The 52158-nt window shown below is 69.5% G+C and carries 46 protein-coding genes and 1 riboswitch; of the genes, 31 read left to right on the forward strand and 15 right to left on the reverse strand.

Going from position 1 to position 52158, the window contains the following annotated elements; genetic code table 11:
• The 3 genes from AB7V09_RS10975 to AB7V09_RS10985 form a co-directional block, all read left to right on the forward strand.
• Positions 1-722 (forward strand): hypothetical protein (locus tag AB7V09_RS10975; RefSeq protein WP_419143776.1); only part of this gene is annotated, 722 nt, incomplete at its 5' end.
• Positions 723-762: 40 nt separating this feature from the next.
• Positions 763-1992, forward strand: coding sequence for a pyrophosphate--fructose-6-phosphate 1-phosphotransferase (locus tag AB7V09_RS10980; protein WP_419143777.1), 1230 nt, complete (start codon positions 763-765; stop codon positions 1990-1992).
• Between the two features lie 317 nt (positions 1993-2309).
• A complete protein-coding gene (locus AB7V09_RS10985; RefSeq protein ID WP_419143813.1) occupies positions 2310-3659 on the forward strand; it encodes a class II 3-deoxy-7-phosphoheptulonate synthase in 1350 nt (449 codons plus the stop codon).
• A gap of 77 nt (positions 3660-3736) precedes the next feature.
• Here AB7V09_RS10985 and pknB read toward each other — a convergent pair whose 3' ends face one another.
• Positions 3737-5764, reverse strand: a complete 2028-nt coding sequence (gene pknB, locus AB7V09_RS10990; protein ID WP_419143778.1) for a Stk1 family PASTA domain-containing Ser/Thr kinase — start codon at positions 5762-5764, stop codon at positions 3737-3739.
• Between the two features lie 99 nt (positions 5765-5863).
• Positions 5864-7024: a polyprenyl synthetase family protein gene (locus AB7V09_RS10995; RefSeq protein ID WP_419143779.1), complete on the reverse strand. Its 1161-nt coding sequence runs from the start codon at positions 7022-7024 to the stop codon at positions 5864-5866.
• 225 nt (positions 7025-7249) lie between these two features.
• Between AB7V09_RS10995 and AB7V09_RS11000 the strand changes: the two genes are divergently transcribed.
• From AB7V09_RS11000 to AB7V09_RS11020, 5 genes are all read left to right on the forward strand, one after another.
• Positions 7250-8893: an RNA polymerase sigma factor gene (locus AB7V09_RS11000; RefSeq protein ID WP_419143780.1), complete on the forward strand. Its 1644-nt coding sequence runs from the start codon at positions 7250-7252 to the stop codon at positions 8891-8893.
• Between the two features lie 107 nt (positions 8894-9000).
• Positions 9001-9089, forward strand: a riboswitch (TPP riboswitch).
• Between the two features lies 1 nt (position 9090).
• Positions 9091-9921, forward strand: coding sequence for a hydroxyethylthiazole kinase (gene thiM, locus AB7V09_RS11005; RefSeq protein WP_419143781.1), 831 nt, complete (start codon positions 9091-9093; stop codon positions 9919-9921).
• Positions 9918-10580 (forward strand): thiamine phosphate synthase, encoded by a 663-nt coding sequence (thiE, locus tag AB7V09_RS11010; protein ID WP_419143782.1) that lies wholly within the window; start codon positions 9918-9920, stop codon positions 10578-10580. The genes thiM and thiE overlap by 4 nt, the downstream gene beginning before the upstream one ends.
• Positions 10577-11404 carry a bifunctional hydroxymethylpyrimidine kinase/phosphomethylpyrimidine kinase gene (gene thiD, locus AB7V09_RS11015; protein ID WP_419143783.1) on the forward strand — a complete coding sequence of 276 codons (828 nt, stop codon included), beginning with the start codon at positions 10577-10579 and terminating at the stop codon, positions 11402-11404. The genes thiE and thiD overlap by 4 nt, the downstream gene beginning before the upstream one ends.
• A 203-nt stretch (positions 11405-11607) precedes the next feature.
• Entirely contained in the window at positions 11608-12510 is a 903-nt protein-coding gene (locus AB7V09_RS11020; RefSeq protein ID WP_419143784.1) for an arginase family protein, read from the forward strand.
• Positions 12511-12557: 47 nt separating this feature from the next.
• Here AB7V09_RS11020 and AB7V09_RS11025 read toward each other — a convergent pair whose 3' ends face one another.
• On the reverse strand, positions 12558-12965 hold the full coding sequence (locus tag AB7V09_RS11025) for a rhodanese-like domain-containing protein (RefSeq protein ID WP_419143785.1): 408 nt from the start codon (positions 12963-12965) through the stop codon (positions 12558-12560).
• A 237-nt stretch (positions 12966-13202) separates the two neighbouring features.
• On the reverse strand, positions 13203-13475 hold the full coding sequence (locus tag AB7V09_RS11030) for a DUF7455 domain-containing protein (protein ID WP_289594288.1): 273 nt from the start codon (positions 13473-13475) through the stop codon (positions 13203-13205).
• A 196-nt stretch (positions 13476-13671) separates the two neighbouring features.
• Here AB7V09_RS11030 and AB7V09_RS11035 point away from each other — a divergent pair, with 196 nt between their 5' ends.
• The 3 genes from AB7V09_RS11035 to AB7V09_RS11045 all read left to right on the forward strand — a co-directional run bounded on the left by AB7V09_RS11035 (position 13672) and on the right by AB7V09_RS11045 (position 17981).
• On the forward strand, positions 13672-14445 hold the full coding sequence (locus tag AB7V09_RS11035) for a hypothetical protein (RefSeq protein WP_419143786.1): 774 nt from the start codon (positions 13672-13674) through the stop codon (positions 14443-14445).
• Positions 14446-14546: 101 nt separating this feature from the next.
• A complete protein-coding gene (locus tag AB7V09_RS11040) occupies positions 14547-16799 on the forward strand; it encodes a DNA gyrase/topoisomerase IV subunit B (protein ID WP_419143787.1) in 2253 nt (750 codons plus the stop codon).
• A 129-nt stretch (positions 16800-16928) separates the two neighbouring features.
• On the forward strand, positions 16929-17981 hold the full coding sequence (locus tag AB7V09_RS11045; RefSeq protein WP_419143788.1) for a GNAT family N-acetyltransferase: 1053 nt from the start codon (positions 16929-16931) through the stop codon (positions 17979-17981).
• A gap of 25 nt (positions 17982-18006) precedes the next feature.
• On the opposite strand, the gene AB7V09_RS11050 is transcribed toward AB7V09_RS11045, so the two are convergent.
• Both AB7V09_RS11050 and AB7V09_RS11055 read right to left on the reverse strand, forming a co-directional pair.
• Complete coding sequence (locus AB7V09_RS11050; protein ID WP_419143789.1) at positions 18007-19650, reverse strand: amidohydrolase family protein; 1644 nt, start codon at positions 19648-19650, stop codon at positions 18007-18009.
• Positions 19651-19717: 67 nt separating this feature from the next.
• Positions 19718-22261, reverse strand: a complete 2544-nt coding sequence (locus AB7V09_RS11055) for a DNA gyrase/topoisomerase IV subunit A (RefSeq protein ID WP_419143790.1) — start codon at positions 22259-22261, stop codon at positions 19718-19720.
• A 151-nt stretch (positions 22262-22412) separates the two neighbouring features.
• Here AB7V09_RS11055 and AB7V09_RS11060 point away from each other — a divergent pair, with 151 nt between their 5' ends.
• Both AB7V09_RS11060 and AB7V09_RS11065 read left to right on the forward strand, forming a co-directional pair.
• Complete coding sequence (locus AB7V09_RS11060; protein ID WP_419143791.1) at positions 22413-23033, forward strand: DUF5998 family protein; 621 nt, start codon at positions 22413-22415, stop codon at positions 23031-23033.
• An 11-nt stretch (positions 23034-23044) separates the two neighbouring features.
• A complete protein-coding gene (locus AB7V09_RS11065; protein WP_419143792.1) occupies positions 23045-24388 on the forward strand; it encodes an alkaline phosphatase family protein in 1344 nt (447 codons plus the stop codon).
• A gap of 41 nt (positions 24389-24429) precedes the next feature.
• Here AB7V09_RS11065 and sepH read toward each other — a convergent pair whose 3' ends face one another.
• Positions 24430-25908, reverse strand: coding sequence for a septation protein SepH (sepH, locus tag AB7V09_RS11070; protein WP_419143793.1), 1479 nt, complete (start codon positions 25906-25908; stop codon positions 24430-24432).
• A 320-nt stretch (positions 25909-26228) separates the two neighbouring features.
• On the opposite strand from sepH, the gene AB7V09_RS11075 reads away from it, so the two are divergent.
• The 4 genes from AB7V09_RS11075 to AB7V09_RS11090 are packed head-to-tail and all read left to right on the forward strand — an operon-like array spanning position 26229 to position 28457.
• Positions 26229-26534 (forward strand): DUF4193 domain-containing protein, encoded by a 306-nt coding sequence (locus AB7V09_RS11075; protein WP_004565030.1) that lies wholly within the window; start codon positions 26229-26231, stop codon positions 26532-26534.
• Between the two features lie 27 nt (positions 26535-26561).
• Positions 26562-27269, forward strand: coding sequence for a DUF3710 domain-containing protein (locus AB7V09_RS11080; RefSeq protein WP_075379349.1), 708 nt, complete (start codon positions 26562-26564; stop codon positions 27267-27269).
• Positions 27270-27647, forward strand: a complete 378-nt coding sequence (locus AB7V09_RS11085; protein WP_419143794.1) for an OB-fold nucleic acid binding domain-containing protein — start codon at positions 27270-27272, stop codon at positions 27645-27647.
• Positions 27648-27680: 33 nt separating this feature from the next.
• On the forward strand, positions 27681-28457 hold the full coding sequence (locus tag AB7V09_RS11090; protein ID WP_419143795.1) for a DUF3159 domain-containing protein: 777 nt from the start codon (positions 27681-27683) through the stop codon (positions 28455-28457).
• 15 nt (positions 28458-28472) lie between these two features.
• Here AB7V09_RS11090 and AB7V09_RS11095 read toward each other — a convergent pair whose 3' ends face one another.
• Together AB7V09_RS11095 and AB7V09_RS11100 are read right to left on the reverse strand one after the other, a co-directional pair.
• Positions 28473-29135 (reverse strand): potassium channel family protein, encoded by a 663-nt coding sequence (locus AB7V09_RS11095; protein WP_004565026.1) that lies wholly within the window; start codon positions 29133-29135, stop codon positions 28473-28475.
• 3 nt (positions 29136-29138) lie between these two features.
• Complete coding sequence (locus AB7V09_RS11100; RefSeq protein ID WP_010615099.1) at positions 29139-29762, reverse strand: potassium channel family protein; 624 nt, start codon at positions 29760-29762, stop codon at positions 29139-29141.
• A gap of 91 nt (positions 29763-29853) precedes the next feature.
• Between AB7V09_RS11100 and AB7V09_RS11105 the strand changes: the two genes are divergently transcribed.
• The 3 genes from AB7V09_RS11105 to acnA all read left to right on the forward strand — a co-directional run bounded on the left by AB7V09_RS11105 (position 29854) and on the right by acnA (position 36268).
• Positions 29854-31962 (forward strand): APC family permease, encoded by a 2109-nt coding sequence (locus tag AB7V09_RS11105; RefSeq protein WP_419143796.1) that lies wholly within the window; start codon positions 29854-29856, stop codon positions 31960-31962.
• A complete protein-coding gene (locus tag AB7V09_RS11110; RefSeq protein ID WP_419143797.1) occupies positions 31959-33356 on the forward strand; it encodes a class I SAM-dependent RNA methyltransferase in 1398 nt (465 codons plus the stop codon). The genes AB7V09_RS11105 and AB7V09_RS11110 overlap by 4 nt, the downstream gene beginning before the upstream one ends.
• A 239-nt stretch (positions 33357-33595) precedes the next feature.
• A complete protein-coding gene (gene acnA, locus AB7V09_RS11115) occupies positions 33596-36268 on the forward strand; it encodes an aconitate hydratase AcnA (RefSeq protein WP_419143798.1) in 2673 nt (890 codons plus the stop codon).
• A gap of 346 nt (positions 36269-36614) precedes the next feature.
• Here acnA and AB7V09_RS11120 read toward each other — a convergent pair whose 3' ends face one another.
• Positions 36615-37403 carry a hypothetical protein gene (locus tag AB7V09_RS11120; RefSeq protein WP_419143799.1) on the reverse strand — a complete coding sequence of 263 codons (789 nt, stop codon included), beginning with the start codon at positions 37401-37403 and terminating at the stop codon, positions 36615-36617.
• Between the two features lie 435 nt (positions 37404-37838).
• On the opposite strand from AB7V09_RS11120, the gene AB7V09_RS11125 reads away from it, so the two are divergent.
• The gene (locus AB7V09_RS11125) at positions 37839-38135 is read left to right on the forward strand and encodes a TetR-like C-terminal domain-containing protein (protein ID WP_419143800.1); all 297 of its coding nucleotides are present in this window, start codon (positions 37839-37841) and stop codon (positions 38133-38135) included.
• 203 nt (positions 38136-38338) lie between these two features.
• Positions 38339-39790 carry a dihydrolipoyl dehydrogenase family protein gene (locus AB7V09_RS11130; RefSeq protein WP_419143801.1) on the forward strand — a complete coding sequence of 484 codons (1452 nt, stop codon included), beginning with the start codon at positions 38339-38341 and terminating at the stop codon, positions 39788-39790.
• A gap of 43 nt (positions 39791-39833) precedes the next feature.
• Here AB7V09_RS11130 and AB7V09_RS11135 read toward each other — a convergent pair whose 3' ends face one another.
• The gene (locus AB7V09_RS11135; RefSeq protein ID WP_419143802.1) at positions 39834-40427 is read right to left on the reverse strand and encodes a YbaK/EbsC family protein; all 594 of its coding nucleotides are present in this window, start codon (positions 40425-40427) and stop codon (positions 39834-39836) included.
• Between the two features lie 6 nt (positions 40428-40433).
• On the reverse strand, positions 40434-41087 hold the full coding sequence (locus tag AB7V09_RS11140) for a GNAT family N-acetyltransferase (RefSeq protein ID WP_419143814.1): 654 nt from the start codon (positions 41085-41087) through the stop codon (positions 40434-40436).
• Between the two features lie 338 nt (positions 41088-41425).
• On the opposite strand from AB7V09_RS11140, the gene AB7V09_RS11145 reads away from it, so the two are divergent.
• Genes AB7V09_RS11145 through AB7V09_RS11160 form a run of 4 tightly spaced genes read left to right on the forward strand, consistent with a single transcriptional unit; the run spans position 41426 to position 44461 of the window.
• Positions 41426-42421: an ABC transporter ATP-binding protein gene (locus AB7V09_RS11145; protein ID WP_419143803.1), complete on the forward strand. Its 996-nt coding sequence runs from the start codon at positions 41426-41428 to the stop codon at positions 42419-42421.
• A 14-nt stretch (positions 42422-42435) separates the two neighbouring features.
• Positions 42436-43176, forward strand: a complete 741-nt coding sequence (locus tag AB7V09_RS11150; RefSeq protein WP_419143804.1) for an ABC transporter permease — start codon at positions 42436-42438, stop codon at positions 43174-43176.
• Positions 43176-43958 carry an ABC transporter permease gene (locus AB7V09_RS11155; RefSeq protein WP_419143805.1) on the forward strand — a complete coding sequence of 261 codons (783 nt, stop codon included), beginning with the start codon at positions 43176-43178 and terminating at the stop codon, positions 43956-43958. Before AB7V09_RS11150 ends, AB7V09_RS11155 begins: the two co-directional genes overlap by 1 nt.
• A 44-nt stretch (positions 43959-44002) precedes the next feature.
• On the forward strand, positions 44003-44461 hold the full coding sequence (locus AB7V09_RS11160) for a tRNA (cytidine(34)-2'-O)-methyltransferase (protein ID WP_419143806.1): 459 nt from the start codon (positions 44003-44005) through the stop codon (positions 44459-44461).
• A gap of 23 nt (positions 44462-44484) precedes the next feature.
• On the opposite strand, the gene AB7V09_RS11165 is transcribed toward AB7V09_RS11160, so the two are convergent.
• Positions 44485-45348, reverse strand: a complete 864-nt coding sequence (locus AB7V09_RS11165) for an SDR family oxidoreductase (RefSeq protein WP_419143807.1) — start codon at positions 45346-45348, stop codon at positions 44485-44487.
• Positions 45345-45920, reverse strand: coding sequence for a YbhB/YbcL family Raf kinase inhibitor-like protein (locus tag AB7V09_RS11170; RefSeq protein WP_419143808.1), 576 nt, complete (start codon positions 45918-45920; stop codon positions 45345-45347). The genes AB7V09_RS11165 and AB7V09_RS11170 overlap by 4 nt, the downstream gene beginning before the upstream one ends.
• A 228-nt stretch (positions 45921-46148) precedes the next feature.
• Between AB7V09_RS11170 and AB7V09_RS11175 the strand changes: the two genes are divergently transcribed.
• Positions 46149-47063, forward strand: a complete 915-nt coding sequence (locus AB7V09_RS11175; protein WP_419143809.1) for a hypothetical protein — start codon at positions 46149-46151, stop codon at positions 47061-47063.
• Positions 47060-48760, forward strand: a complete 1701-nt coding sequence (locus AB7V09_RS11180) for a DNA polymerase Y family protein (protein ID WP_419143810.1) — start codon at positions 47060-47062, stop codon at positions 48758-48760. The genes AB7V09_RS11175 and AB7V09_RS11180 overlap by 4 nt, the downstream gene beginning before the upstream one ends.
• Here the strand turns inward: AB7V09_RS11180 and AB7V09_RS11185 are convergent.
• Positions 48725-49468 carry a phosphatase PAP2 family protein gene (locus AB7V09_RS11185; RefSeq protein ID WP_314919057.1) on the reverse strand — a complete coding sequence of 248 codons (744 nt, stop codon included), beginning with the start codon at positions 49466-49468 and terminating at the stop codon, positions 48725-48727. The genes AB7V09_RS11180 and AB7V09_RS11185 overlap by 36 nt on opposite strands.
• A gap of 147 nt (positions 49469-49615) precedes the next feature.
• Here AB7V09_RS11185 and AB7V09_RS11190 point away from each other — a divergent pair, with 147 nt between their 5' ends.
• From AB7V09_RS11190 to AB7V09_RS11200, 3 genes are all read left to right on the forward strand, one after another.
• Positions 49616-50263 (forward strand): thymidine kinase, encoded by a 648-nt coding sequence (locus tag AB7V09_RS11190; protein ID WP_419143811.1) that lies wholly within the window; start codon positions 49616-49618, stop codon positions 50261-50263.
• Positions 50264-50393: 130 nt separating this feature from the next.
• Positions 50394-51092 carry a SatD family protein gene (locus tag AB7V09_RS11195; RefSeq protein ID WP_419143812.1) on the forward strand — a complete coding sequence of 233 codons (699 nt, stop codon included), beginning with the start codon at positions 50394-50396 and terminating at the stop codon, positions 51090-51092.
• Positions 51089-51895 (forward strand): hypothetical protein, encoded by an 807-nt coding sequence (locus AB7V09_RS11200; RefSeq protein ID WP_314157840.1) that lies wholly within the window; start codon positions 51089-51091, stop codon positions 51893-51895. The genes AB7V09_RS11195 and AB7V09_RS11200 overlap by 4 nt, the downstream gene beginning before the upstream one ends.
• Positions 51896-52158 lie beyond the last annotated feature (263 nt).

Below are 52158 nucleotides of genomic sequence, written 5' to 3' on the forward strand. Positions count from 1 at the left end.
TGAAGATTGCGGGTGCTTTGGCGGATGCGGGTCGGTTTGAGCAGGCTCAGGAAGTCGCTGCCGGAGTAATGGACTCCCGGTGGCGTGGTGAGGCTCTGGTGAAGATTGCGGGTGCTTTGGCGGATGCGGGTCAGTTTGAGCAGGCTCAGAATTTGGCATTTGTTTCCATGGAGCTCGCCGAGGATATTGCTGACTCTTCTTTGAGGGAGGGTGCTGTAAGTCGAGTTGTGAGACACCTAGTGAAGGTTGGATTGTTAGAGTTGGCCGAATCTGTCGTAAAACGGGTTGCTAGCTTTGATTTAAGGGTTGGTGTGCAGTTCATCGTGGTCAAGGCGATGATCCAAAACGGCATGATGCTTGACGCTGCGGACGTTGTGCGTTGGGAGTTGAGGCTGACGGAAATCTTGTCGGATAGGGAGGATGCCGCAAATTGCTGTTTGCGTTTTGCTCGGCTGTGTTCTGATGTTGGCGTGATGGGTGATAGTTATCCTGCTGATGTGCGACTATGGAATAATTTTGCACGCGGTGCGTTGGTTCGCTCTTGGTCCTACCGTGCATCCGTCTGGGAACACTTCGACTTCCTGTTGCGCGTGGCGCCAGAACTGGCAGTACAACTCGTAGATGAACGGATTCTCATCGATCCCGAGGGATGCCCCGCCCCGGAGTCCGACCCCGACCTTGGGCCTGAAGGGCCTGGCGGGGAGGCAGGGTCATACCGTTAGGATGGCCCCGTCACTCCTCGTATCCAAGGAAAGGTTCCCGATGTCGATTCGTCGCGTCGCCCTGCTCACCGCTGGCGGTTTCGCCCCCTGTCTGTCCGCCGCCGTCGGCGACCTCATCGAGCGCTACACGCAGGTCGCTCCCGAGGTCGAGATCATCGCCTACCAGTACGGCTACCACGGCCTGCTCACCGGTAACTACATCGTCATCGACGAAGAGGGCCGCAAGAACGCCGGCATCCTGCGCGACTTCGGCGGGTCCCCGATCGGCAACTCCCGCGTCAAGCTCACCAACGCCAAGAACCTCGTCGAGCGCGGCCTCGTCGAGGAGGGCGTCAACCCCCTGGAGTTCGCCGCCGAGCAGCTGCGCAAGGACAGCGTCGACGTCCTGCACACCATCGGTGGAGACGACACCAACACCACCGCCGCCGACCTGGCCGCCTACCTCCACGAGAACGACTACGAGCTCACCGTCGTCGGCCTGCCCAAGACCATCGACAACGACGTGGTTCCGATCCGCCAGTCCCTGGGCGCCTGGACCGCGGCCGACGAGGGCGCCGGCTTCGCCTTCAACGTCATCGGCGAGCACCGCTCCAACCCCCGCATGCTCATCGTTCACGAGTGCATGGGCCGTAACTGCGGCTACCTCACCGCCGAGACCGCCCGCCGCTACCACGACCTGCTCCAGACCAAGCAGTGGGCCCCCTCCCTCGGCCTGACCAAGGAGCGCTGGGACGTCCACGCCGTCTTCCTCCCCGAGGTGAAGCTCGACATCGCCGCCGAGGCCGAGCGCCTCAAGGCCATCATGGACGAGCAGGGCAACGTCAACATCTTCCTGTCCGAGGGCGCCGGCGTCCCCGAGATCATCGCGGAGATGGAGGCCGCCGGCCAGGAGGTTCAGCGCGACCCCTTCGGCCACGTCAAGCTCGACACCATCAACCCCGGCCAGTGGTTCGCCAAGCAGTTCGCCGAGCTCATCGGCGCTGAGAAGGTCATGGTCCAGAAGTCCGGCTACTACTCGCGTGCCGCCCACGCCAACGCCGAGGACCTCGCCCTCATCAAGAAGATGTGCGACCTGGCCGTCGACTGCGCCCTGCGTGGCGAGTCCGGCGTCATCGGCCAGGACGAGGAGAACAACGACGAGCTCACCGCGATCGCCTTCCCGCGCATCGCCGGCGCCAAGCCCTTCGACATCACCCAGGGCTGGTTCACCGACCTCATGGCCGAGCTGGGCCAGAAGGTGGAGCCCGCCGAAGCTGCCCCCGAGCACTGAGGCTGAGCCCGCACCCTGCCGCGGCCGGTGCCGTCCTCGTGACGGCGCCGGCCGCTTCTCTGTGCCCGTCTGTGCCCTGGAGGGTGGTGCCAGCGGCCCCATGTGTCACGTTTGGCGACTATTCGACCCGCCCGCTGCGCTCCTGGAACGGAGGCCTTCGCATCCGTGCAGGTCAGGGCGTTGCAACCAGTCGGTGCGCGCTCAGCTGTGGCCCTAAAAGTCGCCCACAGTGACAGAATTCGTCTCCCAACCCCCGTGTTTCGTGATGCGGCGCCGATCCTGGGCAATCTCCCGACTGGCTTATGCTGACTCGCGTGATGAACGAGCTCTCCGCCGCCCGCACGGACGCCCAGGCCCCGGCATGGCGCCACCTGCCCGCCCTCCAGCAGCCCGCCTACCCTGATGAGGCCGCGCTTGCCGACGTGGTGGCGGACCTGCGCCGCCGGCCCCCGCTCGTCTTCGCCGGAGAGGTCGACTCTCTGCGCAATCTCATCGCCCAGGCCAGCGCCGGGGAAGCCTTCGTCCTCATGGGCGGGGACTGCGCCGAGTCCTTCACCCACAACACGGCCGACAACATCCGCCTCAAGGTCCAGACCATCCTCCAAATGGCCGCGGTCCTCACCTACGGCGCCTCCACGCCCGTGGTCAAGATCGGCCGCATGGCCGGCCAGTACGCCAAGCCCCGCAGCTCGGACACCGAGACCCGCGGAGAGGTCACCCTGCCCGCCTTCCGCGGCGACTCCGTCAACGGCCACGAGTTCACCCCCGAGGCCCGCATCCCCGACCCCACCCGCATGCTCGACGCCTACCTGCGCTCGGGCACCACCCTCAACCTCATCCGCGCCTTCACGATGGGCGGCTACGCGGACCTGCGCGAGGTCCACTCCTGGAACCGAGGCTTCACCGCCAACCCCGCCTACAAGCGCTTCGAGTCCTTCGCCGAGGAGCTCGATCGGGCCATGCGCTTCATGGAAGCCGCCGGCGTGGACTTCGAGGCCCTGCGCCAGGTCGACTTCTACGCCGCTCACGAGGCCCTCCTCCTGGAGTACGAGGACGCCATGATCCGCGAGGACTCCCGCTCCGGGCGCCTCTACGACACCTCCGCCCACATGCTCTGGGTGGGGGAGCGCACCCGCGAGGCCGGCGGCGCCCACGTCGCCATCCTCGCCGGCGTCCACAACCCCGTCGGCGTCAAGGTCGGCCCCACCACGTCCCCCGACGACCTCTCCCAGCTCATGGACCGCCTCAACCCCGAGGGCCTGCCCGGACGCCTGTCCCTCATCACCCGCATGGGCGCCGAGCGCATCCGCGAGGCCCTGCCACCGCTGGTGGAGGCGGTGCGCGCCGACGGGCGCCCCGTCACCTGGATCGCCGACCCCATGCACGGCAACACCATCACCTCGGATAACGGCTACAAGACCCGCCGCTTCGAGACGATCCTCGACGAGATCCGCGGCTTCTTCGAGGTGCACCGCACCCTGGGCACAGCACCGGGCGGCATCCACGTCGAGCTCACCGGTGACGACGTCACCGAGGTCCTCGGCGGCGGCGAGCACATTGACGAGGCCGGCCTGGCCGAGCACTACGAGACCCTCGTCGACCCGCGACTCAACCACCAGCAGTCCCTCGAGGTCGCATTCGAGATCGCCGAGATGCTCAAGGGCTGAGAACACTCGCTGAGCGCCCGCCTGCAGAGCAGGCGAAACGTGGCCCGGTCCGCTGAAGCGGCACCGGGCCACATTCGTCAGAAGATGTTGATGGTGACCTTGGAGTCCGGCTTAACGCTGGAGCCCGGCGCAGGATCAGTGGAGCGCACCGTCCCGAAGGGACCACCCAGGCGCTTATTGACCTCCACCTTGAGCCCGGCGTCCTCCAGGACCTTCTTGGCCTCGTCCTGGCTCTTGCCGGTCACATCCGGCACCGTCACCTTCTCCGGCCCCTTGGAGACGGTCAGGTCCACCGAGTCGCCCTTGTAGTAGCCCGAAGCCCCGGCGATGGGGGAGGAGGAGATGATGTTGCCCTTCGCCACGGAGTCTGAGTAGCCCTTGCTGACCTTGCCCTTCTTCAGGCCGGCGTCCTCCAGGACCTTCTTGGCCTCGTCCTCGCTCATACCGGTCACGTCGGGGATCGTGGCCGGCTCCTTGCCCTTGGAGACCACGAGCGAGACCTTCTCGGTGTGCTTGATGACCTTGCCGGCCTTGGGGTCGCAGGAGATGACCTTGCCCGACTCCACGCTGGCGGAGTACTCCTCCGTGACGTCCCCCAGGGTCAGGCCGGCCGCCGTGATCGCGGCCGTGGCCTGGTCCTTGGTCTTCCTGACGACGTCGGGAACGGTCTTGGTCTCCACGCCTCGGGAGACGGTGGCGGTGACGGCCTGGCCGAGCCCCACCTTCTGGCCCGCCTTCGGCTGGCAGGAGACGATGCTGCCGGCAGGGACCGTGTCGGAGTAGACGCGCTCGGGCGTGCCCCAGTCGAGCCCCTGCTTCTCCAGGGCGAGCTGCGCCTGGTCCTCAGACATGCCAATGATGTTGGGCACGGAAACTCGTCTGCCGGGACCGGCCGTCAGGTACCAGGTGGCGCTCGCACCGGTCCCAGCCACGGCCAGCAGCCCGATGACGAGTGCACGACGGCGACTGAAGCCGCCGTTACTCTTCTTCGGGGTGGGGACGGCAGTGGTCTTCTGAGCGTCGGCCGCCAGGGCCTTGCGGGAGAGCGCACGTGTTCTCCCCTTGGAGTCCGGGCCGATTGAACCAATGGGAAGGGAGACGGTGCGCATCCCGGCGTGCGGCGAGGCCTCCTCGGCGGAGGAGTCGTCGGCGTCGTCCTGGGGCTCGTTGTCGATGGCGGAGCGGGCGGCCTGAGCGTTGGCCGTCATGACCTGCTGGGTCCGGATGGAGCCGGTCCCGCCCCCGCGGCGCACGGAGAGCTCGGAGTCGGTGAGCTCGTCGACGACGTTGCGCAGCAGCGCCAACGCCTCGTCGGCGTCGGCCGGGCGCTCCTGCGGCTCACGGCGAGTCATGGTGGCCACGAGCTCGTCGACGTCGGCCGGCATCTCGGGCACCAGCTTGGAGGGCAGGGGCACGTCCTCGTGGACGTTACGGAAGGCGATCTGAATGGGGGAGTCCGCGGTGAAGGGCTGCTGACCGGTGAGGAGCTCGTAGAGGACCACCCCGGCGGAGAAGACATCGGCGCGAGAGGTGGAGTCCCCGGAGGTGATGAGCTCTGGCGCCAGGTAGGCGACCGTGCCCAGCACGTTGCCCGTCGTCGTCTGCGTCACCTCCGTGACCGCTCGGGCCAGACCGAAGTCGGCGACCTTGGCCACCGAGCCATCCGAGGGCAGCAGGACGTTCTCCGGCTTGATGTCGCGGTGGACCAGGCCGGCCCGGTGGGCCGCGCCGAGCGGTCGCAGCAGCTGGGCCACCAGCCCCAGGGCCTCCTTGACCGACAGCGGTCCTGCCGCAATGAGGTCGCGCAGCGTGGGGCCCTCGACGTACTCCATGACGAGGTAGGCCACCCCGTCCAGGCTGCCCTGGTCGAAGACGGCCACCACGCCTGGGTTGGACAGGCGTGCCGCGGCCCGTGCCTCACGGCGGAAGCGCGAGACGAAGTCGGGGGAGTCGGCCAGGTGGGCGTGCATGAGCTTGAGCGCCACGGTCCGGTCCAGGCGACGGTCATGAGCGCGGTAGACGGTGGCCATCCCGCCACGCGCTAGGCGGTCGACGATCTCGTAGCGAGAGTCGACCAACCGACCAATGAGAGGATCTGTGACCACGCCGCGATTCTACGATGCCGGTGGGGCGGTCACAGCCGCCGGCTGGATCAGGCGGGTAGTACTGCCCACCTGTTGGGTCGCCCCGTTGCCCGTGCCGGATCAGGAGACTCGGTGCGTCAGCAGGTCCGCCAGCACCGCCAGGTCCTCCAGGGATGCGGTGCTCACCACGCCTTCGTCCCTGAGGCGCTCCAGCGCTCGGTTCCCGGCCTCGCGGTGCGCGGCGATGATCTCCTCGTGGGCGGCGCGCGCGCCGCAGTCCTCAATGAGAGCGGCGACCTGGCCGATCTGCTCCTCCGTGGCCTCGGGATTGGCCAGGACACTGCCGAGCAGCCGGCGGCCGGCATCGTCGCAGCGCCCCCAGGTCAGGGCCAGCAGCACTGTGCGCTTGCCCTCGCGCAGATCGTCGCCGGCCGGCTTGCCGGTGGCCTGCGGTGAGCCGAAGACCCCCAGCTCGTCGTCGCGCAGCTGGAAGGCGATGCCGACGTCCTCGCCGAAGGCAGCCAGGTGCTCGGCGGTGGCCCCGCTCGGGTCAAGGCCGGCCAGGAGGGCGCCGATCAGTAGCGGGTGGCGCACCGAGTAGCGGGCCGACTTGTGCCGAACCACCGACAGGGCGTCGTCCTGCATGAGCCTGGCTGCGGCGCCCGGCTCCCGGTCCCAGGGAAGGGGCAGGTTCTCGCTGCGCACGTCGAGGAACTGGCCCAGGGCCACCTCGGTGGTCATGGCGTCGAAGGCGGACCGGGCGTGCCGCACCGCACTGCCTCGGGTCTGGCTGGAGGTGCGCGACGGCGCCAGTGCGCTCATCTCCTCACCCGCCAGGGACAGCAGGAGATCGCCGAGCAGGATGGCGCCATTGGCCCCGAAGGTCTGCGGGCGCCCCAGCCAGCCCCGGTCTTCGTGGTCCCGGGCGAAGACCCGGTGCGCCGCGGGCAGGCCGCGACGCGTGTCGGCGCCGTCCATGAGGTCGTCGTGGACCAGGGCACTGGCCTGGTAGAGCTCCAGCGCCGCACCCAGGTGGACGGCGTCGGAAGCGGTCAGGTACTCGGATCGCCGCTCCGGGGTGCTCAGGATTGCGCAGCCGACTGCCCCCAGGACGGCGCGCATGCGCTTGCCCCCACTTAGGACGCTCCCGGCGGCCTCGAGCAGCTCAGGGGCGGCCTGGCCCAGGTCCTCCCAGCGCCGGTGGCAGTCCTCCAGGACCTGGGTCAGACGGTGCTCGACGGCGGGACGGATACGGCCCAGGGCCGCAGGCAACGCACTCATGACCGCCAGAGTAGTCCCAGCTCAGACGTCAGGAGGGCCGGTGACGCTTCCGATGGCAGGTTTGCCGCGGCGCGACGCCGAGTGCGGACAAGGTGAGGGCATACTAAGTCGCCCGTGCGGTGACCCTGGGGAATAAACGCTACAATTCTGGGGTTGTCTGCTGTGCCGGAGCGGGTTCCCATACCCCGTCACCGGCTGTCCGCCCGCTCACGCGAAAGGAACTCCGTGGCTTCTTCCACAGTGACGCGCTCCAGCACCGAGCTCACTGACGACGTCGACGAGACCCCGCTCGACGACGAGGACTTCGACCTCGACGACGAAGGAGACGACGACGCCGACGACGCCGACTATGACGACGAGGAGTACGACGACTCTGACGACGAGGACTCCTCTGACGAGGAGGACCAGGTCGACGACTCCGAGGCGCAGGCCGTCCAGGAGGATGACGGCCCGGCCCCCGAGCTGCGCGACTACTACCTGGACGTGAGCCTGGAGGAGAACGGCGACGGCTCCAAGCGCAGCCCCTTCAACAACCCCGCCTCTCTCAAGGGGGTCCGCCTGGCCCCGGGGGCGACTCTCTTCGTGCGCTCGCGCACGGTCGTGGAGAACCTCGAGATCGCCGGCCACGGCACCCTGGAGGAGCCCATCACGCTGGCCCCCTACGGCCACGGACCGGTGCCCCGCTTCGTCATCGGCGACTCCGCCCCCATGGTGGCGCGCGACTACCTCGCTCAGAACGGCTACATCTTCCGCGGGTGGGTCATCAAGGGCATCAAGATGCAGCCCTCCATCGCGGCCCTGACCGGTGAGCTCGAGCGTATGCGCCGGGAGGAGGCGGAGAAGGCCGCCTCCAAGAAGTCCGGCAAGCGCGGCAAGTCCCAGGACAAGGACGGCTCCTTCACCGTCTCCGACTCCGACGAGGGTGACGAGCCCGCCCAGCGGGTCGTCACCGCCGGTGCCACCGCGGACCCGGTCAAGGACTACCTCAAGCAGATCGGTAAGGTCGCGCTGCTGAACGCCGAGCAGGAGGTCGAGCTCGCCAAGCGCATCGAGGCCGGTCTCTACGCCGAGCACCGCCTGGCTGAGGAGGGCAACGACCTGCCGGCCAAGCTGCGTCGCGAGCTGCACTGGGTGGCGCAGGACGGCCAGAGGGCCAAGAACCACCTGCTGGAGGCCAACCTGCGACTGGTGGTCTCCCTGGCCAAGCGCTACACGGGCCGCGGCATGCTCTTCCTGGACCTCATCCAGGAGGGCAACCTGGGCCTGATCCGCGCCGTGGAGAAATTCGACTACACCAAGGGCTTCAAGTTCTCCACCTACGCCACCTGGTGGATTCGCCAGGCCATTACCCGCGCGATGGCGGACCAGGCCCGCACCATCCGCATCCCGGTGCACATGGTCGAGGTCATCAACAAGCTCGCCCGCGTGCAGCGCCAGATGCTTCAGGACCTGGGACGTGAGCCCACCCCGGAGGAGCTGGCCGTCGAGCTGGACATGACCCCGGAGAAGGTCGTCGAGGTCCAGAAGTACGGCCGCGAGCCGATCTCCCTGCACACCCCCCTGGGTGAGGACGGGGACTCCGAGTTCGGTGACCTCATTGAGGACTCCGAGGCCGTGGTCCCGGCCGACGCGGTGAGCTTCACCCTCCTGCAGGAGCAGCTCCACGCCGTGCTCGACACCCTCTCGGAGCGCGAGGCCGGCGTGGTCTCCATGCGTTTCGGTCTGACCGATGGCCAGCCCAAGACCCTCGATGAGATCGGCAAGGTCTACGGGGTCACCCGGGAGCGCATCCGCCAGATCGAGTCCAAGACCATGTCCAAGCTGCGCCACCCCTCGCGCAGCCAGGTCCTGCGCGACTACCTGGACTGAGCGGACTCACCGGACAGGCGGGGAGCGCTACCGGCTCGCTCATCTCAACGGCGTCGGCCCCGGAACCGAAAGGGTTCCGGGGCCGACGCCGTCGATGCTAGTGTCTCGATCGTGACACGGGGTGCCACATGGCTGAGAACACACCCGTCGAACCTGTCCAGCTAGTACTGACGAAGGGATGTCACATGCACTGGGGCATGTCTACCCCAGCGGCGCTTGAGGCGGTACGCCGCCACGCCCCGCTGGTCTCCTGCATCACCAACGCGGTGGTCACCAACATCACCGCTAACGTTCTCCTGGCTCTAGGCGCGGCGCCCGCCATGGTGGATATCACGGGGGAGGCGGGTCCCTTTGCCCGCGTCGCCTCCACGCTGCTCATCAACCTCGGCACGCCTCAGCCCGAGCAGCGGGACGCCGCCCGTGAGGCCGTGGCTGCGGCAGCCGACGCGGGCACGCCGTGGGTCCTCGATCCGGTGGCCATCGGCACGCTGACGCACCGCACTGCGCTGGCCCGTGAGCTCTTCGGCCGGGGACCGAGCGTCGTACGGGGCAATGCCTCGGAGATCCTGGCTCTGGCCGGTGACGGCAGCGGTGGGCGGGGCGTCGAGACCGCCGACGACGTCGCCGCGGCACTCGATCCGGCCTGCGACCTGGCCCGCAGCTACGGCTGCGTTGTCGCCGTCTCCGGGCCCGTCGATCTGGTCACCGACGGCGAGAGCGTCATCCACGTTCAGGGCGGCTCCGCGCTACTGACCCGGATGACCGGCGGGGGCTGCGCTCTGGGTGCGGTGGTCGCGGCCTTTCTCGGGGCGGGGCGGAAGGAGGGCCTGGATGACGTGAGCGCCGTCGTCGCTGCGCATGCCGTCTACAGCGCTGCTGCCGAGCGCGCGGAGGCCCGATCAACCGGCCCTGGATCCTTCCCACCAGCCTTCCTCGATGCCCTGTACGCCCTTGAGATGCAGGACCTGCAGAACGTTAGCGTCAGTGCTACCAGCGCGACCACCGCCGCCGAAGGAGGGCCGGCATGAGGGCCGCACCGGACCTGTCGGTTTACCTCGTCACCGATGACGGCCAGTGCCGCTCGCGCGGCAGAGACGTCCTGGCCACCGTTGAGGCTGCTGTCGACGGCGGAGTCACCTGCGTCCAGCTGCGCGCCAAGGGTACCGACGGCGGACTCTTCCTGACTCAGGTGCTGGAGGTGGCCGAGGTGATTGGTGATCAGGTCCCCGTCATCGTCAACGACCGCGTCGACATCTTCCTGGCGGCGCGCGATCAGGGAGCGCCCGTGGCCGGGGTACACCTCGGCCAGTCGGACCTGCCCGCCCGCATCGCACGCCGTCTCGTCGGGGAAGAAGCCTACCTCGGGCTGTCGGCCGCGACTCCCGACGAACTGCGCACCGCCCAGGAGCAGGGCGCCTGCGACCACGTCAGCATCGGCGTCGTTCACCCCACCGCCACCAAGGCCGACGCTCCGAAGAGCCTGGGGGTGAACGGCGTGGCGCGCATGGCTGCCCTGATCGATCTGCCTGCTGTGGCCATCGGCGGCATCACGGCGAGCGACCTGCCGGCCCTCCGGGCGGGTGGTCTGGCCGGTGCCGCCGTCGTATCAGCCATCTGCACGGCCGAGGACCCCAGGAGCGTCGCCGCCGATCTGCACCGTGCCTGGGACGAAGGATGTCGGCGATGAGCCAGCAGCGTTCGGCAACCGTGACCGCCTTGACCATCGCCGGCTCAGATCCTAGTGGTGGCGCCGGCATTCAGGCCGACATGAAGGCCATGAGTGCCCTCGGCGCCTACGCGATGAGCGTCATCACGGCGTTGACTGCCCAGTCAACGTGCGGTGTGGCCGGTGTGCACGCCGTGCCGGTCGACTTCGTCCGTCTCCAGATGGACACGTTGCTGGAGGACATCGTCCCCGATGCCACGAAGATCGGGATGCTCGCCACCGCCGAGCTGGCCGACGCGGTGGGGGAGTACCTGCCTGGACTCACTCATACGGTGCTCGACCCGGTCATGGTGGCCACCTCCGGGGACCGCCTTCTCGACGAGCAGGCGGTCGGTGCCGTGCGCCGTCTGTGCGCCAAAGCCGATCTCATCACTCCTAACCTCTATGAGGCGGCCGTCCTGCTGGGGGAGGAGCCCGCGGCGACCCTCGGTGAGCTGCGCAACCAGGCGCAGCGCCTGAGGGATCTGGGTGCACGTAGGGTACTGGTCAAGGGCGGTCACCTGAGCGGTGACGCTGGTGACGCCGTCGATGTCTACGCCGCTGCCGACGGCGTCGAGATCTTGTGCGGTCGCAGGGTGGCCACGCAGAACACCCACGGCACGGGATGCACGCTCTCTTCGGCGATCGCCTCGCTGCGACCACGCCGGGCGACCTGGCTGGAAGCGGTGCGGGACGCCAAGGACTACCTCACCGGCGCCATCGCACACGCCGAGGCCCTGGGCGTTGGACACGGGCGCGGGCCCGTCCACCATTTTTACCGAGTCTGGACTAGAACCGGATGGTAAGTTATGTCGTTGTCGTCGGCGACCTCCCCGGCTCACGCTGCCGAGCTTGCGCAGGGTGGAGGCGCGGCGCCCAGTGCGTCCTTGACACGGTGACCGCTCCCACCAGGCACCTCTGCATGTGAGACTTAGGACTGAGTCAGGTGGTGTACAGCCTGGGATCGTAAACTGAAGACCGGGAGACTCCCTCGCTCAGGAGCACTGAGATGGTTGACACACGCACCGCTCTCGCCCAGTCCGACACCCTTCGCCTCATCTGGCCCCAGTGGCAGGGGGCGGGAGAGACCTCGGTGCGCAACCTGCTGCCCGAGCTGCCCTACGGGGAGGCGCGGCGCGTCTACGCACTGGGAACCCGGGTGCTGACGGCGCTCCTGCCCGAGCACGCCGGTCCCACGGAGATCGTCCCGGTCAGCGATGAACCCACTGGCGAGGAGGTTCTCGTCACTAACGGCATGGAGTCGCGTGCCCAGATCCTGGCCGGGATTCGTGACGCCCGCGAGGCGATCGCCCGGCACGACGCTCCCAGGATCCTCACCCTGGGCGGGGACTGCGCTGTTTCCGTCGTCCCCTTCACCGAGCTCGCCGCCCGTTACGGAGACGACCTGGCCGTCGTCTGGATCGACTCCCACCCCGACATCGGCACCTCGCACTCCCAGTACCCCGGCTACCACGCCATGGCGGTCTCCCACATTATCGGTACTGGTGACGTCGAGGTGATGGAGGAGCTGGCGGCCTTTGTCTCCCCGAGTCGACTGACCCTGGCGGGCCTGCACTCCTGGACCGAGGACGGCTACCCCAACATCGCCACGTGGGGGCTGCACGCCTTCGGACCGGCCGACCTGGGCGACTCGACGGAGCCCCTGCTGAGGTGGCTGGAGGCCACCGGCTGCAGCCGCGTAGCAGTCCATCTGGATGTCGACACCGTGGACGCCGATGAGGTCCGGCTGAGACCGGGCTACGATCGCGGCGGCCTGAACGTGACTCAGACCAACCGCGTGATCAGGGATCTAGGGCGGGCGGCCGACGTCGTCGGCCTGACGATTGCCGAGTACGTGCCCCGGCAGGTCGTCGCCCTCACCCATCTCCTGGAGGGGCTGCCGCTTCTCTGAGTGATCGGGGCGGGCCGGGCGAGCTTCGCCCGCCAGGGCGACCGGCCTCAGTCGGTGACGACCTTGGCCCCGGTGGTCTTCTTGGCGGCGTCGAGGGTTCCCAGTTCGGTGACGCCGGAGAAGCCGGCGTTGCGCATGACGGCGCTGGCCATCTTGGGCTGGTCGGCGGAGCCGTAGAGCTGGTACTGGGAGCTGCGGTCCAGGCCCGAGATCTGGCTGGAGAAATCACCCGAGGAGAAGTCGTAGTTAACGGCCCCCTCCAGGTGCCCCTTCTTGAACTCCTCAGCCGAACGCAGGTCGATGGTGACGGGACCGGCGGCCTTCGCGCCCGCCGAGGCGGTGTTGGCTGGGGAGGAGGCGCTGGAGCCTGTAGATCCGGAGCATCCGGAAAGCGCGAGCGCGCCGCAGAGGACGAGCAGGGCGGAGGCGGTCATGACGCGGAGGGAGCGTTTCACAGACAGTTCCTTGAGGGGAGTGCGGCTTCATCAAGCTGGATGCGGGGCACGATGCTTCGATCAGGGCGAGGCTTCTGGGGAGGGAGACTCGGGGTGGGAACAGGATCAGAACCTCAGGAACGAGGATATGCGGCATCCGGTAGAAAAAGACTGTGATACTCAGTGAATCGCAGTGCCGACCTCAGTGAAAAAGTCCACGTTGGCCGGGTTATCGGCCGAGCCGGCCGGCCGACGGCGTCAGCTGCCGGCGGTCAGGCTCGAGGTCTCGTCCTGGAACAGCAGGGCGACCTCCTTGAGCTTGTCTGCGTGCTTGCGGGCGTGGTGGCCGCAGAAGAAGAGCTCGCCGGTCAGCATGACGACTCGGACGTAGGCCTGTGCGTCGCAGACGTCGCAGCGGTCGGCTGTGGTCAGCGGGCGCTCGGCGGAGTCGGCGGCAGGAGTGGTCTGCTCATCCAGGGTGGTCACCGCCTGGGTGGCGGTTGAGGTTCCGGTTGTGCTCATGGACCGCATTGCATCATGACGCAGACGCCTTCACTCGTCAGAGGCGGCTGTTTCCGCCTGAGGCGCACGCGCTTTCGCCCACGGCGCACCGGCGTCATGGTGCACGTCACCACGGAGCCGACCGATCGGGTGAATGCTCGGGTGAATGCTGGAGGGCGGCCGTGGTGAGCTGTCACAGTGCAGGACTTGGGAGGGAGCAGTCGGGATGTCGGTGGTGCAGGAGTTCCGCGACCGTGAGATCGCGCGCCTGGAGCACTCGGGCTGGGCGACCAACGCGGCCCTTCGTCAGCGGCTGGAGTCCGTGGGGTTGCGACCGCCCGCCGAGGTCGTCGCCGAGTGCCTGGACGAGGGCGCAGGAGACGGAGGCGGTGCCGGTGCCCGCTGGGCGCGGGCCGAGCACGCAGTGGCCCGCTTAAGGGAGCACTTCGCCCCATTCCGCTTCTCCGACGACGTCGACTACGGGCTCCTGGCGATCCCGGCCAGCAACCGGCTCGACACCCGCGGGACCATGGACCTGAACATCCGCCGCGGTCAGCAGCCCGATCTGGCCGAGGACTTCGTCGACCCGGCCCTGGGGGAGGGGATCGACCTCGCCGGGTCCACCGGTCCTGCCGGGAGCACGCTGGCCAAGGACGGCTGGATGGTGGTCGCCGGTGTCGTCGGCCAGTACGGGATCTCGGCGGGAAGCCATGAGGACGTCACCGCCGCCGCGGAGCTCTTCGAGGTCGACGGCGTCGACACCCGCACCCTCATGACCCGTCAGATCTGGGGAGCCCGCCTCCTGCAGTGCCCGCCAGGGCTCGTCCCCGACTCCGACTACGCCGAGCGATGGACCTTCACGCTCTTGCCCGCCGAGGGGCTGGTGGACGGGCGGGCCGTCTCCGGCACCGTGCTCAAGAGGCGGGTGCGTTTCCGCCTGGGCAGGGCCGACCGCGGGATCGGCAGCGCGCGGGTGAGTCCAGCCCTCCCGCTGACATAGGGGCCCAGCGGCCTCGGGCGTGGCTGCATGACGCATGACGCCACACGCGCACCGCGGCGGGGCACAAGGCGCTGGCGGCACTGATCGGCTAGATTCCCAGCGTGCCCTCATCTGAGAACAAGACCAGCCGGGGCGACTACTCCGCCCGCCACCTCTCCGTCCTGGAGGGGCTCGAGGCCGTGCGCAAGCGTCCGGGAATGTACATCGGCTCCACCGACCAGCGTGGTCTCATGCACTGCGTGTGGGAGATCGTCGACAATGCCGTCGACGAGGCCCTCGAGGGGCACGGCGATGACATCTCGGTGACCGTCCACGATGACGGCTCCATTGAGGTGCGTGACAACGGGCGCGGCGTGCCCGTGGACATCGAGCCCTCCTCCGGCCTGACCGGCGTCGAGCTCGTCTACACCAAGCTGCACGCCGGCGGGAAGTTCGGCGGTGGCTCCTACGGCGCCGCCGGCGGCCTGCACGGCGTGGGGGCGTCCGTCGTCAACGCCCTGGCCGAGCGCATGGACGTCGAGGTCGACCGCGGCGGCAAGACCTACGCCATGAGCTTCCACCGCGGCGAGCCCGGCATCTTCGACGACTCCGCCGGGCGCAGCCCCTCCTCACCCTTCACCGGGTTCACGAAGGCCTCCGAGCTGCGCGTCATCGGCAAGGTGCGCCGCGGCGTGACCGGAACCCGGGTCCGCTACTGGGCCGACCCTCAGATCTTCCCCAAGCCCACTGAGTACGACGCCGCCGCCCTGCGCGCCCGCCTGCGCCAGACCAGCTTCCTCGTTCCGGGCCTCACCCTGCGCCTGGAGGACAAGCGCCCCGAGGCCGAGGCCATCGCGGCCTCCACCACGCCGGCCGCCGACGCCGGCGAGACCGACGACGCCGTCCACGAGGTCACCCTGCGGGCGGCCGCCAAGAACGCCACCGAGAACCGCGGCGACCTGTTCGACACCGGCGATGATGACGGCGTCGAGGTCTTTCAGGCCCTGGGCGGCACCGCCGACTTCGTCGACTTCCTGGCCTCCGACGGCTCGGTCACCGACACCTTCCGCCTCACCGGTGAGGGCACCTACACCGAGACCGTCCAGCAGCTCGACCGCGCCAGCGGGCACCTGCGCCCCGTGGAGGTCGAGCGCACCTGCATGGTCGACGTCGCCCTGCGCTGGGGGATCGGCTACGACACCACGGAGCGCTCCTTCGTCAACATCATCGCCACCCCCATGGGCGGCACCCACCTGACCGGATTCGAGCAGGCCCTCACCAAGGTGCTGCGCAAGCGCATCGAGGCCGACTCCCGGGCCCTGAAGCTCACCGCCAAGGATGGCCGCGTCGAGAAGGACGACATCATGGCGGGCCTGACCGCCGTCATCACCGTGCGCGTCCCCGAGCCCCAGTTCGAGGGCCAGACCAAGGAGGTCCTGGGCACCGGGCCCGTGCGCCAGATCGTCTCCAAGGTGGTCGAGCGCGAGCTCACCGCCCTGCTGACCTCCTCCAAACGGGACCTCAAGACCCAGGCGCGCGCCCTGGAGGAGAAGATCGTCGGCGAGATGCGCGCCCGCGTCTCGGCGCGCCTGCACAAGGAGATCACCCGCCGCAAGACCGCCCTGGAGACCTCCTCCTTGCCGGCCAAGCTCGCCGACTGCCGCAGCGACGACGTCGCCGCCTCCGAGCTGTTCATCGTCGAGGGTGACTCCGCCCTGGGGACCGCCAAGAACGCCCGCGACTCCGAGTTCCAGGCGCTCCTGCCGATTCGCGGCAAGATCCTCAACGTGCAGAAGGCCTCCCAGGCCGACATGCTGCGCAATGTCGAGTGCTCGGCCATCATCCAGGTGGTCGGCGCCGGCAGCGGACGCACCTTTGACCTGGAGTCCGCTCGCTACGGCAAGGTCATCCTCATGACCGACGCCGACGTCGACGGCGCCCACATCCGTACCCTCCTGCTCACCCTCTTCTTCCGCTACATGCGCCCCATGATCGAGGCGGGCCGGGTTTTCGCCGCCGTCCCGCCCCTGCACCGCATCGAGGTCTCCGGCTCGGGGCGGCGCAAGAAGGAGATCATCTACACCTACTCCGATGAGGAGCTCGTCTCCACCCTGCGCCGTCTGGAGCGCGCGGGCCGCAGCTTCAAGGAGCCCCAGCGCTACAAGGGCCTGGGGGAGATGGACGCCCACCAGCTCGCTGAGACCACCATGGAGCCTCAGCACCGCACCCTGCGGCGCATCACACTGGGGGACGAGGCCCAGATCATGGAGGCCGAGTCCGTCTTCGAGCTCCTCATGGGATCCTCGGTCGAGCCCCGCCGCGACTTCATCGTCGAAGGCGCCCGTGATGTGGATCGCGAGCGCATTGACGCCTGACTCCCGCGTCAGGTCTCGGCCGCTCCGTCAGGTAAGGTCGGTAACCTTCGTGTCACGGCCCGCCGAAGGTCGAGGCGCGTCGTTCACTGACTGATCGTCATTCTTCGTCCTCATGAGGGAGGTGTGCTGATGACACCCGGTTACGGCATCCGCCGGGCGGGATCCTCACCCTGGCCCATCCTGCGCCCGGGGCCCCGTTCGTCCCTGTCACGGGAGCTGACCTGGCGGCCGCTGGGTCCGGAGGACAACCACGAGTTGGCCGCGCTCATCGCTCGGGCTGAGGACGTCGACAACCCGCCCTACCGCACCAGTGAGCAGGAGACGGCCGAGTACTTCCTCGACCCCACCTACTCCGGGGTCGCCGGGCGTGACACCGACGGCGTCATGCGCGCCTTCGGGCTGGTACGCCTGCGCCCGGCTGGGGAAATCTACGCCTCCATGACCGGCACCGTGGACCCGGCAGTGCGCAACCGCGGCATCGGACGCGCTCTGCTGCACTGGCAGGCCGAGCGGGCCCGCCACCTCGTGGGGGCCGAACGGGCCGGCTCCGTGCCGGGCAAGGGCTCGGCCCAGGTCCCCGCCCACGTGGTCACCACTGTCATGGAGGATGACCAACGCATGCAGGACCACCTCAAGGACATGGGTTTCGAACCCATGCGCTGGTACCGGGAGGTACGCCGTTTCCTCGGTGACGAGATCCCCGAGGTGGACCTGGACGGCTTCATCACCATCGATCCGTGGACCCCTGAGATCGACGACGACGTCCGGCGCGCCTACAACCAGGCCATGGCCGAGACCTGGGAGACGGAGAACGTCACCCCCGAGGACTGGACCGCCGGCAGCGCCTACTTCGCCCCCCAGTGGAGCTTCGTGGCCATGGATCGCTCCGGGGACCGGGCCCGCGTTGCTGGGTACCTGCGCTCGGGCCGCTACGAGCAGGACTGGCAGGCCCTCGGCTGGCGGGAGGGCTACACCGACGTGCTCGGGGTCCTCAGCGACTACCGCCACCGGCAGATCGGGCCCGCGCTGCTGGTGGCCGCCATGCGCGCCTACGCCGCCGACGGCATGGAGTACGCCGCCGCCGGCGTCGACACCGACAACCCCAGCGGCGCCGTGGACCTGTACGAGTCCCTGGGCTACGTGCCCACCCGCGGCACCATCCTCTACGCCCTCGACGTCTGAGTGGGGCGTTCGTCCCCCGGGCGGTTCACCCGTGCAGGTGGGCCACGGCTCCGGCCACCACGGTGGCCACTGGGCGAACGCCCGCCAGCTCCTCGGCCTCCAGGCGCAGGGGGTCCTCGGCCAGGAGCACCAGGTCGGCCTGAGAACCCACCGCCACCGAGCCGGTCCCGTTGACACTGGCCGCCAGCGCCTCCTCGGCCGTCAGGCGCTGATTCGGCGACCACACCGACCCATCCGGCGTCCGACGCCCCACGGCCGCCGACATGGCCAGCCACGGGTCCAAGGGTGCCACCGGCGCATCCGATCCCAGCTGGAGCAGGGCTCCGGCGGCCACCATGTCTGCGAAGGCGTAGGTGCGCCCCTCCAGCCCCGGCCACACTCGGCTCACGGCCGCCCAGTCGTCAATGAGGTGGGCCGGCTGAACCGACAGCTCGATGCCACAGCCCACCAGGCGCCTGAGCGCCCCGTCAGGCTCGTCGAGGGCGTCGGCCGGGAGCAGCTGGGCGTGCTCCAGGCGCCCGGCGGCACCCGAGTGCGCGAAGGCCGCGGCGACGTCGTCGACCGCCGCGTCCCCGATGGCATGGATGGCCATCTCATAACCCTGCCGGGAGGCGTGGGCCATGAGGTCGGTGAGCTCGGCGCGGTCGATGTTGACTACGCCGTGGGGGTGGTCAACCCCCAGCTCGGCCGGGTAGGGCGCGCACATGTGCGCGCTGCCCGAGCCCATCGAGCCGTCAGCGATCACCTTGAGCGGCCCCTGCACCAGCACCGGGGATCCGTCGGGCAAGCGGGGTGAACCCGCCAGCCCCGTCCCGGTGCGCAGGCCCCGGGCGGTCCACCGCTCCAGCTTGTCGCGGTAGACCCCGATGCGGATGCGGGGCAGCACCTGGGGAAGAACGCCCTGGTCCGTCATGGCCCGCAGGCGCCGCGGCCAGTCATCGGGATCCTCCGACCAGCTCATGTCCACCACGCCGGTGATGCCCCGGGACAGCATGTCAGTCAGGACCTGCCGGTAGCCGGACTCCCGCAGCTCGCGCGTCCCGGGCACCTCATCGAGGCGGTCCAGCAGGGCGAACCACGGGTCCTCCTTCATCGGTGCTCCCGGGTCCTGGGGGCTGGCCCCCGGTAGGCCGAAGACACGCAGCGCCGCCGAGTTCAGCCACCCGGAGTGCACGTCCCCGGAGATGAGCAGCGTGGGAACCTCCCCGGTGACAGCGTCGAGCTCGGCCACCGTGGGCACCCGGGGCCAGTTGGACAGGCGGTGCCCGAAGCTCTGGATCGTGGCCGGCCGCGAACCGGCCGGATGATCCCGCAGCGCCCGGGCCACCAGCTCCAGGGCCTCCTCGGCGCTGCGGGTGGCCAGCGTGTCAATACGCGCCGAGCGCGCCGCCTCCATGTCCAGGTGGGCGTGAGCGTCCCACAGGCCGGGAATGAGGAAGGAGCCCTCGGCATCAAGGACCCGTGTCCCGGGAGCACTCGACCCCTGTCCCACCTCGACGACCCGGCCCGCCTTGATACGCACATCCATGGGCTCACCCGGAGGCGGCGGCGCAGCCAAGGCGCCGGGGTGAGGGTCACCTCGGCGCAGCGCACCCAGCTCGGTGCGGGACCGGAAAGGGACGATGCGCGCGCCCTTGATAAGCAGGTCTGCGGAGGGTTGATCGGCCATGCGCCACTGTAGACACAGCCGCCATACTCGTGGGCGGCTCCCCGAGACGCTGCTGCGACAGGCCCCGTCAGCCGATTCCGATGATGGGGGCCGGTAGCGGTGAGCCGGAGCCGTCACGCCGCTCATCGGGCTCCGGCAGCGCGACCGGCTTGCCGCCCTCGCGCAGCGCCCGCGGCGGGGCCACCCCCACCCAGGCCACCATCAGCTCGTCCTCACCGCGCAGGAACCGGTGCGACCGGACCCCGCCCGTGGCCCGTCCCTTCGCCGGGTAGCGATCCAAGGGCGTGACCTTGACACTGCCCCCGCCGGTGCCCGGGAGCGAGCCCTCGGAGCCCGCCACCGTCACCACGACGGCCTCGGCCAGGAGCTCCTCAGGAACCGCCGCACCGGCGATGACCCGGGCGCCCTCATGAAGCGAGATCCCCGCCATGCCGCCGGCGCCCCGGCCCTGCGGACGCACCTTGGCGGCCTGGAACCGCAGCAACTGGGCGTCGGAGGTCACCAGTGCCAGGAAGTCCGTGTCCGCCGCGGTTCCGGCGAAGACCACCCGGTCGCCCTCGGACAGGGAGATGACCTCCCAGCTCTCGGCGTTCCTGGGCTCGTCACCGGGCTTGACCCGCTTGATGACGCCCTCAGCCGTGGCCAGGACGATCGGCGGGTTGTCGACCGACCCCACCGGGACCAGCCCCACCACCTTCTCCTCCGGCTCGATGTCCACCAGCTGGCGAACCTGAGTCGCACCAGCCAGCCCCGGGGCCCCCTCGGTGCGGGGCACCTCCGTGGTGGAGACGACGTCGAGCAGCACCAGCCGCCCGGTGTCAGTGACCGCGCCGATGCGCCCACGCGCCGTGGTAGCCACCTGGGAGGTCAGGGCGTCGTGGGGCTGGCGCCCACCGGTGCGGGCCACCGGCTCGGTGCCGGCAGTGCGCGCCACCAGTCCGGTGGCCGACAGCACCACCCGGCACGGGTCGTCAGGGACGGTCAGCGGCACCGGGGAGGCGCTGGGCATGAGCGTCATCGGCTGAGTGGAGGCGCCGGCCCGCTTCGTCTCGCCGCCTGAGGCGGAGGCATCGTCCGCAGTCGTAGCAGCAGCCGACGACGTGACGCGCTCACCGGAGGCCTCCAGCAGCAACGTGCGCCGTGGGGTGCCGAACTGCTCGGCCACGGCCGCCAGCTCACGGGAGACCACGCGCCGCAGCAGCACGTCGTCGGCCAGGATCGCCTCGAGGGCCTCGATCTCGCGGGCCAGCTCGTCGCGCTCCTTCTCCAGCTCGATCACCGAGAACTTCGTGAGCCGCCGCAGCTGGAGCTCAAGGATGTAGCCGGCCTGCGGCTCGGTGAGGTCGAAGACCTGCATGAGCCGGGTTCGCGCCGTGGCGGCGTCGTCGGAGGAGCGGATGACGGCGATGACCTTATCGATGTCGAGGATGGCGATGAGCAGGCCGTCCACCAGGTGGGCGCGCTCGCGACGCTTGCCCAGGCGGAACCGGGTGCGCCGGGTGACCACCGTGAGGCGGTGGCGCACGAACACGTCCAGCAGCTCGCGCAGCCCCAGGGTGTGAGGCTGCCCGTCCACGAGGGAGACGTTGTTGATACCGAAGGAGTCCTCCAGCGGCGTGTGCTTGTAGAGCTGGGCCAGGACCGCCTCGGGGTTGTAGCCGTTCTTGACGCTGATGACCAGGCGGGTGCCGTGCTTGCGGTCGGTGAGGTCGGCGACGTCGGTGATCCCCTGGAGCTTCTTGGAGCCCACCGCCTCCTTGATGCGGGCGATGACCTTCTCCGGCCCCACCATGTAGGGCAGCTCGGTGACCACGATGCCCTTGCGGCGCGGGGAGACGGACTCCACGTGAGCGGTGGCCCGCGTGAGGAACTTGCCGCGCCCCGTGCGGTAGGCCTCCCGGATTCCGTCCAGGCCCACGATCATGCCGCCGGCGGGCAGGTCCGGCCCCGGCACGAAGGCCATGAGCTCCTCCAGAGTCGCCTCCGGGTGAGTCAGCAGGTGCCGGGCGGCGGCCACCACCTCCACCAGGTTGTGCGGCGGCATGTTCGTGGCCATACCCACCGCGATACCCGCCGCGCCATTGACCAGCAGGTTCGGGAAGGCCGCCGGCAGCACCTCGGGCTCGGTGAGCGTGTAGTCGTAGTTGGGGGAGAAGTCGACCGTGTCCTCATCCAGGTCCGCCGTCAGCGCCAGGGCCGAGGCGGCCAGGCGCGCCTCGGTGTAGCGGGGGGCCGCCGGCCCATCGTCCAGAGAGCCGAAGTTGCCGTGACCGTCAATGAGCGGCAGGCGCATCGTGAAGGGCTGGGCCAGGCGCACCAGCGCCTCATAGATCGCGGTGTCCCCGTGAGGGTGGAGCCGCCCCATGACATCGCCCACGACCCGGGAGGACTTCACGTGCGGACGATCCGGGCGCAGCCCCATCCGATCCATCTGGAACAGGATGCGGCGCTGAACCGGCTTGAGCCCGTCGCGGGCGTCAGGCAGGGCGCGCGCGTAGATGACGGAGTAGGCGTACTCCAGGAAGCTGGTGCGCATCTCCGTGGACAGGTCGAGATCGACGATCTCCCCGTCGGTCGGGGGAGGAGTCCGGGTGGTGGCAGACTTCGGCATGGGCGCATTCTCCGAGGAATCGGGCCGAAAACAAACCACGACACCCGGGCGTGACAGGTCAGACGCGCTAGCCGGCAGCGATCGGCCCGCCTCGAGCAAGGGGACATCGGTGCTCGACGGCGCAGGGGCGGACGATGGCACAATGGCGACCATGACGACCCACTCAGGCCGCAGCTCGGCCACCGGTCCCGCCTCGCACGAGGCGTCCCAGGAGGCCTTCGCAGACCTGGTGCAGCAGGTGGAGCTCGCCGGCTACTACCCCGAGCTGGTGCTCGACACCCTCCGCCTGGCCACGGGCGAGGAGGAGATCCTCTCCGGCATGGTCCAGTCCGAGACCACCTTCGCCGAGGCGGTCCACCGCCACCTGACCGTCCTGGCCCTGACCCCCAGCCGCCTCATCATCGTCCACGTTGACGACACCCCTCGCGACGACGGCAGCCCCGGCGCCCTGGCCACCAGCGAGGCCGTCCCACTCAGCCGTATCCGCTCCATGGCCCTGACCCGCGGCGTGGTCGACCCTGCCCGGGGTGGAGGAACCCTCACCGAGATGACGATCGCGGTCTCCTGGGGCTCGGTGCGCCGTATCGACATGGAGCCGGCCACCTGCGGCGACCCCGACTGCCAGGCCGACCACGGCATGACCGGTGTGTCCGTGCCCGACGACGTCGTCATCCGCGTGGCCGCGGGCGTGGAGGGCGCCGCCGCCCTGGCCCGCGCCGAGACCTTCGCTGGCCGGCTCTCACAGATGGCGGCCCGCGCCGCCGCCCTGTGACGGGGCCGGGGATGGGCCCCCTGACCGCCGGCAGGCAGCCCGCATCGGCACCCGCCCCGGACTGTCCGCAGGATCCGGCGCTCCGCTACGTCCTGGCGGTGGGCGCCGTCAGTGCCGGACTGAGCCTGGCTGACACCGAGCACGACGGCGATACCGGCCGTGATGCCGTCCTCAGCCCCACCGGTGGCCCCGCTGAACCAGTCGTCTCCGACGCCCGGGCACGCGCGGTCGCCCGCAGCTGGGGGATCGAGCCGGCCGGTGAGCCCGGGCAGGCCGGTGGCGGCCCGGGAACCGTTGTCGTCCTCGTGGACGGTCTGGGCCTGGAGATGCTTCGCCAGCGTCGCGGGCACACCCCCACCCTGCGCCAGTGGCTGGCGCAGCGCGAGGCCGCCACTGCCGCAACCGGCGCAGGAATCCTCACCTGCCGACCCTCGACGACGGCTGCGGCCCTGACCATGCTGGGCACCTCCGCCCTGCCCGGCACCACCGGCATGGTCGGCTACTCGGTGCTCAACCCCCGCCTGCGGTCCCCTCTTGCTGCCTCCGCCGTCCCCGGCCCCGATCAGGTCCTCAGCCTCATCACCTGGAAGGGCGACAATGTCCCCAGCCCCGCCTCCTGGCAGGACGTGCCCACGATCTTCGAACGTCTCCCGGCCGGGAGCGCGGTGAGTATCGGACCGAGCCGGTTTGCCGGCTCCGGCCTGACCGAGGCCGCCCTACGAGGCGCCTCGCACCTGGGGGCCGACCGGCTGGAGGACCGGCCCGGCCTGGCTGCCGGAGCCCTGCGCCGCGGCATGCCACTGGTCTACCTCTACGTCGGCGAGCTGGACAAGACCGGTCATAAGCACGGGTGGCTCAGTGAGCAGTGGCTGGCCCAGCTGGAGCGCCTCGACGCCGCCATGGCCGAGCTGGCCCGCCGTGTTCCCGCCGGAACCAGGATCCTCCTCAGCGCCGACCATGGCATGGTCGACACTGATCCCGACCACCGCATCGACCTGAGCGCCCACCGCGAGCTCGTCCGCGACGTCGTCGCCGTGGCCGGTGAGCCCAGGCTGACGCACCTGCACGTGGCCGACGGCGACGTGGGCCTGGCCGCCGAGGTGGCCCAGCGCTACCGCCACGTCCTGGGAGATCGGGCGATGTGGATCGGGACCAGGGAGCAGGCCGGCGAGCACCTGGGACCCCTCGGAGCGCGAGCACGGGGCGTCGTCGGGGACGTCGTCGTGGCCATGGCCGAGAACTGGGTCCTCGTGGACCCCCGGGTCCACTCCGAGGCCGCCATCGCCATGCCCGGCGTCCACGGCTCCTTCACCCCGGCCGAGACCGAGGTGCCGCTGCTCATCACCGAGGCCTGAGAGCTCGGCCACTCGGGAGCTACTCGGCGGCTCCGCAGGGGCTACTCGGGCCTGGCTCCGAAGACGATCTCATCCCAGGAGGGCACGGAGCGCCGTGAGCGACGGCGGGACTTCTTCTTGGTCGGAGGCGTCCTGGGCATGTCGGGCAGGGGCTCCTGCGTACCCGCCGCCGAGGCGGCAGACGGACCGGGGGAGGCCTTGGCCAGGACCTCGGAGCGCGAGGGCATGGGGATCTCCGGCACCGGCTCAGTGGGGCTGTCCGCCCCCAGCGGTGCTCGACGTCCCACGGGGATGCGCTCCACCGCGGGGCTCGGGGCGGACGGTGCCGCCGAGGGGGCGCTGGAGGCCGTCACCAGCCGGGTTCCGGCGGGATGGTTGCCGGTGTGCAGACGCCTGCGCTCCGACATCGAGTAGACCTGCGCGCTCAGGCCCGCGGTCTGCTCCAAGGGCTCATCGTCAGCCCTGGAGCCGACCTCGGCGCGGCGCTCCTCCATGCCCCGGGCCGGGGGTGAGGGGACCTCGGGGCTCTCAGGGCTGCTGGTGTAGTCGATGCCGTGGGGATCGGTGAAGGCGTCCTCATCCGCGTTACCCTCACCGCCGAAGCCGCTCAGGTCGTCGTCCTGGGGCATCTCCACCTCGACGCGCCGGCCCCGGCTGGAGGCCAGGTCGGCCAGCAGCGCGTCGGTGTCATCGGCCGACATGGCGCCACTGGTGGGGCGACCGTACTCACGAACCGGCAGCATCCCGGCGGGCATCTCGACGGCCAGCCCGGTGGACTCGCCGGAGGCCGCGGCCGGGGCGGAGGCCGCCGAGACCGCGCTGCCTGCCGCTGAGCCCGCGGCCGCGGGGGAGTGCCCAGACTGGGCCGACGGCACAGAGGCTGAGGCCCCAGGGGCCTTGGAGTCCTGGTCGAAGACGGCCGGGCGCTTGGTTCCCGCTCCGGCCTCGGTGAGCCAGCGAGCCTCGTCGTCCAGGGCATGAACCGCGCGGGCGGTCAGGTCCAGTGACCAGCGCGCCTGCTTCTCCTCGGCGGACTGCACGAAGGTCACCATGATGAGCCAGGGGTCGCGGCCCTCGCGCAGCGCGTCCCACTCGAGGCTGGAGGGGTCGACGCCGCGCGTGGCCAGGCGGTCCACCACCAGCTCGCCGAGGAGGGGGGAGTCCTTCTCCCAGCCGATCCGGCAGGACTGGGCCTGCGAGACGGCCCACTGGCGCTCGGCGAGCACCGGCCCCTCGAAACGGCGCACGTGCTCCACGTCCATGCCCGTGCTGATCGCCACCTCAGCAGCGGTCGCGCCGGCGCGCATGTAGGCCTGGAGCTGCCGGGGGCGCAGGGGCGCCGGCGCCTCGGCGACCGTCCCCGACGGGGGCAGGATCGCTCCGCGGTCACGGCGCACCGCGGCCCTGAGGGCGTCATCGACGACGATGCTGTAACGCTCGCCGTCCTCGTCGGTCATGACAATCGTGTCACCGTTGGCACCCAGCAGCTCGAGTTCGACCATGGGCGGGGCCTCCTTCATCCCGTGTCAGCACGATATGCTCCACTGTGCCTCACAGCCTGCCATCCGCAGGCGCCCAGCCGTGGGAGGCGCAGCGGTGTGCCACATGTGAACCACGTGTGAATACCCTCGTGAAATCCCCCGGGTCGGGCGCACCGCAAACCAATCGTGCTCCTTCGTCGGGCGATTTGGCTTGACGACCCACCTGGCGGTGCTATTGTGCGCGTGCCTTCCGGGACGAGGGCGCCGAATCCTCGGCGCGACGCCGGCGCGCGTGCACGGCTCAGCTCCCGCCTTGTGAAGGTCACCCGAGAGCCGTCGACAGAAAGAGTGACGAGGCCATGGCGACCGACTACGACGCCCCGCGCAAGAATGATGACGAGCCCGAGGCCGATTCCATCGAAGAGCTGACCTCGAGGCAGAAGGACCAGTCATCCGCCGCGATCGAGGAGGACGAGAACGAGGCCGCCGAGGGCTTCGAGCTACCCGGGGCGGACCTGTCCCGGGAGGAGCTGAGCGTTCACGTCGTGCCCCAGCTCGAGGACGAGTTCACCTGCTCGGAGTGCTTCCTCGTCCATCACCGCAGCCAGCTGGCCTTCGTCGACGAGGCGACCGGTCTTCCGGTGTGCGCCGACTGCGCCGGCTGACGCTCCCACCCAACTCAGGAGATCCCCATGGGACTGTTCTCGCGCCGTCGTGACGACGCAACCACCGATTCTGACGAGTCCGTCCTCGGGCGCGACCTCGGCGACGACGCCCTCGACGAGGCCGCCGCCTCCGGCCCCTGGGACCTCAGTGAGCTGCCCGAGGACCAGGAGGAGGTGCCCCGCATCGACCTGGGCTCGCTGCAGGTCCCGGCCGTCGACGGGATGCAGCTGCGCCTGGAGCAGGCGCCCGACGGCACCGTCACCGCCGTCGTCCTGGCGCTGGGTGGCTCGGCGCTCGAGCTGCGGGCCTTCGCAGCGCCGCGCACCGCGGGCATCTGGGACGAGCTGCGCGGTGACATCGCCAACGAGCTCGCTGGGAACGGTGCCCGTTACGAGGAGAGCCACGGGGAGCACGGCACCGAGCTGGTCGCTCACCTGCCCATGCGTGGCCCCGACGGCACGATGGCGACCGGCACGATCCGGTTCCTGGGGATCGACGGCCCCCGCTGGTTCCTGCGCGGCGTCCTCCAGGGGCCCGCCGCCTCCTCCGAGCACTCCGCCCAGGCGCTGCGGGAGGTGCTGCGCGGAATCGTCGTCGTCCGCGATGGCCAGGCCCGTCCGCCCCGCGAGATCCTGCCCCTGCACGCGCCCGGGGCCGTCACCGGCCCCGAGGCCGAGGACCTGCCCGGCATCGACCCGCTGGCGCCCGGACCGACCGTCGCCGAAGTGCGTTAGATGGGGGCGCTGTCGGCGCGGGTCAAGCGGCTCTACGAGCCGCTGCGCACCAGCCGCGAGCACTTGGAGGCCGAGGATGAGGAGCGCTCCGCCAGCCGGCGGGGCACCGATCCGATCGGCTCACTGACCTCGCGCCAGCGGACCTGCGTCTCCGGTGTGCTTCAGGCGGTCACCTACCGCTCGAGCCAGGACAAGCCCATCCTCGTCGGGCAGCTCTACGACGGCACCGGCAGCATTGACCTGGTGTGGTGGGGCCGGCGACGCATCCCCGGCATCAAGCCAGGGGCCCATCTTCTCGCTGAGGGGCGGGTCGCCGACGGCACCCACCGCCAGCAGATCCACAACCCCGCCTATCGCCTGCTGGGGCCGGGGCAGTAGCAACCGGCAGCCACCTGCGGGAAGGACCATTGAATGAGCAGCCGTTCCACTGGAACCACCCGTACGGGCCTGGGGGCCATTGACTCCAAGCACTTCGACGCCATCGCGGCCGTGGGCGGGTGGCGCGGCATCCTGGAGTCCGTCGTCCCCACCCTCATGTTCGTCCTGGTCATGGCGGTGCGCCCCGCCGCCCTGGTGGCGGCCCTGCTCGCCTCCCTGGCCATCAGCGCCATCTGCCTCGTGGCCCGCCTGGCGCAGCGCCAGTCCCCGGCTCAGGTCGTCGGCGGGGCCGTGCTGGTCCTCGTCTCGGCCCTGTGGGCCTGGCGCAGCGGCGACGCCTCCAACTTCTACGCCACCGGCCTCATGATTAATGCGGCCTGGCTGGTCGCTTGCCTGGTCTCCCTGCTCATCGGCTGGCCGATCGTGGGCGCCCTCATGACTCTGTGGCATCGCGTCACCGACGAGTCGGCTCACGCCGAGGGAAGCCAGGCGAGCCGGGACTCGGGTCGCGCCGAGACTCCACAGGCCGACGACGACCTCGCCGCCCGCCCCTCGGCCTGGCGCACCGAGCCGGCCCTGCGCCATGTTCGGCGCCGCTACCACGCGGGCACCTGGGTCCTGACGCTCATGTTCGCCCTGCGGCTCGTCGTCGAGGTGCCCCTCTACCTGGCCGGCGCCCACGCGGTGTCCTACCTCGGGGCGGCCCGCCTCATTCTGGGCGTGCCGCTGTACGCCGTGACCCTGTGGTTCATCTGGCTGCTCGTGGCACCCAGCCGGATCGCCCAGGCTCAGGCGGCTGCCCAGCGGTAGCGCCGCCTCCCACCGTCAGGTGAAGATGAGGGGCAGCTCCTTCAGGCTGGACTCTCCCTCCCGTGCCGTGAGGAAGATGAGCTCGTCGCCGCGCTCGAAGCGCTCGTCGCGGTCCGGTGTGATGGGACGGTAGTCGCGCAGGATCGCCGCCAGCACCGTGTGGGGCGGCAGCTCGATGTCGGTGACGAGTTCGCCAATGACCGGTGAGTCCTCCGGCAGGGTCAGCTCGTGCATGGAGGCGCCCGACTGGTGGAAGTGGAAGATGCTCACCAGGCTGCCGACACTGACGGCCTCCTCCACCAGGGCCGTCATGAAACGCGGGGTGGACACGGCCACGTCCACGCCCCAGGTCTCATCGAAGAGCCACTCGCTCTTGGGGTTGTTGACGCGGGCGACTGTGCGAGGCACCCCGTACTCGGTCTTGGCCAGCAGGGAGATGACCAGGTTGGCCTTGTCATCCCCGGTGGCGGCCACGATGACGTCGCAGGTCTCGGCCCCGGCGCGCTCGAGGGCGTCGATGTCGCAGGCGTCGGCCAGCTGCCAGTCGGCCTGCGGTACTGAGGCGATGCGCATGGCCTCGGTGGAACGGTCGACGAGGGTGACCTCGTGACCGTGGCTGATGAGCTCGCGGGCGATGGAACGGCCCACGGATCCGGCTCCGGCGATGACGATCTGCATGGCTCAGGCCTCCTGGGTCGGGGCGTGTGACAGGGCGCGGCGGACCTGGCCGATACGGTCGGTGCTCACCGCCAGGTGCAGTCGATCGTGCTCCTGGATGACGGTGGCGGCCTCGGGCAGCAGCGCCGTGGCATCGCGTGAGATCCAGGCCACCCGCACCCTGAGGCGGTCCTCCAGTACCCCGATCGTCGTACCGACCCACTGCGGGGAGGCGTTGGGCTGGATGAGAGCGACCGTGCCCGAGGGGTCCTCCAGTTCGCGGGCGCTGGAGCCCGGCAGGATACGGCGCATCATCTGGTCGGCCGTCTGACGCACGGTGGCCACGGTGGGGATGCCCAGGCGCTCGTAGACGTCGGCCCGCCGCGAGTCATAGATCCGGGCGACGACGTTGTCCACGCCGAAGCTCTCCCTGGCTACCCGCGCAGCCACGATGTTGGAGTTGTCCCCGTTGGACACGGCGACGAAGGCGTAGGCCTCGTCGATGCCCGCCTGCTCCAGGGCGTCGCGGTCGTAACCGACCCCCTTGACCTTGCGGCCGTTGAAGTCCGAGGGCAGGCGGCGGAAAGCGTCCGCGGAGCGGTCGATGACGGACACCGAGTGCCCCATACGGTCGAGCTGAACAGCCATGGACGCTCCGACGCGGCCACAGCCCATGATGACGAAGTGCACGAGGAGGACGGTACTCCGTTGTCGGGCCGCGGACGTAACATCTGGAGACGTGCGTGACTTCGCAGACCGCATCAAGCGGCTTCTCGTCGGCCGTCCTGTTCCCAGCGGAGCTCTGGGGGAGACGCTCCTGCCCAAGAGGATCGCCCTTCCGGTATTCGCCTCCGACGCCCTGTCCTCCGTGGGCTACGCCCCCGATGAGGTGCTCATCACCCTGGCCGTGGCGGGCGTTGCGGCCACCTCCCTGTCGCCGTGGGTGGCCCTGGCCGTCGTCGGCGTCCTGGCCGTCGTCGTGGCCTCCTACCGCCAGACCGTCCACGCCTATCCCTCGGGCGGCGGCGACTACGAGGTGGTCTCGGCCAATCTCGGCTCCCACGCCGGGCTTCTGGTGGCCTCGGCCCTGCTGAGCGACTATGTCCTGACCGTTGCGGTCTCGGTGTCCTCGGGAACCTCTTACCTCGCGGCCGCCCTGCCCGCCCTGGTCCCCTACAAGGTGGAGATCGCCGTCGCGGTCGTCACCGTCCTGGCCGTGCTCAACATGCGCGGCTCACGCGAGTCGGGCCGGGCCTTCGCCATTCCCACCTACCTGTACATGGGCGTCATCGGCATCATGGCCGTCGTCGGGCTCGTCCAGGAGCTGACCGGGACTCTCGGGCGGGCCGAGTCGGCCGGCTTCGACGTCGTCACTCACGCCGGCTGGGAGCAGGGCCTGACCGGCCTGGCCGGAGGCTTCCTGGTTCTGCGGGCCTTCTCCTCGGGGTGCGCGGCCCTGACCGGTGTGGAGGCGATCTCCAACGGCGTGCCCAGCTTCCAGCGCCCCAAGTCCCGCAACGCCGCCACGACGCTGCTGCTCCTGGGGGTGATCGCCGCGCTGATGCTCATGAGCGTCATCCACCTGGCCGGCGCCGTCGGCGTGCGCATGGTGGAGGACCCGGCCCACCAGCTCCTGCACAACGGCGTCCCGGTCGGGGACGGCTACCACCAGGACCCCGCGATCGGACAGATCGCCGCCACCGTCTTCTCCGGCTTCCGCCCGATGTTCTACCTGGTCGCCACCGTCACCGGGCTGATCCTGGTCCTGGCCGCCAACACCGCCTTCAACGGGTTCCCGGTGCTGGCCAGCGTCCTGGCCCGTGACGAGTTCCTGCCCCGCCAGCTGTCCCAGCGCGGCGACCGCCTGGCCTTCTCCAACGGCATCATCGTCCTGTGGCTGGGGGCCGTGGCCTTCCTCATCGGCTTCGAGGCCAACACGACCCGTCTCATCCAGCTCTACATCGTGGGAGTGTTCATCTCCTTCTCGCTCTCCCAAGTGGGCATGGTGCGTCACTGGACGCGCGAGCTGACTATCGCCACCGAGCCCAGGGACCGCTCGCGCATGCACCGCGCCCGCATCATCAACTCCATCGGTGTGCTGGGCACCGGGACGGTCCTGGTCATCGTCCTGCTCACCAAGCTCACCCGGGGAGCCTGGATCACCCTGACGATCATGGCGCTGCTCTACCTGGTGATGAACCGGATCCGCCGCCACTACCGCAGGGTCAGCGAGGAGGTGGCCATCTCCGACCTCCACGACGCCCGCGTCCTGCCGGCCCACGTCCACGCCATCGTCCTGGCCTCCCGTCTCCACCAGCCCACGCTGCGGGCCCTGACCTACGCCCAGTCGACCCACCCCACCGTTCTGGAGGCCCTGACGGTGGACACCGGCGACGGCGGCGCCGAGCGCCTCCTGGACGCCTGGGAGGAGGCCGACATCGCCGTGCCCCTGACGGTCCTGGACTCCCCCTACCGGGACATCACCCGCCCGGTCATCAACTACGTACGCTCGGTGCGCCGCGAGTCCCCCCGCGACCTCATCGTCGTCTTCCTGCCCGAGTACATCGTGCGCCACTGGTGGGAGCAGATCCTCCACAACCAGACCGCCCTGCGCCTCAAGACCGTCCTGCTGTTCACCCCGGGCGTCGTCGTGGCCTCCGTGCCCTGGCAGCTGGGACTGCCCGGTCAGCGGCACATCCACCACGGCGTGCGCGCCCGCACCGCCGAGGGCATCATCGACGCCGACGTCGCCATGCGTCGTCACGTCGACAGCCACCTCAGCCACCTCGACCAGCACAGTCCCGCCGGCGCCGGCGGCGTCGGTGCCGACTCCCAGGAGAATCGATGACCCCCCAGCCCAGCCGGAGCGCAGACCAGCCCGCCCCCAGCCGTGGTGAGCCGCGCGAGCTGACCCTGGCGGTGGGGGCGCCCGCGCACGGCGGGCACTGCGTGGCCCGCCCCGTGGACGACCCGGGTGGTCGCGTCATCTTCGTGCGCCACGCCCTGCCCGGTGAGACGGTGCGGGCCCGCCTGACCGAGATGACCTCGCGGACCTGGCGTGCCGACGCCGTTGAGATCCTCCAGGCCTCCCCGGACCGCGTCGAGTCCGTCTGGCCCGAGGCCGGCCCGGCCGGCGTGGGTGGGGGAGAGCTCGCCCATGTGGCCCTGGACGCCCAGCGCACCTGGAAGCGCTGGGTCCTGGCCGACTGCCTGCGCCGGATCGGCGGGCAGGAGGTGGCCGACGCCGTCGCCGCCCTGCCCGAGGCCTCCGCCGCAGCCGCCGTGCCGATCGAGCCCATGCCCGCCGACGCCGCGGCCCAGGCCTCCAACAGCGCCCGGCGGCGTGCCCTGGCCGGAACCGCCACCCGGACCCGCGTGAGCCTGACGGTCGGTGAGGACGGCAGGCCCGGCATGCACGCCTTCCGCTCCGGGACGGTCCTGCCCCTGCGCCGCCTGCCCCTGGCGGTTGACGCCATCACCGAGATCGGGCTGCTGGAGCGCTCCCGCTGGCGCGCCCACTACCGGCCCGGCATGCGCATCGAGGCCATCGCACCCAGCGGCGGTGAGCCCGTCGTCCTGCTCGACGAGCGGCTCCTGACCGCCCAGGCCCGCAGCACCGGGCGGCGCAGGGTCCGGGAGGTCGTGGACGCCTCGGCCCTGGGGCTGGGGGAGCTGACTTACTCCGTCCACGCCGAGGGCTTCTGGCAGGTCCACGTCGACGCCCCTCGGGTGCTTGTCGAGCGCGTTGTACGCGGCGCCCTGGGGGCGGACCTCGATGGTGCCGCGGGCAGCCGCGTCCTGGAGCTCTATTCAGGGGCCGGCCTGTTCACCCTGCCGCTGGCCGCCCTGGTGGGCAGCAGCGGCGAGGTCGTGTCCCTGGAGGGCAATGAGCAGGCCGTTCGTGACGCCCGCCGCACGCTTCACGACCAGCCCTCCGCGCGCCTGGCCTCGGGCCGCGTCAGCGCCCGCTCGGTGCGAGAGCTCGCCGGCTCCCTCACCGGTGGCCGCCCCGACGTCGTCATCCTCGACCCGCCCAGGCAGGGGGCGGGGCGCGAGGTCATCGAGGCCGTCGGCGCCCTGGGGGCCGAGCGGATCGTCCTGGTGGCCTGCGACCCGGCGGCGCTGGCCCGGGACCTGGGAACCCTCCTGCGCTCGGGCTACGCGCTGGGCTCCATGAGCGCGCTGGACATGTTCCCGCACACTCACCACTTCGAGACGATCGCGGTGCTCGAGCGCTCCTGAACAGGGGGCGTTAGCAGGGTTGCGTGCGGCCGGCGTCACCAAATGTGGTCCACGGGCGCCGGCCGGCGTGCCGGGTTTGGCCAACCTTCCCTACGTATTGACAACGGATGACATGCCGTGGGCTACGGTCCACTCCGGAGCATCCGCGCAACCTCCGCCCGGCTGTCACCGCAGGTCCGCGTGACAGACCCGAGGCGGTGCGACGGGCGGATCGGTACGACAACTGGAAGTGAGCCCCGGTGACCAGCCTCAACACCTTCGCCTCCCGCAGCACCCTCGACGTCGACGGCCGCGACTACGAGATCTACCGCCTTGACGCCGTCCCCGGCCTGGAGCGCCTGCCCTACAGCCTCAAGGTGCTGGCCGAGAACCTGCTGCGCACCGAGGACGGCGCCAACATCACCGCCGACCACGTGCGCGCCCTGGCCGCCTGGGACCCGGCCGCCGAGCCCGACACGGAGATCCAGTTCACCCCGGCCCGCGTCGTCATGCAGGACTTCACCGGCGTGCCCTGCATCGTGGACCTGGCCACCATGCGCGAGGCGGTCTCCGAGCTCGGAGGAGACCCCGAGGTCATCAACCCCCTCAACCCCGCTGAGATGGTCATCGACCACTCCGTGCAGATCGACTCCTTCGGCCTGCCCGGATCCCTGGAGCGCAACAAGGAGCGCGAGTACGAGCGCAACGCCGAGCGCTACCAGTTCCTGCGCTGGGGACAGGGGGCGCTGTCCAACTTCCGCGTCGTCCCCCCGGGTACGGGCATCGTCCACCAGGTCAACATCGAGTACCTGGCCCGCATCGTCTTCACCCACGAGGCCGACGGCGTCACCCAGGCCTACCCCGACACCTGCGTGGGCACCGACTCCCACACCACCATGGTCAACGGCCTGGGCGTCCTGGGCTGGGGCGTGGGCGGCATCGAGGCCGAGGCCGCCATGCTGGGCCAGCCCGTCTCCATGCTCATCCCCAAGGTGGTGGGCTTCAAGCTCTCCGGCGCCATCCCCGCCGGCGCCACCGCCACCGACGTGGTCCTGACCATCACCGAGATGCTGCGCGCCCACGGCGTGGTGGGCAAGTTCGTCGAGTTCTACGGCGAGGGCGTCGCCGAGGTACCGCTGGCCAACCGCGCCACCATCGGCAACATGAGCCCCGAGTTCGGCTCCACCGCCGCGATCTTCCCGATCGACGAGGTCACCCTGGACTACCTGCGCCTGACCGGCCGCTCCGAGGAGCGCGTGCGCCTGGTGGAGGCCTACACCAAGGCCCAGGGCATGTGGCACGACCCTGCCCGCGAGCCCGTCTACTCCGAGTACCTCGAGCTGGACCTGTCCACCGTGGTGCCCTCCATCGCCGGCCCCAAGCGCCCCCAGGACCGCATCGTCCTGTCACGGGCCAAGGAGTCCTTCCAGGAGGTCCTGCCCACCTACGCCTCCCAGGTCTCCAAACCGACGCCGGTGACCATGGCCGACGGCACCGACACCGAGCTGGACCACGGGCACGTCGCCATCGCCTCGATCACCTCGTGCACCAACACCTCCAACCCCTCGGTGATGATGGCAGCCGGCCTGCTGGCCCGTAACGCCGTGGCCCGGGGCCTGCGCTCCAAGCCCTGGGTGAAGACCTCCACCGCCCCGGGCAGCCAGGTCGTCACCGACTACTACGAGAAGGCCGGGCTGTGGCCCGCCCTCAACGAGCTGGGATTCAACGTCGTCGGCTACGGCTGCGCCACCTGCATCGGCAACTCCGGGCCCCTGCCGGCCGAGGTCTCCCAGGCGGTCAACGACGCCGACCTCGCCGTGGTCTCGGTGCTCTCGGGCAACCGCAACTTCGAGGGGCGCATCAACCCCGACGTCAAGATGAACTACCTGGCGTCCCCGCCCCTGGTCATCGCCTACGCCCTGGCCGGGACCATGGACATCGACTTCGCCACCGAGCCGCTGGGCCAGGACCCCGAGGGCCGTGACGTCTTCCTGTCAGACATCTGGCCCGACCCCACCGAGGTCCAGGCCGTCATCGACGCCACCATCGACCGGGAGATGTACACGCGCGACTACGCCGACGTCTTCGCCGGCGACGAGCGCTGGCAGGGCCTGGACACCCCCGAGGGGGACACCTTCGCCTGGGACGAGGAGTCCACCTACGTGCGCAAGGCCCCCTTCTTCGAGGGTCTGTCCATGGAGCTCACCCCGGTCACTGACATCAAGGACGCCCGAGTGCTCGCCCTGCTGGGGGACTCGGTGACCACCGACCACATCTCCCCGGCCGGCGCCATCAAGGCCGATTCCCCGGCCGGGCGCTACTTGGCCGAGCACGGCGTGGCCCGCGCGGACTTCAACTCCTACGGCTCGCGCCGCGGCAACCACGAAGTCATGATCCGCGGCACCTTCGCCAACATCCGCCTGCGCAACCGGCTGCTCGACGGCGTCGAGGGCGGCTACACCCGCAACTTCCTCACCGGTGAGCAGGAGTCGATCTTCGACGCCTCCCAGGCCTACCAGGCCGCAGGCATCCCGCTGGTGGTCCTGGGCGGCAAGGAGTACGGCTCGGGATCCTCACGCGACTGGGCGGCCAAGGGCACGGCCCTGCTGGGCGTCAAGGCCGTCATCGCCGAGTCCTTTGAGCGCATCCACCGCTCCAACCTCATAGGCATGGGCGTGGTCCCCCTCCAGTTCCCGGACGGACAGAGCGCCGAGTCGCTCGGCCTGGACGGCACCGAGACCTTCTCCATCACGGGACTGACCGCGCTCAACGAGGGCACAACGCCGCGCACCGTCGCGGTCACGGCGCAGAAGGCCGACGGCTCGGCGGTCTCCTTCGACGCCGTCGTGCGCATCGACACCCCCGGCGAGGCCGACTACTTCCGCCACGGCGGCATCCTGCAGTACGTGCTGCGCCAGCTCGCCAGCTCCTGAGCCGGCTTGGCCCGGCGTCGAGCGAATTTACCGGCAGAAGGAACGTGGCACGGTACTCGTCCTGGTCGCCGGCGCCTCGACCGGGCTTGGACTGGCCACTGCGGCCGAACTGGTTGATGACGGGATGACATCGTCCTGCGCGCCTGCACCCTCCCGCCCCCTCACGGGGCAGGATCTCGCCGACCGAGCACTGGGCGAGCCGAGCCTGTGGCACTGGTGGTGGGGAGCGCAACCGGTGGCTCAGTACCACTGACATCTTCTGGGCCGCTTCCGAGTGGCGGGCACACTGGGGACACTGGGCCACCAGTGGCACCGGAGCGGAATAACGCGGACGGGGGAGGACAGGCTAGGGTTTCGTCACCTCCGGGGGCGGGGCACCTTCCACTGGCTCGGTTGCCGTCAGGACCTGCTGAGGTAGGCGCAAGCACTGCAATCCGGGATGATCGCGCAGTCCTGTGGCTCCGAAGCGGTACCACACCGTCACCACGGAGGCGATCACTGCGGCCGCGCCCTCGAGGCGCAAGGGAGACGTGTCCTCGAACTCGGCGAAGAACAGGCCCTCGGCGGGGAAAGGATGCATAGAGACTATGGCGGAGAAGTAGAAACTGAGCCACTGGTAGTCCGCACGCTGCAGCAGGATGCGCTGCTCGGTGACCAGACAACGCACCTGCTGGTGCTCGCGCCACTGATCCGCCGCGAGTCGTTCGGCGGCTCGACGTCTGGCGCTGTTGCTGATCGCGGTGGCACCCATACCTGCCAGGACGAAGGCTGGCGATCCAAAGAACATACCGCTGGACTGCGTGTAGGACACGGTGGTTCCGTAGAAGCGCGCGTAGCCGGCCGGGCAGTCCACAACCGCAGCCTCGCCGGGATCCAGCACGACGTCCCAGGGCCGGAACCTGCCACCAGGGTCATCGGACAGGAGGCTGATCGCCAGTGCGCGGGCGTGATCCCAGGACTTGTACAGATCATCGCGTCGTGCGATCTCACGGCGTTCTTCCAAGGTGAAGTGGCCTGCACGCCTCCGATGGGCCACATAGACCCGGTGCATATGGTTGATGAACAGAACTATAGCGGTGATGAGGAGGATGTAGTTGAGCGAGCTCAGGGCGACGACGGCTAGCCTCGTTCCCACGTTCCACGAATTCGAGGTCTGCGAACTGGACTGGTTCAGGAGATTGAACAGTTGCACCAGGAGCCAGCCGATAACTGAGGCCGCCAAGCACAGGATCCAGCCTCGGGCGCCGGTGGCTTGCTTGAAGGGGCCAGGAGTGATGGGCGCGCTGCCTTGAGCATATGAGGATGGATCGGGCATCGGGAACTCCATTCATGTGTTCGCTGCCTACGATAGGGGATGGCGGCGACATGCAACGGCGCTCGCGCCCGGTTTCATCTGGTACCGACCAGTATTTTCATCTGGTACCGACCAGGACTTTCATCTGGTACCGACCACTACTGGCCCGTGTTGCGCCTGTGCTCGCGACCGCGGTTGGCACCTACTCCGACAGCAAGATGCTCGTCAGTGCTTTGGCGCTTGCCCTGGCCACGGTCACGGGGCTGTCCCTGCCCGATGCCGGCTGGCTGCCGATCTGGGAGTCGCGCCGCCGAGGCCTCGGACGGAAGCCTGAGTCCGCTACGGTCATCAGCGGCTCAACGCACGGTTGCCATCGTCACCGCGGCGCTGGGCGGCTACCGCATCCCCGAGGATCGGATCATCGACGCTGTGCGAATGACCCGGGCGTCACTCCATGGCTTCGTGGATATCGAGGTCCACGGCGGCTTCGCCATGAATGCCCCCATTGACGTGAGTTTCGACATGCTCGTCGACTCGCTGGACGCCGCCCTGGTCGCTCTCGGCGAGCAGTAGGGCTGCCAGATATCAGTGAGGACGAAAGGATAAGTCGCCCCAATGACCGGTTGGGAGGGAAGAGCTGCGTGAGGCCTTCCCGGCTGCTGTCGGCGATCCGCTGAGACCTTGGGCAGTTGCCCCGGAATAGCGGCCCTTCGCTTCCCGTTGCCCTTGGCGTTCAGATCATGCCGAGCGGCGACCGCCGAAGGAGATGCGCACTCATGTCCCAGCCCACCGTCAACAGCGACGCGACCAACCAGACAGACGCTCCGGTCGAGGAGGTCGACCTTCTCGTCGTCGGAGGCGGCAAGGCGGGCAAGTCCCTGGCGATGCTGCGCGCCAAGGCCGGCGACAAGGTCGTCATGGTGGAGCGGGACAAGGTGGGCGGCACCTGCATCAACGTCGCCTGCATCCCCACCAAGACCCTCATCTCCGCCGCCCGCGTCCTTCGTGAGGTCCAGGGCTCGCAGGCCTATGGCGTCACTCTTCCTGAGCAGGACGGTGGCGCTGACGCCCTGGCCCAGGCCCGCATCGAGCTGGCCTCCTTCCGCGCCCGCAAGGAGGCCGTCGTGGGCGGCATGGTGGCCGCTCACGAGAAGATGTTCCCCGCCTCCGGCATGGACTTCGTCAAGGGCACCGCCCGCTTCGTGGGGGAGCGCACCGTCGAGATCGCCCTGAACGACGGCGGCCTGCGGCGCGTGCGCGGCGCCAAGGTCCTCATCAACACCGGCACCACGCCGTCGGTCCCCCCGATCGAGGGCTTGTCCGACGTGCGCTACTGGACCAGCGAAGACCTGCTCACCCTGCCCGAGCTGCCCAGTAGCCTCATCGTCCTGGGCGGCGGCGTCATCGGCGTCGAGATGGCCTCCCTCATGGGGCTCCTCGGTGTCCCGGTCACCATCGTCCACGCCGGGCCGCACATCCTGGACCGCGAGGACGAGGACGTCGCCGCTGAGGTGACCGCCGGCCTGGAGGCCCTGGGGGTCACGGTCCTGACCGGTGCGCGCGCCTCGAAGGCCGCCGCCGCGGCCGACGGGAACGGCGTCGTCGTCACCACCGCCGACGGGCACGAGGTGAGCGGATCCCACCTGCTCGTCGCCCTGGGGCGCACCCCCGTCACCGCCGGCCTCGGCCTGGAGGCCGCGGGCGTGGAGCTGACCGAGCGCGGCTTCGTGCGCGTCGACGACCACCTGCGCACCACCGCCGAGAACGTCTACGCCGCCGGTGACGTGGCCGGAACGCCCCAGTTCACCCACGCCTCCTGGAACGACTTCCGCGTCCTGCGCGACCTCTTCGCCGGCAAGGAGGCCTCCACCACCGGACGCCTCATCCCGTGGGCCGTCTTCACCACGCCCGAGCTCGGGCACGTGGGCATGAGCGAGGCCGAGGCCCGCGAGGCCGGCTACGAGGTGCGCGTCGCCAAGACCCCGACGGCGGCCGTCCCGCGCGCCAAGACCCTGGGCCGCACCGAGGGCTTCTTCAAGGTCATTATCGACTCCCGCACCGACCTGATCCTGGGTGCTGCCATCATCGGCGCCGAGGCCAGCGAGGTCGTCACCAGCATCCAGATGGCGATGCTGGGTGACCTGACGTGGCAGCAGGTGCGCGACGCCGTCATCACCCACCCCACCATGAGCGAGGGACTCAACATCGTCCTGGACTCCCTGGGCTGAGAGCCTGAGGACTGGCCCCGCCTGAACGGTTCGACCGACCCGTTCAGGCGGGGCGTACCCCCAGGTCCTCGACGCGCTCGACCCCCGGCAGCGCCACCAGCAGTGCCCCGGGCACCAGGAGCTTGGAGTGGCGCACGCCCGAGCCGATGAGCACCGTGGCCCGGTCCGCCACGGCGCCGTCGACGAAGAGCCGCCAGTCCTCGGGCAGGCCGACCGGGGTGATCCCGCCGTACTCCATGCCACTCATCTCCACGGCCCGCTCCACCGGCAGGAACGAGGCCTTGCGCACGTCAATGCGCTTCTTGACGACGTGGTTGACGTCGGCGAAGTCGGTGGCGCGCACGACGCAGGCGGCGATGCGCTCCTGGCCGGTCCGCTTGCCGGCCACGAGCACGCAGTTCCCGGTCGCCTCAGGATCCAGGTCGTAGTGCGCGTTGAGGGCGTCGGTGTCGGAGTAGGACGGATCAATGGGCACCACCTGCGCCTGACGGGCCAGGTCCGCGCCCTCGGGCGAGGCCGCCTCCAGCGCCCGCAGCGCGGCGGCCACGGGCTCGGCGAGCAGGTCAGTACGCTCCAGCGCCGGCTGCCAGCCGATCTCTGGGGCGAAGACCTCAGCCGGATCACGCAGCTCAGTCATTCCTTCTCATCCTTTCGACGACGTCGAGCGCCTCTCGATGCGCTCCACCAGACGGATCCTGACCCCGGGCCACTGCTGCGGGGTGATGGCGAACATGGCCGTGTCGCGCGTGCGCCCCTCCTCGCCGGGCGCCAGGGAGGGCTGCCAGGCGTGCAGGACCCCCTCGAAGGTCGCCCCCAGCGCTGCGATCGCACCGCGAGCCACCTCATTGCGTGCGTCGGTCTTGATATCCACACGGTCCACGCCCCAGTCCTCGAGGGCCTGCGTCAGCAGCAGGAGCTTGGCGGCCGGGTTGATGGCGGTGCCGCGAACAGTGGGGGAGAGCCAGGAGGAGCCGACCTCGACGGCGAAGAGCCGACCGTCCTGCATCCACCGGGGCGTCAGGTAGGCGGTGTGTCCGACGACGCGCCCGGTGGCGACCTCCACCTGGGCGAAGGGCGCGTAGGTACCCGTGTCCCGGCGGGCCAGGCTGCGGGACACGTAGTCCTCGACCGTCTCCGGCGTCGGCACCGTGGCGAAGGGGCTGGTCGCGGCCGCCTCGGCGGCCAGCTGCAGCCCCGGCACGTGCTCAGGCGTCAGCGGCTCCAGACGCACGATGCCGCCTTCCAGCACGCCACAGGTCAGGACGGGGGAGGTGGCATGTGACTCAGTGGTGCTCATGGCGTCGATCATGGCAGCCGTGGCGCAGTCGCCGCCGGGACGCCTCAGCATGTGGTCTCATTGTCCCCGTGCTGCACGTCATCTTCGAATCTTGACTACACGTCAAGTGTTGAAAGCCGTATTTTTGATAAGTAAAGTATCTTATATAAAGGTGCGAGTATTTGCCGGCATGATGACGGGATGGAATCACGGCCGGCAGTCGGTGCAGTCGTGTTGGGTGATCTGCTCTTGCTGATTTAAAGCATGCAATTGATGCATTCATTTTATTCTTTGGTGACTGTAGGCTGAGAGAGTGGTTGACGTCATCTATCGTGATCCTTTGGGGGTGGAGGGGCTCTATGGTATTGCTTAATGGGGATTCGCTGCTGCGTGCCTCCCACCTGGTTCGCTCCTTCGGGAAAAAGGACAAAACCTTCGTCGCCGTGGAGGATGTGTCCCTGGACGTCGGGGCGGGGCAGGTCCATGGTCTGCTGGGCCCCAACGGTGCCGGTAAGACGACGACGGTGAGGATGTGCGCCACGCTGCTGGCTCCGACGTCGGGTGAGGTTTGGGTCGATGGCATCGACGCGGTGCGCCATCCGGAGCGGGCCAGGTCCCGGCTGGGCCTGGTCCTGGGCGGTGAGCTGGGGTTCTACCCGCGGGCTACGGCACGCGACAACCTGCTGTTCTTCGCCGATATTCAGGGTCTCGACGCCCGGCGGCGACACAGCGCGGTCATGGACGCCCTGGAGCGTGTGGGGCTGGTCGAGGCGGCGTCCCGGAAGACGGGCGAGCTGTCTCGAGGGATGCGGCAGCGTCTGCACCTTGCCCGGGCGCTGCTCGGGTCGCCGGCTCTTCTGCTGCTGGATGAGCCCACCAACGGCTTGGACCCGGACGTGGCGCTGCAGGTACGCGATCTGGTGCGTGAGCTGGCGCAGCGGGGAACGGGGGTGCTATTGACCTCGCACTCGATGCCGGAGGTCGAGGAGCTGGCCGACATCATCTCGGTGATCGGGGCGGGCCGGATCGTCGTGCGCGGCGGCGTGGGGGACGTGTCCGCCTTGGCCGGAGTGAGTGCCACCACGACTTTCACGTTACCGGCCCGCCACGGGGGTGCCGTCGAGGCGCTTCGCAGTGGTCTGGGTTCGCCGGCGACGGTGAAGCAGCGCGCCTCCTCGGCCCGGTGGGCCGTGACCATCTACTGGGCTTCCGAGGCTGCCGGCACTACCGACGCCGACGAGCGGGTTCGCCAGGTCCTGGCCGAGGCCGGCGTGGGAGCGCCGTCTGACCTGCTGACACGGCCAGTCTCCTTGGAGGAGGCCTACCTGGCCCTGGCCGACAGGCTCGCCCGATGAGGCGTCAGGTGAGGATGACGGTCTTTCACGTCCGTCAGTTCGTGTCGGTTCCCTACTTCATCCAGCTCATGGTCATGACCACGACATCCACCACGCTGGTGCAGTTCCTGGCGGCCTCGGCCTGGGGCGGGATCACCCCGACGCAGGGCTGGGTGCGCGGGGGCGTCGTGGGGATGTGGACGACGACGACCTGCGCGGCGGGGATCATCGGATTCGAGCGGTACAAGGGCACGCTGGTCCATCTGGTCATGGCTCCGGTGGGGGCGCTTAGGCCGTTGGCGGCCGTGGTGTGCGCGGCGGCGTCCTTCGGTCTGGTCGCCTTCCCGGTGGCGTGGTGCACGTGGGCGCTGCTGTCGACGTCAGTCTCCTTCACGGGGCCGGGGTGGGAGGTCTGGGCGCGCCTGACCGCAGGGGCCCTCATGCTGCTGGTCGGCTGTCTTGCCCTGAGTCTGGTCATCGCGGCGCTGTTCGTGCTCACCCCCAACGCGATCCAGTACGAGGGGCTGCTGCTGGTGCCGGTGCTCGTGGTCTCAGGCATCGTGTTCACCTCGACGACGCCGCCTGCCTGGCTGGCTGTGGTGAGTCGGTTCCTGCCGTTGTCGGTGCCCTTCGAGCTGCTGCTGGGCCGGGCGACGTCGGAAGTGGCGCTGGGCGCTTGGCTTGTGTGCACGGCCGCGTGGCTGGGGCTTGCTGCCTTCCTCGGCCGGCGGGCGCTGCGTCTGGCGACACGGACCGGCACCCTGGAGGTGGTCTGATGCGCTCCCGGGCTCTGGCCTTCGCCCACCGGTTCTCCTCAGGGGTGCGTGTCTCGTGGGCCTCGTCGACGGCCTTCGCGACCCTGGGCACGGCCGTGGTCACGTTGCTGGTGCTGCCGCTGCTGGACGTGCTCTTCGATGTCCTCATGGGCTCGGACCTCTCCGCGCCTGACCTGGTACGCACCGGATACGCAGCGGCCCTGGTGGCACTGGCCGTCTCGGTGGCCTCCGGAGTGGTGGGTACCGTGGCCACCGACCGAATGCTGGGCGTCTTCCAGGAGGTCCATACCCGCAGGCGCCTCGACGTCGCCTACTGGCTGTCCGTCGCCGTCGTGCCGGCGCTCCTGGCCGCCTCGACCGCCATCGTCGCGATCGGCGTCGTCTTCGCGCTCTCACCGCTGCACGACGTTGGAGCGCTGGGGCGTGTCATCACACTGGCAGCGCCGACCATCGTGTGCGGGCTGCTCATGGGGATCATGGCCGCCGGTGTCGGAGTCAACCTGCCCGATCCCTATCTGGGTGCCACGATCATCGCCACGTTCCTGCCGCTGCTGACCGGCGTCATCGTACCGCTCGAGCAGTGCCCTACCTGGTTGCAGGCTCTGGCCCACCTGGTTCCGCTCAGCGGCACCGTGACGGTCCTGGACGCACCGGCAGCCGCCGTTCCGGCCTTGCTGGGCCGCGACCTCGTGGTCGCCGCCGTATGGGCCGGGACCGGGCTGGCCGTCACCCGTCGCGCCGTCACCCGACTCCGTCAGGGCCAACGCACCGACACCATCTGAGTCTGAGGAGGAGGTCTGCCTCAGCATGTGGTCTCATTGTCCCTGTGCTGCACGTCATCTTCTTCGAGCCGCGCATCCCGGGCAACACCGGGGCGGCGATCCGCCTGAGCGCCAACACCGGCTCCATGCTCCACCTCGTGGATCCCCTGTTCGACATGGACGACGCCAAGCTGCGCCGTGCTGGCCTGGACTACCACGACCTGGCCAACACTCGTGTCCACGCCACCTGGCAGGAGTGCCTCGAGCAGATCCCCGGACGCATCTTCGCCTTCACCTCCCACACTGAGCGCCTCTACACCCAGGTCGACTGGCGCGACGACGACGCCCTCCTGTTCGGCCCCGAGCCCACCGGCCTGCCCCAGGAGATCCTTAACCACCCGCGGGTGAGCGCCCACCTGCGCATCCCCATGGTGGAGGGCAACCGCTCCCTCAACCTGGCCAACTCCGCCGCCATCGGCCTGTACGAGGCCTGGCGGTCCCTGGGCTTTGCCGGAGGGGCCTGAGCTCGCGCCTGAGCCGCGCCTTGTCAGAGCATGCCGGCGGGGCGGATCGCCAGCTCCTCCACCACCGCGTCCATCGGGGTGTTGACGGCCAGGCGAACGGCCGCCGCCACCGACTGCGGTGCCATATGGTCCGCGGCCCGGTAGGCGGGGGTGGCCATGATCCCCTCGGTGCGCAGGCGCGCCGCATTGAAGGCGTGCAGACGCTCCTGCATGGGGGTGTCCACCCGGCCCGGGTAGATCGAGGTGACCCGCACCTTGCCGGCCTCCTCCTGGCGCAGCGTGTCGGCCAGGGACTTCAGCCCCGCCTTGGAGGCGGAGTAGAGGGCGTTGCCCGAACGCGGGCTCACTCCGGCGCCGGAGTTGATGAACACCGTCAGCCCGCGCGCCTCCCGCAGCGCCGGCAGCAGCAGGCTCGTCAGGTAGGCCGTCGCCACCAGGTTGAGGTTGAGAACCGCCCGCCAACGCGTGGGCGTGATCTTGTCAACAGCGCCCGGTGCCTCCATGCCGGCGCTGTGCACCAGCACGTCGAGGCTCTCGATGTCGATCCGGCTGACCAGCCTGGCCAGGGCCGTGTCATCGGTCAGGTCGACCGGGCAGATGAGAACCGCCGTCTGAGACTCCTCCTCCAGCGCGAGCGCCAGCTCCTCCAGGTCATTGACCGAGCGGGCCAGCAGGATGAGGTTGTGGTCCCGGGCCAGGTCCCTGGCCACAGCCAACCCGATCCCGGAGGTCGCCCCGGTGATGAGGGCGATGGGGCGGCGCTGGTGGCGGCCGGAACCGGCGCGCGTGAAACCGTGGGCGGGGGTGAAGGGGACGGACTCCCCCTGACGACGACGTCGGCCCGCCTTGGAGGACGAGGCGTCGACCTGGGCGATCTGCGGGCTCACTGGCCGTCCCTGAGGAAGGCGGCGACCCCGGGCTCCCCGGGTACGGAGTAGGTGGCGGTGAGCGTGGCCCGAGCGATGCAGTGCGGCGCCAGGGTGAAGGCCGCCATGGCGGGACTGGCGTCGTCATCCAGGCCCAACGTGTCCACGTCCAGGGCGGAGACGGTGAAGACGTAGCGGTGGTCGCCGTCGCCCGCCGGCGGGTAGGGACCGAACCAGGCGTGGTCGCCGGAGTCCCCAGCCAGGTGGAAGGCGGCGCCGTCGAGCTGAAGGTCGCTGGCCCCCGCACCCCGCTCCAGCGAGGTGACCGAGGCGTCCAGGTCCACGATGGTCCAGTGCCACCAGCCCGACATGGTCGGAGCGTCCGGGTCGAAGCAGGACACGACGAAGGACTGCGTCTGCTCGGGAAAGCCCGACCAGCTCAGGGCCGGGGAGACGTTGTCATGGATGCCGGTGAAGATGTCCGGGAACCGCCCCTGCTCGGTCAGGTCCGCGGAGGTCAGGGTGAAGGAGGGGACTGAGGGCAGAAAGCCGGTAGGGGCCGGCGGGCGAGGGCGAGTGAAGTCGGCTGTCATAGGTGTACCTCCAGGCAGGTGACGGGTAGGGAAGGTGGCCTTCCATGAGGGCACGGCCCCAACTGTAGACGCCCCTGCGCAGACCCGTCCCTGTGGATCTCCTGTGGGGGAGCTCCGTGGGCTCGTCGCACCCTGAGACCCCCTTGTTGCCTACGCCCCCGATTGATGTCGCAGCACAGCGCTATCCTGAAACCCACCTATCGAACATACGTACAGAGAGGGGGTGTCATGAGAGTCTCGACCACGCGCGCGCCGGCGGAGGCTCAGAACCGCCTCGACCGGGCCCGCCTCGCCCTGAGGCTGGCCGAGGAACGCACCGGACTGCGCGACTCAGCAGCCCTGACGGTGCAGCGCGCCCTGTCCTCGGCAGCAACCAGCGCCCTGCTGAGCACATCAGCCGAATCGCCTCAGGCCGGCTCCTCCGCATCCCCTGCACCTCCCACGGTGCTCTCGGCCTGGCAGGACTCCGGCGTCCTCACCCTCCACGGATCCGCCACCCTCCTCCTGGCCGCCCTCGCCCTGCGCCAGGGCGCCACCGGCTGGTGCGGCGTCATCGGGGGAGACGAGCTGGGCTGGTGCGCAGCCACCGAGGTCGGCCTCGACCTCAACCGGGTCCTCACCGTTCCAGCCCTCCTCCTCGACGACGCCTCGACCCTGACAGTCACCTCCACGCTGCTCGACGGCGTCGACACCCTCCTCATCGGCGCCACCATCGCCGAAGGCCTGCGCCCCCAGCACCGCAGACGCCTGCTGTCCCGAGCACGCGAACGCGGCCACCTCATTCTGACCCCCGCCCGCTGGGAAGGCGCCCGCATCCTCCGAGCCGACCCCCTGGCCCCCGACACCGGAACCAGGAACACGCCTCCCGCCCAGGCCCCGGCGGAGCCTCCCGCAGAGCCCTCCGCCGACGGCGTCGTCATCCCCATCGGGCGAGGAGCCTCACCCGCCCCGGTGCGAGCCATCGAGATGCCGGCCGGATACCTGCGACGCCTCACCTGGACCCTGGCCGACCCGCAGCGCCCACGGCTCGCCGCCACCGAAGAGCTCACGCTCTCACTGTCCACCGAAGGGCTGCGCACAGGCTCCCGCAACGCCCTCGACGCCGCCGACCCGACCTCCCGCCCACAGGAGGTGGCCGGATGAACCCGCCACAACCGCCCTCGCCGCCCGGCCCGCCCGCCTCCAGATTCGTGGCCATCTGGGTCCCCGACTGGCCCGTCGTCGCCCTCACCATGGAGGCCCGCCAGCAGCATCGACACCCCCGAGCGCGCCAAGGAGCCCCCCACCTGCCGGACCCGGCCACCGAACCCGTCGCCGTCGTCGGCGCTCGCGGAGTCCTCGCCGCCTCAGCCCCGGCCCGCCGCGCCGGCATCACCACCGGCATGCGACTGCGCACCGCCCGCTCCCTGTGTCCCGAGCTCACCGTCCTGCCTCCCCAGGAGGAACGCCAGGCCCGCGCCTTCGAAACCGTCATGGAGGCCCTCACCTCCCTCCTGGCGGACCCCATGGTGGCCCGTCCCGGACTGGCCCTGTCCCACGTCAGAGGTCCCGCCGCCTGGATCGGTGGGGAAGAACCCCTCGCCTCAGCACTCGTGGAGACCGTCACCCAGGAGGTCGACGTCGAGTGCCAGGTCGGTATCGCCGACTCCCTGCCCGGAGCCGTCCTGGCCGCCCGCCAAGGAATCATCGTCGAACCGGGACGAACCCCGGAGTTCCTCGCCCCCTGGCCCCTGGACGCACTCCTGACCTGCCTGCCCCTCAGCCGCCTGCGGCGCGACGCCCGCCCCCTGCTGGAGAGCTTCTCCCGACTCGGCCTGCGCACCTTGGCGGACCTGGCGGCCCTGCCCAGAAAAGACGTCACCGCCCGCTTCGGCCCTCTGGGGAGCAGGCTCCACCGCCTGGCCGCCGGCACCCACCACGAGGTCCCTGCCATGCCCCGGCCGGCCCAGGACATCACCGTCACCTCCGACCTCGACCCTCCCGTCGAACGCGCCGACACCGCAGCCTTCGCCGCCCGCCACCTCGCCGAGAACCTGGCGGCGCGCCTGTTGTCCGCAGGCCTTTCCGTCGGACGCCTCTGCGTTGCCGCCCGCTGCGAGGACGGCACCGACCTGGCCCGAAGCTGGATGCTGGAGGACGCCCCCACTCCCGCCGAGCTCACCGACCGCGTGCGCTGGCAGCTCGAGGGGTGGCTCTCCGGACGCTCTGGGCGCCCACCCTCCTCCGGCTTGACCCACCTGAGCCTGACCGCCCTCGAGCTGAGCCCTGCCACGACCTCCCAGACAGGACTGTGGCAAGCGCCGGGCCACCAGGCCCAGTCGCGCGCCCGCCACGTCGCCGAACGCGTGGAGTCACTCCTGGGGGCCGGAAGCATCCAGATTCCCCGGGTTGTTCCCGGGCGCGACCCGCGCTCGCGGGTTCGCCTCATCCCCTGGGGTGAGAGCGAAGGCGTAGGGGAGTCCACGGATGATGAGACGGCGCCCTGGAACGGCGCTCTGCCCAAGCCCTCACCCTCCATCGTCCTGCCCCGACCGGTTCCCGCGCGCCTCACCGACATTGAGGGGAGAGAGCTCGGTGTCGACATCCACGGTCAGCTCGACGGTGTCCCCGGCTTCCTCAGTGTCGACGACGGTGTGGACGGCGTTGATGAGGGCGCTGTGGGGGCCGGGCCCCAGATGGAGTCCGTGCTCCTGTGGGCCGGACCCTGGCCGGTCGACGAGGGGTGGTGGACCTCCCAGGGGCCTTCGCGACGCGCCTACCTCCAGGTGGTCACCGACGTCGGGCCGCCCCGACTGCTGGTGCGATCAGGCCGGTGGTGGCTCGATGCCCTCTACTCCTGAGGAGCTGTCCGATGGCGTGGCCGCAAGGGATGGGGGCTGGCGCTGTCGTCCCTTCAGCCACAGGAGCGCCAGCGTCACCAGGCACAGCCAGGCCAGCCCCAGGGACCAGCCGGCCAGCACGTCGGTCATCCAGTGGTAGCCCAGGTAGACGCGGGATGCCCCCACCAGCAGGGTCGCCCCCGCTGCCGCCATGATCGCCAAGGTCCGGTACAGGGTCACGGCAGTGGATGTCAGAACCATTCCTGCCAGCAGGCCGGCGAAGACGGCCGTGTTGAAGGAGTGCCCCGAGGGGAAGGAGGTGGTCGAGGCGGGGGCGCCTAGAAGGGTGTCGGTCGAGGGACGTGCACGCCTGAAGATCTCTTTGAGCGCCACCGTCAGCAGGCTGGAGCCGATCATCGTGAGGCTCAGGACCAGTGCGCGCACGTGGTGGCCCCTCATGAAGAGGAGGACGGCGCAGATCGTGGTCAGGATCGTCAGCCCCACGGTGGAACCCAGGGCGGTGAACACCTGCATGATGACGGTCAAGGCAGGGTGACGCTCATCCACGGCCCAGGTGGTGACGCTCTGGTCATGAGGCGCCAGCCCCGTCCCGGAGCTCGTGGTCAGAGCCAGCCAGGTGAACAGCGACAGCGTGATGACGGCGGTCGCGGCCAACGTGCCGGCCTGCCTGGTGCGCCAGGTGTGAGGCAGGTGGTCGAGTGAGAGCATGAGGGGGAGGTTATCCGGGCTGGTCTGGATGAGGCTATGCGTGCGCCATGGAGTGTCTGAGCGGCGTCGTCACGTTTTGCCCGTGCCCGGGGCGCTCGGCGGGTAGCATCCGGCCCGAGTGATTCGATCCGGCTCAGGAGGACCCGCGTGGCCAAGCTCTACTTCCGCTACGGCGCCATGAACTCCGGTAAGTCCACGGGGTTGCTCCAGACCGCCTACAACTACGAGGAGCGCGATCAGCGCGTCCTGCTCCTCAAGGCGGTGGTCGACACCAAGGGTGAGGACTCAGTGGTCTCCCGGCTCGGGGTATCACGCCGCGTCGACCTCCTCGTCGACACCGACGACGACCTGCGCGCCCTGGTGCACCGGCGGGCCCTGAGCGGTGCGCGGCCCGTCCGCGACGAGGACGGCGTCCCGCGAGAGGCGGCGACCTTGCGTGAGGTTCTTGACTGTGTGCTCATCGACGAGGCTCAGTTCCTCACGGCCCTTCAGGTGGACCAGCTCATGGAGATCGCGCTGATCGACGACGTGCCCGTCCTGGCCTACGGGATCCGCACCGACTTCCGCACAGTCAGCTTTCCCGGGTCGCGCAGGCTGCTGGAGATCGCCCACTCCTTGGAGGAGCTCAAGACCATCTGCCGCTGCGGGCGCAAGGCCATCTTCAATGCCCGCAAGGTGGGGGAGTCCTTCGTCTTCGACGGCGATCAGGTGGCCATCGACTCCGGGGACGTCACGTACGAGTCGCTGTGCGGCCAGTGCTACCTCGCCACAGGTGGGAGGCTTCCCGACCGGTGAGCCTCGCTCCGGGACTGAGCTTGTGTTGACGGGAGTACAAGGCTGACCGAGGGTGATGGGGAGCGAGGAGGCGGCCTTCGTTCCGAGATGATCCTTGTATTCTGGGTATTACAAGCATTATCGTGAAACTGTGAATGTCTCCTACGCACTCATCGCAGACATCATCCGCTCGCGCGAGCTCCCTGATCGCAGGCGTGCTCAGCGCGTCATTCACGAGACTCTGGAGCGGGCCGCTGAAGGTCTGGCGCTGACGCAGCGTCCGTACGCCACGGTCGGCGACGAGCTGCAGGCAGTCTCGGCGACCCTCGCCGACGCTCTCGCTCTCACCATGCGTACACACCTTCTTCTGCCTGATGGGTTGGGCCTGCGCTTCGGAATCGGAGTCGGAGCGATCTCCGAGGTTGAGGGGGCGGCGGGAAGCGGTGCAGACGGTGCGCCAGGACGTCCGATCCAGGACGGCTCGGCATGGTGGGCCGCACGCGAAGCCATCGAGAAGGCTCATCATCTCCAGGATGTGGGGAGGTCCTTCATTCGCACCTGGCTGCGCATCCACCCGGATGCGGTCGGCGGATCCGGAGGGGAGTGGAGTGAGCGTGAGAGGGTCGTCAACTCCGTCCTCATTCTGCGCGACCAGACGATATTCCGCTTTCAGCCCCGTCAGCGCCGCATTATGGCTGGACTCCTCATGGGAGTGACCCAGATTGAGATCGCCCGTCAGGAGAAGGTGAGTCAGCAAGCCGTCTCTGAATTCGCTCGCAGTGCCGGTTCCTCCTTGCTGGAGGTTCAAAAGCTTCTCGACGGGTTGAGTGGGGGAGGTGAAGGAGAGTGACGGCCCTCCTCGTTCTTCTGTTTGCCGTCGCTTCCGTGGTTGGCGGTTCTGGCTGGGTGAGTGGGGGATTGTCCCGGATGTCCGCCGGGGTGAGATTCCTGGTGGGAGTGTCTGCAGTCCTTGCTCTTGGCGTCCTGGTCGGGTGGCCCGTTCTTCATCTTGGGGTAGGGGGTGTCGTCGTCAGCGTCCTGGTAGCCACTGCATGGTTGTGCTGCAGCCTGATTTCGCAGGCCCAGTGGGAGAAAATGTTGAGAGTCCGTCAGCGGGTGCGGGTGGGGCGGGGTGTCTCCGAGAACGGTAGGGATCAGTTGGAACCGCTCATTCGCCTTGCCTGCGCGAGTCTGTTGCTCCTCGCCGTGGCGCTCTGCGTCGTCGCGTCGCAGCCGCTTGGGTCTCGGGCTGCCAAGATGAGCGCCGTCGTCGGAGTCGTTGTCCTCCTGACTGCTCCCGCTAATCGAGTCGTCGCCGACATTCTTGCTGTTGCGCGCCACTCCACGCAGGGGAATGGGGAGGTTGTTGCTGCAGGTTGCGAGCCCTCGCAGGAGAGCGGAAAGCGGGATGGGATGGAGGGATCGATGCGCGGCGGTCGCTGGATAGGTCCGCTTGAGCGAATCCTCATTCTCCTGCTCGCTTCCGTTGAGGCGCCTGCTGCTATTGCCGCAATTGTTGCTGCCAAGGGTGTGATCCGATTTCCCGAGATCAGTCAGGATAAGGCGGGGCAGAAGGCTGAGGAGTTCCTCATCGGCTCCTTCGCCTCCTGGATTCTGGCGGTCTTGGGCGCCGTGACCATTCACCTCGCCTGAGCCGCGTCACGTCGGGGAGGAGGTGGGGGTGGATGGGTGGATTCGGGCCGGTCGTTTCGGGTGAGCGAGTTCGGGTAGGCGGGTTTGGGTCGGCCTGAACCGGACGCCTTGAACCCGCATCCCTGAACTAGTCCACCCGGACCTGCTCACCCGCACCTATATCCCCGCACCCAGCCCTCTCGAACCTGTGAATCGCCCCGGGTTTGATGGAGGCAGTGATGACACGGAAGGATCACTGTCATGGGACAGAAGAAGTACCCCGA

It is taken from the genome of Actinomyces sp. SKVG-SVH-4(1), from assembly GCF_048514265.1.
In the GTDB taxonomy this organism is placed as follows: domain Bacteria; phylum Actinomycetota; class Actinomycetes; order Actinomycetales; family Actinomycetaceae; genus Actinomyces; species Actinomyces oris.

Bases quoted from the DNA above. Each gene is read 5' to 3' on its own strand.
- AB7V09_RS10980 (WP_419143777.1), top strand. From the start codon at position 763: ATGTCGATTCGTCGCGTCGCCCTGCTCACCGCTGGCGGTTTCGCCCCC.
- AB7V09_RS10985 (WP_419143813.1), top strand. From the start codon at position 2,310: ATGAACGAGCTCTCCGCCGCCCGCACGGACGCCCAGGCCCCGGCATGG.
- AB7V09_RS10995 (WP_419143779.1), bottom strand. From the start codon at position 7,024: ATGAGTGCGTTGCCTGCGGCCCTGGGCCGTATCCGTCCCGCCGTCGAG.
- thiM (WP_419143781.1), top strand. From the start codon at position 9,091: ATGTCTACCCCAGCGGCGCTTGAGGCGGTACGCCGCCACGCCCCGCTG.
- thiE (WP_419143782.1), top strand. From the start codon at position 9,918: ATGAGGGCCGCACCGGACCTGTCGGTTTACCTCGTCACCGATGACGGC.
- thiD (WP_419143783.1), top strand. From the start codon at position 10,577: ATGAGCCAGCAGCGTTCGGCAACCGTGACCGCCTTGACCATCGCCGGC.
- AB7V09_RS11020 (WP_419143784.1), top strand. From the start codon at position 11,608: ATGGTTGACACACGCACCGCTCTCGCCCAGTCCGACACCCTTCGCCTC.
- AB7V09_RS11030 (WP_289594288.1), bottom strand. From the start codon at position 13,475: ATGCGGTCCATGAGCACAACCGGAACCTCAACCGCCACCCAGGCGGTG.
- AB7V09_RS11035 (WP_419143786.1), top strand. From the start codon at position 13,672: ATGTCGGTGGTGCAGGAGTTCCGCGACCGTGAGATCGCGCGCCTGGAG.
- AB7V09_RS11045 (WP_419143788.1), top strand. From the start codon at position 16,929: ATGACACCCGGTTACGGCATCCGCCGGGCGGGATCCTCACCCTGGCCC.
- AB7V09_RS11050 (WP_419143789.1), bottom strand. From the start codon at position 19,650: ATGGCCGATCAACCCTCCGCAGACCTGCTTATCAAGGGCGCGCGCATC.
- AB7V09_RS11055 (WP_419143790.1), bottom strand. From the start codon at position 22,261: ATGCCGAAGTCTGCCACCACCCGGACTCCTCCCCCGACCGACGGGGAG.
- AB7V09_RS11060 (WP_419143791.1), top strand. From the start codon at position 22,413: ATGACGACCCACTCAGGCCGCAGCTCGGCCACCGGTCCCGCCTCGCAC.
- AB7V09_RS11065 (WP_419143792.1), top strand. From the start codon at position 23,045: ATGGGCCCCCTGACCGCCGGCAGGCAGCCCGCATCGGCACCCGCCCCG.
- sepH (WP_419143793.1), bottom strand. From the start codon at position 25,908: ATGAAGGAGGCCCCGCCCATGGTCGAACTCGAGCTGCTGGGTGCCAAC.
- AB7V09_RS11075 (WP_004565030.1), top strand. From the start codon at position 26,229: ATGGCGACCGACTACGACGCCCCGCGCAAGAATGATGACGAGCCCGAG.
- AB7V09_RS11080 (WP_075379349.1), top strand. From the start codon at position 26,562: ATGGGACTGTTCTCGCGCCGTCGTGACGACGCAACCACCGATTCTGAC.
- AB7V09_RS11085 (WP_419143794.1), top strand. From the start codon at position 27,270: ATGGGGGCGCTGTCGGCGCGGGTCAAGCGGCTCTACGAGCCGCTGCGC.
- AB7V09_RS11090 (WP_419143795.1), top strand. From the start codon at position 27,681: ATGAGCAGCCGTTCCACTGGAACCACCCGTACGGGCCTGGGGGCCATT.
- AB7V09_RS11095 (WP_004565026.1), bottom strand. From the start codon at position 29,135: ATGCAGATCGTCATCGCCGGAGCCGGATCCGTGGGCCGTTCCATCGCC.
- AB7V09_RS11100 (WP_010615099.1), bottom strand. From the start codon at position 29,762: ATGGCTGTTCAGCTCGACCGTATGGGGCACTCGGTGTCCGTCATCGAC.
- AB7V09_RS11110 (WP_419143797.1), top strand. From the start codon at position 31,959: ATGACCCCCCAGCCCAGCCGGAGCGCAGACCAGCCCGCCCCCAGCCGT.
- AB7V09_RS11125 (WP_419143800.1), top strand. From the start codon at position 37,839: ATGCCGGCTGGCTGCCGATCTGGGAGTCGCGCCGCCGAGGCCTCGGAC.
- AB7V09_RS11130 (WP_419143801.1), top strand. From the start codon at position 38,339: ATGTCCCAGCCCACCGTCAACAGCGACGCGACCAACCAGACAGACGCT.
- AB7V09_RS11135 (WP_419143802.1), bottom strand. From the start codon at position 40,427: ATGACTGAGCTGCGTGATCCGGCTGAGGTCTTCGCCCCAGAGATCGGC.
- AB7V09_RS11140 (WP_419143814.1), bottom strand. From the start codon at position 41,087: ATGAGCACCACTGAGTCACATGCCACCTCCCCCGTCCTGACCTGTGGC.
- AB7V09_RS11145 (WP_419143803.1), top strand. From the start codon at position 41,426: ATGGTATTGCTTAATGGGGATTCGCTGCTGCGTGCCTCCCACCTGGTT.
- AB7V09_RS11150 (WP_419143804.1), top strand. From the start codon at position 42,436: ATGACGGTCTTTCACGTCCGTCAGTTCGTGTCGGTTCCCTACTTCATC.
- AB7V09_RS11155 (WP_419143805.1), top strand. From the start codon at position 43,176: ATGCGCTCCCGGGCTCTGGCCTTCGCCCACCGGTTCTCCTCAGGGGTG.
- AB7V09_RS11170 (WP_419143808.1), bottom strand. From the start codon at position 45,920: ATGACAGCCGACTTCACTCGCCCTCGCCCGCCGGCCCCTACCGGCTTT.
- AB7V09_RS11175 (WP_419143809.1), top strand. From the start codon at position 46,149: ATGAGAGTCTCGACCACGCGCGCGCCGGCGGAGGCTCAGAACCGCCTC.
- AB7V09_RS11180 (WP_419143810.1), top strand. From the start codon at position 47,060: ATGAACCCGCCACAACCGCCCTCGCCGCCCGGCCCGCCCGCCTCCAGA.
- AB7V09_RS11185 (WP_314919057.1), bottom strand. From the start codon at position 49,468: ATGCTCTCACTCGACCACCTGCCTCACACCTGGCGCACCAGGCAGGCC.